The following is a 56,638-nucleotide window of genomic DNA, read 5'->3' as shown; positions in this document are numbered from 1 at the left end:
GGCGCCCTCGATGTGGGCGATGCGCTGGTGGCCCAGCTCCACGAGGTGGTCCACGGCGAAGCGGGCGCCGAGCTGGTCGTCGTCGACGACGATGTCCACGCCCTCGAGTTCGACGTCGCGCTCGCCGACCACCACGGTGGGCGTGTAGGCCGACGCCTCGGCCAGCGTGTCGCTGGACGGCGCGACCCCGAGCAGGACCAGGCCGTCCACCCGCAGTTCGAGGAACGCCTCGACGGCCTCGTCCTCGAACGCCGGGTCCCAGCGGCCGCTGCCGATCAGCAGCCGCAGCCCGTCGCCGTGCAGGCTCTCCTGCAGGCCGTCGAGGAACTCCGCATAGAAGGGGTTGTGCAGGTCGGCCACGAGCGCGCCCACCAGATGAGTGCGCCCCTCGACCAGGCTGCGGGCGACCGCGTTCGGGCGGTAGCCGAGCTCCCGGGCGGCCTGGAGGACCGCCTCCCTGCGGTGCTCGCTCACGTGCGGGGATCCCCGCAGCACGAGAGACACCAGCGACTTGGAGACTCCTGCCCGCTCGGCCACGTTGCGGATCGTCGGGCGGGGCCGAGGGCTGAACCCATCGGACAGTCCGCCGGTGGGGATCGTGACCCCGACGTCTTTCCGGGCAGTGGTCTGCATGGACGGTCCTGACATGGTTCTCCCCACGATGCGTGGACGTGCACCTGACACACCAAACGATCGAGTTGCCCTGAGGGTACGGGTTGATCGCGGTTAGACAGGAACCTTCCTCTAATCGGGCGTTGGGAAGGTTAGCGTTACCACGCGTGGCAGCGCCGAGCCGGGAGGGGTTCGAGGGCGCCCCGGGATTCGGCCGCGCCCCTCTCAGGTGGGGATTCGCTAGGGTGCGGGGTGTGAGTGCCACACGCCAAGCGGAAGACGGGGCACGGCCGGCGCGACGCAGGCTGAGTGTGGACCGGCGGCGTGAGGAGCTCATCGCCGCCGCGCTGGAGCTGTTCAGCAGACACGATGCCGAGGACGTCTCGATCGACGACGTGGCGGCCTCCGCGGGCGCGTCGAGGGCGCTCGTCTACCACTACTTCGGCGGCAAGCAGGAGCTCTACGTGGCGGCCCTGCGGAGCGCGGCGGCGGAACTGCAGGCGCGGTTGCAGGCACAGGGTGAGGGCGGGCCGCTGGAACAGCTCGGTGCGGGCCTGACGCGTTACTTCGACTTCGTCGAGGAGCACGCGGCCGGCTTCGCCGCGTTGCTCAGGGGAGGCCCGGCCAATCGCACCGGGGAGATCGGCGAGATCGTCGACGGGGTGCGGCAGCGCATGCTGCGCATGATCGTCCACCAGATGGGGGTCGACGCGCCCGGTCCGGCGTTGCGCGTCACGCTGAGGTCGTGGGTCGCCTCGGTGGAGACGGCCGGCCTCGACTGGCTGGAGCACCGCGACATGGCGCGGGGCGAGCTGGAACGCCTCCTGGTGGACCAGATGGTCGCGCTCCTGGGGGCGGCGAGCGGGCAGGATCCGGGGGTACGGGTGCTGCTGGAGACCCTGCTGCCCACGCACACGGCTTCCGAGAACGCGCCACTTGAGAACGCGCCACTTGAGAACGCGGCATTCGATGACCGCGCATCCGAGCCCCCGGCATCTGAGAGCTCGGCATCTGCGACTGAGAGCCGGGCACCTGGGAGCCCGGCTTCCGTGAACCGTGAGGCCGTTCCCTGAACCCTCGCGCGTTACTCAGCGCGTTACTCACCGCGTTACTCACCGCATTCGCGAGACGTCCCGAGGCACGAAGGCCGGGGCGTACGCATGGGGAGAACGGGGGAACCTCCAGGGGTGAACGGATCGTGCGCGCGGGGAGGCGCCGGGCGGGCGGCGCCGACCCCAGATCCCCTCCCATGACCGGCAGCGGTCACGGGAGTGTGGTGGACGCGCTCACATCCCCGACGCGAGCGCGCCGTCGTTCCCCCCGTGGCGTGACGGCCACGTCCTACTCGGACCGCTGCTGCGGAATCCCCGCGAGCAGTGCCCGGACCTCGGTCTCCCGGTAACGCCGGTGACCGCCGAGGGTGCGGATGGACGTCAACTTGCCCGCCTTCGCCCACCGGGTGACGGTCTTGGGGTCGACGCGGAACATCGTGGCGACCTCCGCCGGGGTGAGCAGTGGCTCGGCCTCGGGTGTACGAGCTGACATTTGTGCGGCCTCTCCTCCGTGTGGACCGCCGGCAGCGATCCTGCGACTTGTCTGGCGCAAGTGCCCCTTCCGTCAAGCCCTGCCCCCGTCGCGTCGGCCGGAGCGGCGTTGTCCGCCTCGACGCCGCTGCGTTCGGGGAAATCCTGTCGGTCGCGGCACTGTCACGGATGTCCGTCAATGATCCAAAAACGTGCGGTTTCTAGGACCATTTACGGCATCACCCGATGTGACCATACAGCCACGTAGTGCGATTGGCGAGCCCTCTGGGCACAACGTCTCGACCACGGGTTGATGTCACGCTCGGTGATTCTAGCGACACGTTTCGTGGTATCGCAGTGAAAACGGCAAACTACTCAGTTCGTAGATGTGAGATCGACGCTGCCATGACCTGAATTGGCAGGTCAGGGCATGTTCATGACCGTCAGTTTGCCGACTCTAGAGCGCGAATCGACCTCCAGCGGAGAATCACGCGCTGATACATCGCGAAGGCAAGTTCTTCCTGACCGTTGTCCAAGCCCGCGAGGGCGGTCGCCACCTCGGCGACGGACTGGTCGCCCTGGAGGGTGCGGTCGTCCATCAGGTGGACGAGGCCGCCGTAGTCGAGCTCCACCAGCGAGTGGGGGTGGAACTCCTCCAGCCAGCGGCCCACCTCCTCGACCTCGGTGAGGGCCGCCACCTGCCCGACGTGCCTGCGGATCACCACCAGAGCCCGGGCCACCCGGCGCCGGGCCTGCGCCATCGAGGTGACGTACAGCATGTTCCTGGGCGGCGCGGCGGTGGTCTGCGCGCCCGCCTCGGCCGGCTGCTCCGAGCCCAGCACGAGCCAGCGCTCGGCCGAGTCGAACGGCACGAACCACGCGATCGGCACATGCCAGGTGCTCGTACGGATGTGGGTGCGCAGGGACTGCTCTCCCCGCTTGAACCGGTCGAAGTCGTCGGCGGTCTGCTCCGCGATGGCCTGCGGCACGAACCGGGAGGCCAGCTTGACCGGGACGCTCCCGCGGAACGACGCGAACGCCAGCCACGACCGCAGCCTGCTCTGCCAGGGGCAGACGTACAGCGTCTCCTCCACCCGGCGCAGGTAGGCGTTGGGGCTCTCCCGCTCGGGCGCCGGCAGCGGCGGGACCGGCAACAGGCGGCGGACCGCCTCGCCGTGTTCGACCTCGAGCGCGCCCGCCCGGCGCGGCCGGTCGCGCGAGTCCGCGTACCGGGCCCACCGAGCCTGATCGTGCGGGGCGAAAGCGGTCAGCGGCTCGTACACACGGAGATAGGCGGCGTAGGGGAGCACACCAGAATCGTGCCACGTCGCGGGACGCCTGTGCAGCACCGTCCCGGGTTTCCATGATCGTTTTGTGGGGTCGTCCGATAAGCTGGAGGCCGATCGCCGCAACGAGGCGGCGTACACGATCAGGAGTCACCACCGTGACCGACGTTTTCGGGCTGTCCCACAAGGATTCCAGCTCCGGGGGCGACACGAACCCCGCCCAGCCGGTGCGACACGAACAGGTCGTCTTCTGCTCCGACGAGCGTAGCGGCCTGTATGCCATCATCGCGATCTACAGCACCGCCCTCGGACCGGGGCTCGGCGGCACCCGGTTCTATCCCTACCCGAGCGAGCAGGCCGCGCTCGCCGACGTGCTCAACCTCTCCCGGGCCATGGCGTACAAGAACGCGCTGGCCGGTCTCGACCTCGGCGGCGCCAAGGCCGTCATCATCGGCGATCCCTCGGCCGACAAGAGCGAGGCTCTCCTGCGGGCCTACGGCAGGTTCGTCCAGTCGCTCGGCGGGCGCTACTACACCGCCTGCGACGTGGGCACCTACAGCGAGGACATGGACGTGGTGGCGCGCGAGTGCTCCTACGTCACCGGCCGCACGCAGGAACACGGCGGCGCCGGAGACTCCTCCATCCTCACCGCCTTCGGCGTGTTCCAGGGGATGCGGGCCGCCGCCGACCACGTGTACGGCGCCTCCTCCCTGCGCGGCAGGCGAGTCGGGATCGAGGGGGTCGGCAAGGTCGGCCACCGCCTGGTCGAGCACCTGCTCCAGGACGGCGCCGAGGTCGTGATCTGCGACGTGAACGAGCGGGCCGTCGAACAGGTGCGGCAGCGCCACCCCGAGGTCGAGGTCGTGCCCGACGCCGCCACCCTCGTGGCGTCCGACATCGACGTGTACGCGCCCTGCGCCCTCGGCGGCGCGCTGGACGACGAGACCGTCCCCCGGCTCAAGGCGAAGATCGTCTGTGGTGGGGCCAACAACCAGCTCGCCCATCCCGGCGTCGAGAAGCAGCTCGCCGAGCGGGGCATCCTGTACGCCCCGGACTACGTCGTGAACTCCGGCGGGGTCATCCAGGTGGCCGACGAGATCGAGGGCTTCGACATGGACCGCGCCCGCGCCCGGGCGGCGAAGATCTTCGACACGACCTTGAAGATCTTCAGCTCGGCCGAGGAGGAAGGCGTCCCTCCCGCCGTCGCAGCGGATAGGCTGGCAGAGCGGAGAATGTCAGAAATCGGTCGGCTAAGGGGTATTTGGCTCCGGCGCTGACCGCCGCCGCTCGTACGACGTACCGAGCGGCGCACAAACCAGGTACGGTAATAGGCGAACGAGAGACTGACGCCTGAAGTCAGGTGGCGTCGGTGCGCGGTGCGTTAGTGACGAGGGGTCGGGCACGGCCCCGCATGAGGGGGTCGAGCCAATGGGGCGCGGCCGAGCCAAGGCCAAGCAGGTCAAGGTCGCCCGTCAGCTGAAGTACAACAGCGGCGGGACGGATCTTGAGCGCCTGCGCGCGGAGCTCGGAGTCGTGGACGCCGACGATTCCGGCCACAGTGACGAGCATGACCCTTACGACGAGTTGGCTGATCGCTACGCCGATTACGCGGCCGTCGACGACGACGACGGCGACGACGACCGCCGTGGTCGGCGTTGACCCGGTTCTGATCGCCAGGTGAGTGACCCGGCGGGGGACGTTCCCGCCGGGTTCTCTCAATGTCCGCGAGTCGCTCTCCCGTCCGCCCCTCGCCTCGGGGGTGCGGGGACGGGCGCGGGGAGGGTGCCGGTCGGCCGCACCATTGTGGACGGCCGCAAATGGGGACCATTGTGGACGGCCATATATGTGGCCGGACCCGGTCACCGCCGGTCGGTGCGTCATGGGCGTGTTCCCTCATCGCCGATCCGGCCGGATCGCGGGCTGCGGGCTCCTGGAAACCGGTTGATCCTTGTGATGGCGAGCCGTTGTGGCCGTCGCCCTGTCGTGATGCCCGGATCCTGTGGAGTCGGCCCTGTGAGGTTGGCCGTGGGTGCATTTTCCCGCGAGTGACGGATCTCACGCCGATGACGGATGCCCGCCGGCCGTAAGGAGGCTCCGGGGGACCGCCGCGACGCGGCCCGCCCGGTCAACGTTCGTCCGGCCCAGGTCTCACTGACGGAAACGGGCCCGTCCCTCGCCCTCGACGATCTCACCCAGCACCCAGGCGGGCAGGCCCCGACCGGTCAGCAGCGCGAGTGCCTTGTCGGCCTCCGCCGCCGGGATGATCGCGCACATGCCCACGCCGAGGTTGAACGTCTTGTCCATCTCCTCCTGGGGCACGCCGCCGTGTCCGCCCAGCACCTCGAAGATCGCGGGCGGGGTCCAGGAGCCCCGGTCGAGCAGGGCGTCCACCGTGCCGGGCAGTGACCTGGCCAGGTTGGCCGCCAGCCCGCCGCCGGTGATGTGCGCCAGGGCGTGGACCTCGGTCTCCCGGATGAGCGCCAGGCAGTCGAGCGAATAGATGCGCGTGGGCTCCAGCAGCTCCTCGCCGAGCGTACGGCCCAGCTCGGGCAGCTCCTGCTCCAGGCGCAGCCCGGCGGTCTTGATCACGTGCCTGACCAGCGAATAGCCGTTGGAGTGGACGCCGCTGGAGGCCAGCCCGAGCACCACGTCGCCCGGCACGACCCGGTCGGGGCCGAGCATCTCGTCGGCCTCGACGACTCCGGTGCCGGCGCCCGCGAGGTCGTACTCGTCGGGGCCCATCGCGCCGGGGTGCTCGGCGGTCTCCCCGCCGACCAGCGCGCAGCCCGCGAGCCGGCACCCCTCGGCCACGCCGCCCACGATGTCGGCGATCCGCTCGGGCACGACCTTGCCGCACGCGATGTAGTCGGTCATGAACAGCGGCTCGGCCCCGCAGACCACGAGGTCGTCCACGACCATGCCGACGAGGTCGATCCCGATCGTGTCGTGCTTGCCGAGCTGCTGGGCCAGCATGACCTTGGTGCCCACGCCGTCGGTGGACGTGGCCAGCAGCGGCCTGCGGTAGCGCAGGAACGCCGAGGCGTCGAAGAGCCCGGCGAAGCCGCTGGCGTCGTCCACGACCTCCGGGCGCCGGGAGCGCGCCACCCGCGACTTCATCAGCTCGACCGCGCGGTCACCGGCCTCGATGTCGACGCCGGCGTCGGCGTAGCTGGTCATCGCTGAGCCTCCAGCACGAACTTGCCCACCCTGTCGTCCTCGATAGGAATGGGGTACTCGCCGGTGAAGCACGCGCGGCACAGGCGGTCGGCCGGCAGCGTCGTCGCCCGGGTGAGCCCCTCCAGGGAGATGTACCCGAGGGAGTCGGCGCCGAGCGAGGATCGGATCTCCTCGACCGACAGCGACCCGGCGATCAGCTCCGCACGGGTGGCGAAGTCGATGCCGTAGAAGCACGGCCAGGCGACCGGGGGCGAGGAGATCCGCACGTGGACCTCGGTGGCCCCGGCCTCGCGCAGCATCTTCACGATGGCCCGCTGCGTGTTGCCGCGGACGATGGAGTCGTCCACGACCACCAGGCGCTTGCCCTCGATGACCTCGCGCAGCGGGTTGAGCTTGAGGCGGATGCCGAGCTGGCGTATGGTCTGCGACGGCTGGATGAACGTCCGGCCGACGTAGGAGTTCTTCACCAGGCCCTGGCCGTACGGGATGCCGCTCTGCTCGGCGTAGCCGATGGCGGCGGGCGTCCCGGACTCGGGCGTCGGGATCACGAGGTCGGCGTCCACCGGGTGTTCGCGGGCCAGCACACGGCCGACCTCGACCCGGGTGGACTGCACGCCACGCCCGGCGATCGTGGTGTCGGGACGGGCGAGGTAGACGTACTCGAACAGGCAGCCCTTGGGCTCGGCCGGTGCGAAGCGCCGCGAGCGGACCCCGCGCTCGTCGATGGTCAGCAGCTCGCCGGGCTCGATCTCGCGGATGAACGACGCGCCGACGATGTCGAGCGCGGCGGTCTCGGACGCGACCACCCAGCCGCGCTCCAGCCGGCCCAGCACGAGCGGGCGGATGCCCTGCGGGTCACGGGCGGCGAACAGCGTCGTCTCGTTCATCCAGACGAGCGAGTAGGCGCCCTTGACCTCCGGAAGCAGCTCGGCCGCCACGTCCTCGACCGGGCGCGAGGAGTCCTGGGCCAGGAGGGCGGTGAGCACCTCGGTGTCGGTCGTCGCCCGGATGGAGCCGGGCGCGAGCCCTTCCGCGAGGTGAGCGGTGTTGATCAGATTGCCGTTGTGGGCGAGCGCCAGCCCCTTGCCGTCGCTGGAGTTCAGCGTCGGCTGCGCGTTCTCCCAGACACTCGATCCGGTGGTGGAATAACGGCAGTGGCCGATCGCCAGGTGCCCCCGCAGGGTGCCGAGGATCGACTCGTCGAAGACCTGGGCCACCAGGCCCATGTCCTTGTAGACGAGAATGCGGTTGCCCTCGCTTACCGCAATGCCCGCAGACTCCTGCCCGCGGTGCTGCAATGCGTAGAGGCCGTAGTAGGTGAGTTTGGAGACGTCCTCCCCGGGCGCCCATACGCCGAAGACGCCACAGGCGTCCTTCGGAGCGCGGTCCTGGGGGTCGAGGTCATGGCCCAGCCGGCCGTCGCCCTTCAACACGTACTTGAGTCTATTTGGGCGTTGGCGCTGCTCAAACCCGGGCATGCCCTTCAGGCGCCGGAACCATCACCCGCCCTTTGCCGTGTCACCCCTGCTCACACGCGGATTTCGGGGCAGCCTGGGCTTCCGGGCAGGCCCTGAGAATCGGATTTGGGGCCCGGAACCGGCAGGGGAGGGATGATCGTGGCGACACCCGACGACGCCGGGGGTCCGCGGGAGCCGTACGGCCCGGGGGCTCCGGAGGAGCGGGAGCCGTCGGCCGGGGTGCCCGAAGGGCCCGGGGGCCCGCCGTACGGGGGACCGCCCTACGGCTGGCCTCCTTACGAAGGACCGTATGGCCAGCCGCCGTACGGTCAGCCCCCGTACGGTCAGCCGCCGTACGGGGGGCCGCTGCCGCCGCCTCCGGGGCCGGGCGGACGTCCCGGCGGGCCCTGGGGGCCGCAACCGGGTGGCGGGCTCGGGACGGCCGCGCTGGTGCTGGGGATCTGCTCGATCGTCCTGCTGCTGGTCTGCGGAATCGGCACGCTCGTGGCGATCGCCGGGCTCGTCATCGGCATCGTGGCGATCGCCAAGAACTCCAACCGGGGCAGGGCGATCGGAGGGGTGGTGCTGAGCACCATGACCCTGCTGCTCGCCCTGATCATGAGCGTGGCGCTCTACAACTGGTTCACGACCAAGCGCGTCGGCGAGTGCTTCGACCGCCGGCTCTATCCCACCCAGGAGGACGCGCAGCGCTGCGTGCAGGACAGGCTCTCCGGGCTCCAGTGACCCGTGGTCACCAGAGAGGGAGCAGCGCGGACAGGTCGGCCCGGGCGCCGCTGGCCGCGATCTTCCCCGCGGCGGTGGCGTCGGCCCATGACAGCCGCCCCGTGGCCAGTTCGAGCCAGGTGCGAGGGTCGGTCTCGATGACGTTGGGCGGGGTGCCCCGCGTGTGCCGGGGCCCCTCCACACACTGCACGGCCGCGTGCGGGGGCACCCGCACCTCCACCGACCGTCCCGGCGCCCGCGCGGCCAGCTCTTCGAGCAGGTGCCGTACGGCGGCGCGGGCGGCGGCCCTCAGCGGCGTGAGCCCGGCCTCGTAGGCGTCGAGCACGGCCAGCACGCACGCGTTGCCCGCCATGCCCTCGGGACCGTCGAACGGCGGTCTGCCGAGATCGGCGAGCTGGGCGTCGAGCGCTTCCCTGATCTTCCCTGGGTCGATTCTGCGTGCCGGCACCAGCTCATTGTCCCGGATTCCGCCCCCCCCTTTCGATGTCGCGGGAAATGCCGGGCCTGCCCGGTGGCGCCCACGACGACCTGATCAAGGAGTAGTGCGACCTTCCCGTACGGCTCGGCGCGGAGCCGTACGGGACTCAGCCGACCGGCTCGGCCACGGCGGGTTCGCTGGGCTCGGCGGAGGCGGCGGCGGCCCGGGTGCGGCGCAGGGAGTAGACGCTGACGGGAACGCCGACCAGCACGATCGCGGCCGCGATCACCAGCGTGAACCGGTAGGCCTCAAGGAAGGCGTGCAGCGGAGCGTCGCCTACCGCGCTCTGCCTGGCGCTCAGGATCGCGCCCAGGATCGTGATGCCGAGCAGGCCGAAGACCTCGCGGGAGACGTTGAGCACCCCCGAGGCCACGCCCGCCCTCGCGGGGGGCATCGCGTTCAGCACGACGTTGGTCAGCGGGACGAGCAGGCCGGCGCCCGCGCCGTACAGGAGGAACCAGGGGAGCAGGTCGCCATAGTGGGAGCCCTCGCCCGCGCTCGACAGCCCGCCGATCGCCACCGCCATCAGGCCGAGGCCGGCGGCGACGGTGCCCGCGCTGCCGAAGCGCTCGGCGATCCGCGGTGAGACGCTCGCGATCACCGCCATGAGCAGGGCCATGGGCCCGAAGCCCGCGCCCGCCTCCGTCGGGGAGAACCCGAGGGCGCTCTGGAGATAGAGCGCGGTGAAGAAGTAGATGCCGAAGACGCCGAACGACCACAGGCCCATCGACAACAGGCCGCCGCTGAAGACCCGCTCGCGGAACAACGTGAGGTCGATCATCGGCTGCGCCGTACGGGACTCGACGACGAGGAACGCGACGGCGGCCACCGCGAAGGCCGCGAACGCGCCGAGGATCGGCGCCGAGGTCCACCCACGCGACTCGCCCTCGATGAGCGCGTAGGTGAGGGCGAACAGCGCCACGGCGGAGGTGGCCAGGCCCGGCAGGTCGAGAGCCGAGCGCCCGGCCGCGGCCCGCTCGACCCTGATCGAACGCAGGCCGATCACGGCCGCGATCACGCCGATTGGCAGGTTGATCAGGAAGATCCAGCCCCAGTCGGCGTTCTCGCTGAGGAACCCGCCCGTGAGCGGGCCGATCGCGAGGGCCAGGGCGCCGACCGCGCTCCAGATGCCGACGGCCGTCGCCCGCTCGCGCTGATCGGGGAAGATCCGGGGCAGCAGGGCCAGCGTCGACGGGGTCACCAGTGCCGCACCGAGCCCCTGCACCGCGCGCGCCGCGATCAGCGTCTCCTGGCTCCCGGCGAGGCCCGCCGCCACCGACGCGAGCGTGAAGACCGCCAGGCCGCCGAAGAACGCCGTCCGGGGGCCGAAGACGTCCGCCAGGCGTCCGCCGGCGAGCAGCAGGCCCGCGAACACCAGGATGTACGCGCTCACGATCCACTCCAGGCCGGAGATCGTCAGCGCCAGGTCCCGCTGGATCGTCGGCAGAGCCACGTTGACCACGTTGTTGTCCAGGTAGGTCATGAACGTCGCGAGCGACACCGCGACCAGCGCCCACCATCGTCCGGACATGTGTCCTCCTCTTGTACGAGGTACATGTACGGCGTACATGTACGGTGCATAGGAGACCTTGTACGGCGTATAGTTGTCAAGTGCCGATGAGGTAGGGAGGCTGCGGGCCATGGCGCACGCGGAGCGGCTGAGCCGCCTGAGTCTGATCGAGAAGGCCCTTGAGCTGGCCGACGCCGAGAGCCTGGAGTCGGTCACGGTGCGGCGGCTCGCCCAGGAGCTCGGGGTGACGCCGATGGCGCTCTACTGGCACGTCAAGAACAAGGACCAGTTGTTCGTCTGCCTCGCCGACCATCTGCTCGCCCAGGTCACTCCCGAGTTCGACGCCGACGCGCCGTGGAACGCGCGGCTGCGGGTGATGGTCGAGGCGCTGATCGGGGTGATGCGACAGCACCGCTACATGCCGGGGCTGTTCGCGATGGTCGAGAAGCAGGATCTGTCGAACTTCAACCGCGCGACCGACACCGCGCTCGACCTGCTCTCCCAGGCCGGTTTCACGCTGAGCGAGGGCTACGCCGTCTCCACCTACCTGCTGCACGGCGCGATGGCCCTGGTCGACAACGAGCCCGGCTGCCCCGGCGCGGCCAGTGCGATGGAGGCGGCCGAGCTGCGCCGGCAGAAGCGGCTGACCCTGGAACGGCTCCCCGCCGACGAGTTCCCCCGGATCGTCGAATACGCCAGGGCGATGGAGGACGAGCCCGACCTCGACGCCTACTACGCCTTCGGCGTGGACCTCCTGATGTCCGGGGTCGAGGCGATGGCCGCGAAGAGGACGCCGAGCAGCGCGACGCAGAACAACACGAGATAGGTGGTGCGGAACCCCGTCATGAGCTGCCGCAGCGCGACCGGGGACACCTCCGAGAGCGTCCCCGCGTAGACCTGGTCGCGCAGCGCCGGCGCGACGGACGCGGTCAGCACGCTCAGCGTCGTCGCCACGCTGAGCACGACGCCGACGTTCATGATCATCAGGCGGAAGCCGTTCACCACCCCGCGGCTCTCCTCCGGCAGCGCGCTCATGACCTGTGTCGTGTTGCCGGTCAGGAAGGCGCCGCTGCCGCATCCGCCCACGAAGAGCCCGATCCCGATCACCCAGTAGGGCGTGGCCGGGCCGGCCGAGACCGTGAGGACGAGCAGCCCCGAGGCCGTGAGCGCGCACCCGCCCACCGACAGCGCGTACGGGCTCACCCGGCGGCCCAGCGCGCCCGCGAGGGGAGAGGCGAGGGTCATGCCCACGGGCACCGGCAGCACGCCCAATCCGGCGGACAGCGCGTCGGAGCCGCGCGCGGCCTGGAAGTAGAGCCCCGCGAGCAGGATCAGCGACGAACGTGCGAGCGCGTTGGCGAACGACGCCAGATTGGCGAACAGCAGCATGCGCCCGCCGAAGAGCGTGAGGTTCAGCACCGGGTTGCGGGCCCGGCGCTCCACGGCGAACAGCGCGGGGACGAGCGCGGCGGCGGCCACGCCGGGCAGCGGCTCGTGCTGACCGATGGCGATCAGCACGGCCGACAGCGCGGCGAACACGACAAGGTTGCCCAGCGCGTCCACGGACTGCCGGGGGCCGGCCGGGACCTTCCGCAGCACCATCGCGCCCCAGACGAGCGCGACCACCCCCGCCGGGACGTTGATCCAGAAGATCCACCGCCAGCCGAGCGTGTCCGCGATCAGGCCGCCGAGGGTCGGCCCGGCGAGCTGGGCCACCGAGAGCGTGGCCATGTAGACGCCCATCCCCTGACTGAGCCGATCGGGCGGGAAGGCGGCGGTGACGATCACCGTGCCGTTGGCGAGGATCATGGCCGCGCCGAGCCCTTGGAGCGCCCGCAGGGCGATGAGCACCCCGACGTCCGGCGCGATCCCGGCCAGCAGCGACGTCGCCGTGAACAGGGCGAACCCGACGAGGTAGACCTCCCGCCTGCCGAGCAGGTCGGCGACGCGGCCGAAGAACACCAGCGTCGCGGTGCTGATCAGCAGGTGCGCGAGCAGGATCCAGCTCGACGCCAGCGGCCCGGCGTCGAAGTGCCGTACGACCGCGGGGAGCGCGACGTTCAGCGTGCTGGAGCTGAGCCCGATGAGGACGAGGCCGAGCCCGGTGACGGAGCAGACCCTCCAGGCGTACCGGAGGGCCTTCGCATGCTCGGGAGAGCCGGGTTCCAGGGGGGTGTCGGCCATGGCGTCGATTCTGGCGTGCGGCGTACGTCTGGATTGTCCTGGGTGTGATCACCACGGCGCCGAGCCGGTTTGGAACGTTCTTGACCGCCCGGGCTTACGGATAGCGGAGATGCGCATACGTGATGTTTGGCCTGACAACCTCCATATCTCCCGGCGCGTGAATAACGTGCGCAACTTCTGTATTGCGCGCACCCTCCTGAGCCTCGGAAAGGGAAGTCTCGTGGCTATCAAGTTGCCGGGCGGACGCACCATTGGCCTGATGACGGCTGGTGCTCTGGCTGGATCGGTCCTGGTTCTGGGTGGCGCGGCCACCGCTTCGTCGGCGAGTGACGCGCCGTTGTACGCGTGTGTGAACAAGAACACGCGGTATATGCGGCTGGTGAATGCCACGACGACGTGCAAGCCGACGGAGACGAAGGTGTCGTGGAACAGGACCGGCCCGCAGGGTCCGGTGGGGATCGGCGGCACGGGTCCGAAGGGCGACGCCGGCGCTCAGGGGCCTCGTGGTTTCCGTGGTCCGCAGGGCCTGCGCGGTCCCGCCGGTCCGCAGGGCCCGCAGGGTCCCAAGGGCGCGGCCGGTGCTCCCGGCAAGGACGGCGCCCCCGGCAAGGGCGGCGCCCCCGGCAAGGACGGCAAGGATGGCGAGCGTGGTCCCGCCGGTCCGCAGGGCCCCAAGGGCGACCCCGGAAAGGACGGCGTCGCCGGCATCACCGTCAAGCAGAAGGAGTTCAGCTTCGGCTTGAGCAGCAAGAGTGTGACGCTGAGCTGTGGCGGCGGCTACGCCACGGGCGGTGGCTACCGGGGCACGAGCATCATCGGCGAGGTCCTCACCAACGGCCCGGTCCTCGACGGGAACGGCATGCCGACCGGCTGGGAGATCAAGGGCTCGATCGGCACCAAGGGCACCGCGTACGTGATCTGCGCGAGCGTCGGTGGGGGTGGCGGCGGTGGCAGCTCGTTCGCCGGCGTGAGCGAGGCCGGCGGCAGCAGGGGTGGCGACAAGTAGCTCGACGGGCGGACGGCGCGCCGACCCCGGCGGGAACGTCCGTCCGAGGCTCCGCACGGTGGAGGCGAGGCGGTGGAGTCTGGGGGGCTCCACCACTCTTGACCACTCGGCCTCACCGCCAGCGGAGATACGCATACGTGATATTCGGGATGACAACCGGCATATCACCTGACGCGTGATTCACATGTATAACTTCTGCGTTCCAGGCACTTCGCGTGCCTCAGAGAGGGAAGTCTCGTGGCTATCAAGTTGCCGGGCGGACGCACCATTGGCCTGATGACGGCTGGTGCTCTGGCTGGATCGGTCCTGGTTCTGGGTGGCGCGGCCACCGCTTCGTCGGCGAGTGACGCGCCGTTGTACGCGTGTGTGAACAAGAGCACGCGGTATATGCGGCTGGTGAATGCCACGACGACGTGCAAGCCGACGGAGACGAAGGTGTCGTGGAACAGGACCGGCCCGCAGGGTCCGGTGGGGATCGGCGGCACGGGTCCGAAGGGCGACACCGGTGCGCAGGGTCCGCGTGGATTCCGCGGCCCGCAGGGCCTGCGTGGTCCGCAGGGCGAGCGTGGTCCTGCCGGTCCGCAGGGCCTCAAGGGCGACCCCGGCGCCCCGGGCAAGGACGGCGCCCCCGGCAAGGACGGCAAGGACGGCAAGGACGGCGAGCGCGGCCCCGCCGGCCCGCAGGGAGAGCGTGGTCCTGCCGGCGTGCAGGGGCCGAAGGGGGACAAGGGTGACCGCGGTCTGACCGGTCCTCAGGGGGAGCGCGGTCCCGCGGGCCCGGCGGGCGCCAAGGGTGACACCGGTCCGCGCGGCCTGCCCGGCGAGAAGGGCGACCGGGGCCTCAAGGGCGACGCCGGTGAGGACGGCAAGAGCGCCTGCGACATCTGGAAGGGCCGCTCCTGCACCTCCAAGGACGAGGCCGACTTCCTCAAGTGGCTCAAGGGCCAGGGCGGCAGCGGCGGCGACGCGCCCACCCTGAGCACCCGGATGTCGAGCCAGAACATCTCCGGAAACAGCGGGACCGCCTCCTGCGCGAACGACGAGAGGGTCACCGGAGGCGGCTTCAAGGTCGGCTCCAGCAGGACCGTCACGGGCAGCTACATGAGCGGCAACGGCTGGACCGTCGAGCTGACCGGCAACGGCGGTGGGAACGGCAGCAACGGCCTCGTCTACGCCATCTGCACGAAGATCTCGTAAGTGCGCCGAAGCGCGCCGGTGGAGTCCGTGGGGGCTGCACCGGGCGCGCCACCCCTGCTTGCCGTACGCGACGAGGCGTTGGCGTACGGCACTGCGAAGGCCCTTCCGGAGGGGTTACCGGAAGGGCCTTCGTCGGTCTTCGGCGCCGGGGCGCGTATCGAGTCATGATCAATTGCGGAACACGTCCTCCGCGGAGGCATGGTCCGGTAGATCGTCTGAAGCGAGAAAACGTATCGCGGGCGTCTGTGCGCCGACAGTCACCTGCGATCCTGGCCCGAACGGGACACGAGCGGGAGCAGAATCCTGTCGACGACCGAGACGATGTGGTCCTCGGTGAGTGCCTCGCCGTCACGGACGATCTGCCAGTGGATGAGCAGCGCGACTGCGGCCGATACCTCGATCGCGCACTTCCCGTCTGACTCCTCGGACGGCGAAGGAGGGGGAAGATCGCCGCGCTCGACTGCGTGGGCGAGTACCTCTCCCACCAACCGATGCATCGAGTCGACGTAACGCTCACGGACAAGCGTGAAGATCTCCGGCTGGTGCCGGGCCGTGGCGAGCAGTGTGGCGACCAGTTCGTTGTGCGGCGCGCTGGTGCACTGCTCGACCTGCATCAGGGTTTCGATGAGTTCCTGACGGAGCTGGCCCGGGCCGATCCTGACCGCTCTGTGCCCGGCGGCCAGCGCGGCGTGATCCAACGCGTCCGCAGCGAGCTCGACGCGTGATCTCCAGCGGCGGTACACGGTCGCCTTTCCCACGCCGGCCCGTGCTGCCGCCTTGTCCATGCTCAGCGCGGGGAACCCGCCTTCGGCGAGAAGTTCGATCGCGGATCGCATGATCCGGGCGTCGAGCTCAGGGTCCCGGGCTGGGCCCGATGCGCCGGGCGGTCGCCGCCACGAGGAGTCGGTCTTCACCATCGCGGCATCCTTCCCGAGGCCTCCTGCCAGGAGGACTGCGCTGTGACGAGAGTTTAGCGGCTGCTAGGGTGAGCCAACCCGGAACAAGTTTGTCTCGGGTTAATGCGTGGGTCGATCACGGAGGTACAGCTGTGCGCGCAGTCGGATTCACGGAGTTCGGAGGTCCGGAGGTGATGCGGATCCTGGAGTTGCCAGAGCCGCACGCCGGTCGCGGCCAAGTACGGATCAAGGTGGCCGCGGCGGACGTCAATCCGTCCGACGGCGTCTACCGGTCCGGCTACGTGAAGGAGCTCAACCCCGGCGCGTTCCCGGAGTCCGACGCGTACGTCGTCGGGTGGGACGCCGCGGGCGTGATCGACGAGGTCGGCGACGACGTGCGCCCCGAGCTGACCGTGGGGACCGACGCGCTCGCTCTCGTGCTTCCGCAGCTGACGCGCGGGGCACAGGCGGAGTACGTGGTCGCCCCGGCGGAGTCGGTGGTGCGGGCGCCGCGAGGCGTGGCGCCGACAGCGGCGTCGACGCTGCTGATGAACGGGGTGACCGCGCGGCAGGCTCTGGAGTTGTTGGAGGTTCCCCCGGGCGCGACCGTCGCGGTGATCGGCGCGGCCGGTGCGGTCGGAGGGTTCGCGGTACAGCTGGCCAAGGCCGCAGGACTGACCGTGATCGCGGACGCGAGCGAACGGGATCGTGACCTCGTAGCCGCTCTGGGAGCCGACCACCTGGTGCCACGAGGGGACGGATTCACCGACGCCGTCCTGCGGCTGCGTCCGGACGGCGTGGACGGGCTGATCGACACGGCGCAGTTCACGGCGGCCGCGGGCGCCGCGGTCCGGGAGGGTGGGGTGGTCGCCACGCTGCGCCCTGCCACCGACGCGGCGGTCGACCGTGGGGTGCGCTGGCGCACCGTGGACGTCAGCAAGGACTTGGGTGACACCGGCGCCCTTGACCAACTGCGCGACCAGGCCGAGTCGGGCGTCCTGACGCTCCGTGTCGCGGCCACCTTCGCCCCTGAAGAGGCTGCCCAGGCGCACACACTCATGGAGGCCGGCGGCGTACGGGGGCGCCCCGTCCTCGTCTTCTGACCGCTCCCCAGGGGGACCGGGGACGCAGGGACGGACGTGAGGCTGCCGGGCCGGGTGAGGTAGACGCCATCGGGTCGATGCGGTAGCGCTCCCTCGCGGCCGAGCAGAAGGTAGCCCAGCGGTTCCCAAGCTCAAGCAGCCCCTCGGCCATGGCGCGTAGACCTCACCCGGACCGCCGATTGATCACAACTCGATAGGCACCCTAGGGTGCTCGGTCATGACCGAGCCCTCCTATCTGCGGGCCGCCCGAGCGGCCTACGACACCGTCGCCGCCGACTACGCCGATCGCCTTCGCCACCGGCTGGACGACGAACCGTTCGAGCGCGCGATGCTCGCCGCGTACGCCGATATCGTGCGGGCGTCGGGCGTTCCCGGGCCGGTGGCCGACGTCGGCTGCGGGCCCGGCCGGATCACGGCGCACCTGCACGCGCTCGGCCTGGAGGACGTCTTCGGTATCGACCTGTCGCCAGAAATGATCGCGGTGGCCCGGCGCGACCATCCGGGCCTGCGTTTCCGGGAAGGGACGCTGGCGGCACTCGACATCGCCGACGAGGCTCTCGGCGGCGTCGTCGCGTGGTATTCGATCATCCACACCCCACCGGAGCGGCAGCCCGCGGCGCTGGCCGAGTTTCACCGGGTGCTGGCCCCGGGCGGGCATCTGCTGCTCGCCTTCCAGGTGGGCGACGAGCCCTTCCATGCGGCGGAGGTGTACGGTCACCAGGTCGCGCTCGACTTCCACCGCCTGTCGCCGGACCGCGCGGCGACCATGCTGGCCGAGGCGGGACTGCCGGTGGTCGCACAGTTGGAGAGCGCACGCCGCGAGTTCGAGCGAACCCCCCAGGCCTACCTCATCGCCCGCAAACCACCCCAGTGACGAGACCAGAGGGCCCGCCAACCGAGGCGGGAGTCTCAGGCGACCTTCACCGAGTGATCTCCGAAGTCGGCCACCACGTCGAGCCTTCCACCCAGAGCCACTACATAGGAACGAAGCGTGTCAAGTCCACCGATCTGACCGTGCTCGATCTGGGAGACTCGTGCCTGGCTCACGCCCCTCCGTTCTGCCACAAGCTTCTGTGACAGCCCCAGGCGCTTGCGCATATCCGCCAGCTGAGCCCCACGCAGCTCTGCCTGTAGTTGCTCGCGGCTGGTTTCCCGGGCGGCGACCCGTTCTGGCGAGTCCCACTCAGGATCGATCTCCCGGATCGAGAAACCAAGCATGCACTTCGGCGTGCAGGGTAATTTCCCAGGTCATGCAGGCAATATAAATACGTCCTTATATCACTGGCTGGTGATTTCGGTTTCGAGGGGGAGGGGGGACGGGCGGTAGCGGCCGGAGAGGCGGGCGAGCTTGAGGCTGAGATGCAGGCTCAGCCGCTCCTCGCCGTCCCGGAGGTCGGTCTCCGCGAGTTCCTCGACCCGTCGGAGGCGGTAGTAGAGCGACGTACGGTGCAGGCGGAGCCGGCGGGAGACCGCCTGGGCGTTGCCGGCGAGGTCGAGGTAGATCTCCAGGGTCTCCAGCAGCGGCCGGTGCTGGGCCTCGCCCAGCATCCGGGCCAGCCCCGGATGGAGATTGCCGCGCGGCACTCCGGACAGCATGCGGTAGACGCCGAGGCGGTCCCACTCCGCGGAGCGGCCGAACTCCGGCACGTTCGCGACGACCTCGACGGCGTGCAGCGCCTCCTCGTACGAGCCGGCCGCGAGGGAGAGCGAGGGGCGTGGCGAGCCGACCCCGACCAGGACCGGCGTGCCGAGGGCCGCGTGCATCTCCTCGGGAAAGGCGGTGGTGCCCGCGGTGAGCAGTACGGCGTGGTCGAAGCGCACCAGGTGCAGGGGATGGTGCCTGGCCAGGCGCCGCCGCAGGGCCAGCAGCCCGCGCTCCAGAGTCAGCCGCAGGGTCTCGTCGGTCCCGCCGCATGCGGGCCGGGCGACCGCCACGGTCACGGGCGCGTTGTGAGGGAACGCGCCCGCCTCGATCAGGGGCCTGTCGGCGTCGGGCTCGCGGAGCAGCAGGCCGGTGACGGCCTCCAGCTCGCGGCGCGAGGCGAGCTCGGTGACCAGGCTCTCGTGGAACAGGGTGAGGGCGAGGGTGGGCGCGGCCTCCGCCGCGATCGCGATCTCCGGCTCGGTCATGGCCGGGGCCGCGTCGATAACCCAGAGGAAGCCGAGCGGCAGGCCGTCGTGCCGTACGGGGACGCAGACCCGGGGCAGCAGCCCCAGCTCCGGGGCGCCGGGCGTGCGCAGCGGCCTGGTCGCCTCGTGAATGCCCGCGGCGCGGAGGAAGGCGCGCACGTCGGGGGTGGTGTGGCGGCGGAGGATCGAATGGCGGCGGACGTCGTCCATCGGCCCGTCCTGCTCGCTGTACGCGACGACGCGCTGGCGGCCGTCCTCAAGCAGCAGGGGTCTTTCCAGGCGAAGCGCGAGGTCGTCCACGATTCGCTGCAGATCCACCACTCGGCCTCCACCTGGGCGCTTCGACATTTGTAGGAGAAGGCCCTGATGGTCTTCCCTACAAGTGACCGATGATCTACGTCAATAGTCTCTATAGCGTCATAATTCGTGAAACTCTCAAAAACGCTGTTCCCGGGCATAGTGGCGGCCATCGCGCTCGTCCCGCTCGCGCTGACGGCGGCTCCCGCCTCCGCGGCCCCCGGCGGAGACCCCGATCACCCCTGGCGCCGTGACCACTGGCCCCAGATCCAGCCCTGGCAGCGCGACCAGCCGGACGAGGTGCAGGCCCTGCGTGGCCGCGCGTCGCGCGTGGTCGCGCCGATCGACCCGCAGAACTGGAAGAACCCCGACCACATGACGTGGGCGGACTACAAGAAGATCCCGGGCACCGACTGGGCGAACCCCGCCGTCAAGGGCTCGTCGCGCACCTTCAAGGGTGCGCTCGTGCTGCTGGACTACCCCAACCAGCCGTTCGTGGTGACCCAGCCGCAGAACTCGACCGTGTTCGGCAACCCCAGCTCCCAGGCCCACGACATCCCCCGTGACCAGGTCGCCAAGTTCTACCAGGACTTCCTCAACACCCCCAACGAGCTCAACAGGGGCCACACCCTGCACGAGTACTGGATGGAGGACTCGGGCGGCCGGTACGGCGTCGACCTCACCGCGTTCGGCCCCTACACCATGCCGGGCAAGTCGTACGAGTACGCGATGGAATACCAGCGCGACGCGTGCCCGGCTGGGGACAACTGCAACAGGAACCTGCGCACGGACGGCAAGGCCGCCTGGGTCGCCGACGTCGGCCAGGACGTCGCCTCCCAGTACGACTTCGTCTTCTATCTGAGCGCCGGCCAGGACGAGTCGTCGACCTGGCAGGAGTTCGGCATGATGAAGTTCCCCACCAAGGAGGACGTCACCGACGACTTCGGCCCGCCGGACCCGAACCTGCCCAACTGGTCCAGGACCCGCTACGTGGACTGGACGTCCTGGGCCGCCGGCTCGACGTTCTGGCCCAACGCGAACATCGGCGTCGACTCCGTCCAGGCCGAAAGCTCCGGCCAGGGCGTCTTCGCCCACGAGTTCAGCCACATCCTGGGCGTCCTGGACAACTACAACAACCCGTACGGCAACCCGCCGGTCCGGTCCTACACCGGCATCTGGGAGATGCTCAGCCGCGGCAGCTTCAACGGCCCCGGCGGCCCGCACAGCCGCTGGCTGATCCCGCCGACGGCGGGCGCGTCGATGGGCGCACAGCACATGCTGCGCAACAAGATCAAGCTGAACATGGTGGACGAGCAGAACGTCCTGCGCCTGTCGCGTGAGGCGCTGCGCGACTCCGGCATGGTCGTCGCCACGGTGACCGCGCGCGAGGTCCAGCCGGGCAAGAAGGGCCTGACGGGCGTCAACATCTCCTTCGACACCGGCGACAAGTCCAGTGGGTCGTGCACCCAGCAGGCCAACCCGCTCTGCGACGGCGGCGGTTACGACAACTACACCGTCGAGGTCGTCGACCGGATGGGCAGCGACTCCTTCACCCCCGACTCCGGCGTGCTCCTGGCCAAGACCAAGAACCAGGACCGGGCGCCGTTCGAGTGGGTGATCGACGCCAACCCGCAGGACATCGACATGACCGACTACGTGCTGCCCGACGGCACCGAGGTCCCGATCACGATCGGCGACTACCGCCAGCTCGCCGACGCCCTCTTCCACGCCGGCACCGACTCGGGCAGCCAGTACGAGTACGAGGACGAGGCCAACCGCCTGCACTTCTACATCACGGACATGCAGCGCGACGCCAAGGGAATCCTGTCGTACACGGTGGCGATCAGGTCCCTCGACGGCTCGGGCCCGCAGAAGCGGGGCGTGAAGCTGCTGCCGGGCGCCGGCGTCCCCGGCGCCGAGAAGGGCGTGTCGATGTGCAGCTTCCCGCTGTTCAACACCGGCAAGGCCGCCTCCGCTCAGGGGCAGCACCCCGAGGACGTCAGCGCGTACCTGAACAGCGACGTCTACCGGCTGAAGGCCGAGGTCGAAGGGAACGGCTGGACCACGATCACGCCCAACGCCCTCGCGGCCGTCGACTTCGGCGGCAAGCAGACCGTCACCGTCTTCGCCCAGCAGTCCGCGGGCGGCAGCCGTCACGGCACGGTGAAGCTCACGGCCACCTCCGAGAGCGACCCGTCCAAGACGATGACCGCCACCTGCCACGTCAACGGTCTCTAGGATGACCGCGCCCGCCCTCCCGGCCACCCCTCCCGCCGTGTCGGCGGCGCCCTGTGCCGGCGCCGTGACCACCGGGCCGGGGTGCGCCGGAGGGCTCGGCGCCGCCGCGCGTCAGGCTCGGATCAGCGCCGCGACGGCGGCGTCCACGTCGGCTTCCGTCGTGTAGAGGTGGAAGGCGAGGCGTGCCGCGCCGTTGCGGACGGATGCGCGGATGCCGGCCGCCGCGAGCCGCTGGGCCGCGCCCGGGCGGCTGACGCTGACGATCGCGCTGTCGCCTGGCGGCATGCCGAGGCCTTCCCGGAACCGGTTGGCCAGCCGTACGTCGTGGTCGTTGATCGGACCGATGCCGATCTCCAGGAGCAGCTCCAGCGTGGGGGCGGCCGCGACGTAGGAGAACCAGGGGGCGGCGATGTCGAATCGCCGGGCGTCCTTCGCCAGACGCAGGGGCGGGCCGTACGACGCGTCGCCTTCGCCGGCGTACCAGTTGGCGGCGATCGGCCGGATGCGGTCGCGCACGGCCGGGCTCACGTAGCAGAAGGCGGTGCCGCGCGGGCACATCAGCCACTTGTACGCCGAGACGGCGAGGACGTCGAAGGGTGCCGCCTCCACCGGGATCCAGCCGACCGCCTGGGTGGCGTCGGCGACGACGAGTGCGCCGTGCGCCCGCGCCGCCGCGACGACCTCGTCCGCGGCCGCGACCTCACCCGTCGCGGACTGGACCAGGCTGAAGGCGACCGCGTCCGTGCGTTCGTCGATCGCTCCGGGCAGGTCCGCGGGCGGCACCGTACGTACGTCGAGATCGTGCGCGAGCCAGGGGAACAGGTTCGACGTCTGCTCGATGTCGGGGACGACGACACGCGAACCCGGCGGCAGCGAGGCCGCGACCGGGGCCAGCACCTGCGACGCCGAGGCGCCCACGGCCACGTCGTCGGCCGCTACGCCGACCAGCCGAGCGAACGCGGCGCGCGCGCGATTGGTGGACCGGTCCCACTTGTCCCAGCCGTTGGCCCCGCGACGCCACTCGGCCAGCGCGCCCTGTAGCGCCTCGAACGCCGGCTCGGGCGGTATGCCGTAGCTCGCGGTGTTCAGCCATCCAGGCTCCGGATCCCACAGACGTACCGCCTCGTCAAGTTTCACCTGGTAAGGCTAGCTCTGATCTTGACTCGTGCAGAGCTCGCCGCCGGCGAAGGCCGACGGCGAACTGGAGATCCTGCCGTACTCCGTCCGTCCGTCCGTCCGTCCGCCCGCTCGTCCGCCCGCCCGCTCGCCCGCGCCGCTCGGCACGCGTCGGCGGCGACCGTGACAGGCGAAGGCCCTTCCGGACGACGGATGATCCGTCCGGAAGGGCCCTTTCCTTCGATCGGAGTCAGCCGAAGACGCGCGGGAGCGCGGACGCGTGCACCTCGCGAAGCTCCTCGACCGGGACGTCGAGGACGCCCTCGACCGTGAGCGCGGAACCGCCGGTGAGGCCGAGCCCGGAGCAGGGAACCTCGTAGCGGGCGCACAGGTCGGCGAAGGCGTCGAACGCCTCGGGCCGCACGCACACCAGCGCCCGCGCGGCCGACTCGCTGAACAGCTCGACGAAGGCGTCCTCGCCCGGCAGGGTCACCGTGCAGCCGACGCCCTGGGCCAGGCACGACTCCGCCAGGGCGACGGCGAGGCCGCCGTCGGACAGGTCGTGCGAGCCCTCCAGCAGCCCGCGGGCCGCCGCCTCGGTCAGCACCGCGGCCAGGCCGCGCTCGGCCTCCAGGTCCGCCTGCGGCGGCAGCCCGCCCAGGTGCCCGTGGACGACGTGCGCCCACTCAGAGCCGCCGAACTCCTCGCGGGTCTCGCCCAGCAGGAGCACCCGCAGACCCGGAGCGGTGAAGCCCTGCCTGACCCGCTGGGCCACGTCGTCGATCACACCGAGCACGCCGACCACCGGCGTGGGGTTGATCGCGGTGGAGCCCGTCTGGTTGTAGAACGACACGTTGCCGCCGGTCACCGGCACGCCCAGGGTCCGGCAGGCGTCCGCGAGCCCGCGTACGGCCTCGGAGAACTGCCACATGACCTCGGGGTCCTCCGGCGAGCCGAAGTTGAGGCAGTTGGTGACGGCGAGCGGCGTCGCACCGGTCACCGCCACGTTGCGGTACGCCTCCGCCAGCGCGAGCTGGGCCCCCGTGTACGGATCGAGCTTGGCGTAGCGGCCGTTGCCATCGGTCGCGAGCGCGATGCCTCGCGTGGTCTCCTGCGCGCCCGGCATGACCTCGGAGATGCGCAACATCCCGGCGTCGGCGGGCTGGGCGAGGACCGTGTTGCCCCGGACATAGCGGTCGTACTGGGAGGTCACCCACTCCTTGGACCCGACGTTGGGCGAGCCGAGCAGCGTGAGCAGAGCCTCCCGCAGGTCCTCGGGCCTCGGCAGGCGCTCGGGGCCGTCGGCGTTGAGCGCCGCCTGCCCGTCCGGCTCGTGGAACGGGCGCTCGTAGACCGGTCCCTCGTCGGCGGCCGTGCCCGGCGGGATGTCGACGATGACCTCGCCGTCCCACGTCATGACGAGCCTGCCGGTGTCGGTGACCTCGCCGATCACGGTCGCCGGCACGTCCCACTTGTCGCAGATCGCCATGAAGGCCGGGATGTCGTCGGGCGTGACGACCGCCATCATGCGCTCCTGCGACTCGCTCATGAGGATCTCCTCCGGCCGCAGCGTGGGATCGCGCAGCGGGACGAGGTTGAGGTTCACCTCCATGCCGCCGGTGCCCTTGGCGGCCAGCTCGGTCGTGGCGCAGGACACCCCGGCCGCGCCGAGGTCCTGGATGCCGACGACCACGTCCGCCTGGTAGAGCTCAAGGCAGCACTCGATCAGCAGCTTCTCCATGAACGGGTCGCCGACCTGTACGGCGGGCCGCTTGGCCTGCGACTCGTCCTCGAAGGTGGCCGACGCCAGCACCGACGCGCCGCCGATGCCGTCCGCGCCGGTCCTGGCGCCGAACAGCACGACCTTGTTGCCGGGTCCCGGCGCGGTGGCCAGCTTGATCTGGTCCTTGCGCAGCAGGCCGACGCACAGGGCGTTGACCAGCGGGTTGCCGATGTAGCAGGGGTCGAAGACGACCTCGCCGCCGATGTTGGGCAGGCCGAGGCAGTTGCCGTAGTGGCTGATGCCCTCCACCACGCCCGGCAGCACGCGGCGCGTGTCGGGCTGGTCGGCCCCGCCGAAGCGCAGCGAGTCCATGACCGCGATCGGCCGGGCGCCCATCGACATGATGTCGCGCACGATGCCGCCGACGCCGGTCGCGGCGCCCTGGTGCGGCTCGACGTACGAGGGGTGGTTGTGCGACTCGATCTTGAAGGTGGCGGCCCAGCCGTCGCCGATGTCGACCACGCCGGCGTTCTCGCCCATGCCGACGAGCAGGGCCTCCGACTCGGGCGCCTTGGTGCCGAACTGCCGCAGGTGCACCTTGGACGACTTGTAGGAGCAGTGCTCGCTCCACATGACCGAGTAGATCGCCAGCTCGGAGCTGGTCGGACGGCGGCCGAGGATGTCGCGTACGCGCTGGTACTCGTCGTCCTTCATGCCCAGCTCGGCGTACGGCTGGCGCTCGTCCGGCGTCTCCAGCGCACGGCTCACACTGTCGGTGTTCATCGGTCGCTCACCGCTCCTCGTTCGCTCCCCATCACGCGTTCACCAGTCTCTTCAGGATGGAGGTGAAGAAGCCGCGGCCGTCGACGCTCGGCGCGCCCGTCAGCTCCTCGACCGCGTGCTCGGGGTGGGGCATGAGGCCGACGATGTTCCCCGCCTCGTTGGTGATCCCGGCGATGTCGTTGAGCGAGCCGTTCGGGTTGCCGCCCGCGTAGCGGAAGACCACCCGGCCCTCGCCCTCCAGCGTCGCCAGCGTCTCCGCGTCGGCCACATAACGGCCCTCGCCGTGCTTGATCGGCAGGACGATCTCCTGGCCTTCCGCGAAGTCCGCCGTCCACGCCGTACGCGTGTTCTCCACGCGGATGCGCTGGTCGCGGCAGATGTAGTGGAGACCCTCGTTGCGGGTCAGCGCGCCCGGCAGCAGGTGCGCCTCGCAGAGGATCTGGAAGCCGTTGCAGGTGCCGAGCACGGGCAGCCCGGCCTGGGCGGCCGGGATCAGCTCGGTCATGAGAGGGGAGAACCGGGAGATCGCCCCGCAGCGAAGATAGTCGCCGTAGGAGAACCCTCCGGGCAGGAAGACGGCGTCGACTCCCTTGAGGTCGTGGTCGGCGTGCCACAGGGGCACCGCCTCCGCTCCGGCCAGCCGTACGGCTCGCGCGGCGTCCTGGTCGTCGAGTGTTCCGGGGAAGGTGACGACGCCCACCCGGGCAGCGCTCATGACAGTTTTCCCTCCAAGGGTTCCCGCCAGGGCGGACGCCACCGTCATCGGGCCGGACGGCGGTCTGTGGCGGTACATCTCAGGGTATCGGAGCCGCCAAATCGGCTCCGCTCGCGGAGGCCTACTTCCGATCACCCGTCACGCCGGGTCCCCCGGGGCCCGGTGTGGGCGGAGCCGGGGTCCTCAGACCCCGGCGAAGTGGCAGTCGAGAGTGAGGTGGTGGGCGATGGCGTCCTCGTCCCAGTCGAGTTCCTTGCACAGGCGCACGATCGTGCCGCGCCCGGGCGTGATGTCGAACGAGAGATCGTCCACGACGGCACGCATGATCAGGATGCCCCGGCCGTTCTCGGTCTCCGCCGGCGGATATTGGCGGGGGATCATGTGCAGCCCCTCGCCTTCGTCGGCGACGCGCAACTCGCAGCGGCCGTTCCCGATGGTGGCCATGACCTCGTAGCGGTTGGCGGGACCACCGTGCCGCACCGCGTTGGCGCACGCCTCGGACGTGGCCAGGAGTATGTCGGACACGCACTCCTCGGTCACTCCGAGAGACCGCAGCGCGTCTCCCACTACCCGGCGAACCATCGGGATGCCGATCGCGTCCCGTGGCATCGCCAGTGAGAACTCAATGTCCACCGGACCCCTCCCCGGTGTCGAAGGTCACCAAGGTAGGCTTCCCCGATGAATCAGGGCTAACCGCAAAATCACGTCCCCGTTATTCAGTGCGCACCGGATAGGTGGCTTCGAGACGGACCGATGCCTGATTAGGGGTGGACACGCCGCCGGAATAGTGATGTGAAATGTGTCACTTCACCCTTCGACGCGGATAGTGAAGTCCTCGATCACCGTGTTGGCGAGCAGGGTTTCGGCCATCTTCCGGACATCCGAAAGCGCGGCCTCGTCGGCCGGGCCGTCCAGCTCCAGCTCGAACCGCTTGCCCTGCCGCACCCCGGAGACGCCGGAGAAGCCGAGTCGCGGCAGCGCCCGCGCGATCGCCTGGCCCTGCGGGTCGAGGATCTCCGGCTTGAGCATGACGTCGACGATGACGCGCGCCACGATGTTCCTCCAATTCGAGTGAGGCCCGCCGATTCGGGGAAATCCGCCCGTTCGGGGGTCCGTTTGGGGTCAAGCCTAGTGCCGCCCCGCAGGCTCGCCCCCGACGGGCCGGGACGCCCCGCCTCGCCGCCGGTCGTGCTCCCGCGGCAGGCTCGGCGCTCCGGCGGGACGAAGGGGCCGGCTCAGCTCCTGCGGCCCGGCGGGACGAATTCGTCCAGAGACAGGGCGAGCCACAACTCCAGGCGGTCGCGCGCCTTGCCGAGGTCGCGCCCGCAGACGCGCTCGGCCGTCCGCAGGCGGGCCCGCATGGTGTTGCGGTGCACGCCGAGGCGTCGTGCCGCGACCTCGACGCTGGCGCCACAGTCGAGGAAGGTCCTGACGGAGGAGGCCAGAGCGCCGCCGTGCCGCCGGTCGTGCTCCCGCAGCGGCTTGAGCACCACGTCGGCGAAGCGGGCCGCTCCTTCGGGATCCAGGGCGTCGCGCAGCAGCGCCCACGGCTCGAGGTCGTCGACGTGCGTGTATCCCGGGCCGCCGGCGAGAGCCGTCGCGTGCCGTACGGCGGAGGCGATCTCGCCGATGTCCCGTGCGCCGCACGCGCCCGCGCAGATGTCCAGGCCGGTGAGCGCGCTCAGCCGTTCGACCAGGGCGGGGCCGAGCCGGGGCGCGGTCTGCGGCACCACCAGGAGCAGCCCCCCGGCGCGCGGGCAGACGAACACCGTCTCCTCGGCGGCCGGGTCTCCCATGACGTCGCTCAGCGCGTCCAGCGCGGGATCGGCCAGCGGCGGCGCCTCGCCCCTGGCCACGGCCACGATGACCTCGTACGGCGGGGGTGGCATGGGGCAGATCTCGGCGAGCCGGCCGGCCGTGAACGGCGGTGCCCCCCGGCCGCTCGCGGCACGATCCCCGGTGGCGCCGGCCATGCCGTCGAGGACGGCGCTCAGCACGGCGGCGCGCTGGGCGTGCGCCCGGGCACGAGCCCGGTGCAGCCCCACCAGCTCGATCGCCAGCAGGCTCGCCGCCTGGTTGGCCAGGATCCTGGTGTGCCACTCGGTTGACGCGCCGTGGAGGGCGAGCCAGCCGCGGGGCGGCCCGGTGAAGCCGAGGCTCTGCACCTGGAGGACCCGGTCGCCCCGGTCGATCACCATCGAGCCGCGGGGGCCGGTGAGCTGACCGACCGCCTCCGCCGCCTCCGCATGCCACGGCCGGGCTCCCTCGGGATGGGACACGCGGGGCCGCCCCCGGGGATCGAGCAGGAGCGTCTCGCAGCAGGTGTGCTCGGCGAGCGCGCGGAGGATGCCGAGCGAGCCGTGCCGCAGCGCGGCCCGGGCCATCGCCTCCTGCGCCGCCGCAGCCCGCCGCTCGCCGCGGACCCGCTCGTCCGCGTGCCAGCGGGCCACGGCCTCCGCCACCGCGATGAACGGCGTCTTGCCGGTGATCTCCAGCAGGGGCAGCCCGAGCCGGTCCGCCGCCTCGACGATCTCGGGGGGAATCTCGGCCAGGTGCTCGTCCAGCGCGAAGGCAAGGGCGGCGCAGCCCGCCCGGCTCAGCCGCTCGACGTACTCGCCGCGTGCCCGCGCGGACGCGGGCAGCCCGAGCCCGACCGTCATGACCAGCTCGCCGCCGCGCAGCCAGGGCACGGGATCGGCCAGCTCGGTCGCATGGGCCCACCTGACGTGGTTGCCCTGTCCGCTGTGGCCCGCGATCAGGCGGATCTCCAGCATTGGCATGGTCAGCACGTCGGCGACGGTGAGCGGCATGACGTCTCCTGTGCACTTCGCCCGAGAAAGCCCCGACGATAGTGCAGATCGCCCACATTGCTCCTGTTTGGCCTGATCGTACGGTCTGTCCAACCCCCAACCCACGGAGGACCTCATGGACCGACGAACCCCCCGCCGGGCCGCGTACGCGGCCTTCATCGGAACCACAATCGAGTGGTACGACTTCTACGTCTACGCGACGGCCGCGGCCCTCGTCTTCGGGAACGTCTTCTTCCCGGCGTCCACCGATCCGCTGGTCGGCGTCATGGCGGCATTCGCGACGTACGCCGTCGGGTTCTTCGCGCGTCCCTTGGGCGGCGTGGTGTTCGGTCACTTCGGCGACCGGCTGGGCCGCAAGTCGGCCCTGGTCGTCACGCTGCTGATGATGGGCGTGGCCACCTTCGCCGTCGGGCTGCTGCCCACCTACGCCTCTGCCGGAGCGGTGGCGCCCGCGCTGCTGGTGCTGCTGCGGTTCGTCCAGGGCCTCGCGGTCGGGGGTGAGTGGGGCGGGGCCGCGCTGATGGCGGTCGAGCACGCCCCGGAGGGGAAGAAGACCTTCTACGGCTCGTTCGCCCAGCTCGGCAACTCCGCTGGCGCCCTGCTCGCGACCGGGGCGTTCAGCGTGATGACCTCGTTCGGCGACGCGGCCCTGCGCGGCTGGGCCTGGCGGGTGCCGTTCCTCGTCTCGGCGATCCTGGTGCTCGTCGGCATGTTCATCCGGCTGCGGGTCGAGGAGTCGCCGGTCTTCGAACAGGTCAAGCAGCGGCGCGCGAGCGCCCCCGCGGACGCCGCGGAGCTGCCGATCAGGGCCGTGCTGAGGTCGTCGTGGCGGCCAGTGCTGCTCGGCATCGGGGCGCTCCCCGTGGCCATCGGCGGCTACTACATCGCGACGACCTTCCTGCTCGCCTACGCGACCGGCGCGGACGTCGGAGTCGAGGAGCAGGTGGTGCTCAACGGGCTCAGCTTCGCCGCGTTCGTCGAACTCGTCGCCACGCTCGCCATCTCGTGGCTCGGAGACCGGGTCGGCGGGCGGCGGGTCGTCATCGCCGGGCTGGTCGCCGTGGCCCTGCTCGCGGTCCCGCAGTTCACCGTCATGGGGACCCGCGACACTGTCCTCATCTTCCTGATGCTGGGCCTCATGCGGCTGGCCATGTCCGCGACATACGGGCCGATGGCCACGCTGCTCGCGGAGATGTTCTCCCCGGACGTGCGCTACACGGGCATGTCGCTGGCCTACCAGGTGGCCGGGGCGATCTTCGGCGGGCTCTCGCCACTGGCGGCGACCGCCCTGGTGAAGGCCGGCGGCGGCGGGCCCGCGCCCGCCATCGGGCTGCTGATCGGGATGTGCCTGCTCAGCGTGGTCTGCCTGGCCGCCGCACCGCGCCACCGCGACACCCCGGCCGTCTCCGGCACGCCCGCCGTCTCTCAGTGATCCATTGGTTGGAGGAGTTCTTGTCCGCGATCGTCATCACCAACGCCAAGGTCCGCACTATGGACCCCGGTATGCCCCGATGCGAGGCACTCGCCGTGCGCGACGGCCGCGTCCTCGCCGTCGGCCGGCACGCCGAGGTGACGAGGGCGGCGGGACCCGGTGCGGAGGTGATCGACGCCGGGGGCCGCACCGTGCTGCCGGGGTTCATCGATCCGCACAATCACTTGCTGTCCACGGCCGAGTCCCTGACGTCCGTCGACGCGCGTTACCCGGCCGTGGCGAGCGCCGCCGACCTGATGGCGGTGATCGCCGAGCAGGCGCGACGTACACCACAGGGCCAGTGGATCAGGGCGTTCGGCATGGACGACGCCAAGTTTCCCGGTGGCCGGCCGTCGCGGTGGGACCTGGACGAGGCGACGACCGAGCACCCGGTGATCGTCTACCACGTCTCCGGCCACCACGCCGTGGTCAACTCCGCCGCGCTGGCATGGCGAGGGATCACCGCGGATGTGCCCGACCCGGCCGGCGGCGCCTTCCTGCGCGACGAGGGCGGCCGGCTCACCGGGATGGTGCTGGACTCCGCGATGCAGCTGCTGCTGCCGACCGCGGTGGACATCGGCTGCCACGGCCCCAACTTCCACACCGATCTCCCGGCGGAGCAGCTGCTGTCCTGGCTCGCCGCCGCCGGCGAGGCGTACCTGTCGGCGGGGCTCACGACGGTGTGCGACCCCCAGGTGTCCCGCCGGGAGCTGACGATCTACCGAGCCGCGCACGCCGCCGGCACCCTGCCGGTGCGTACGGTCTGCATGCCGCTGTCGCACATGCTGGACGACCTGACCACCCTCGGCCTGGCCGGTCCCTTCGGCGACGACATGCTGCGCCTGGGCGCGATGAAGTTCTACTGCGACGGCACGCTGCTCGGCGGCACCGCCCTGTTCAGCGAGCCGTACGGCGAGAGCGGCCAGTTTACCGGCTTCACCTATCACCGGCCCGAGCGGCTCACCGACCTCGTCCGCCGGGCAGCCGCCGCGGGCTGGCAAGTCGGCGTGCACACCCAGGGCGATCTCGCGATGGCCTACACGCTCGACGCGATCAAGGCCGCGGTGGCCGTGTCGGGAGACGACGCACGGCCGCGCATCGAGCACTGCGGCCACCCGACGCCCGGCCAGGTGCGGGAATTCGCCGCGCTCGGCGTCATCCCGGTCAACCAGCCGAACTTCCTGTACGACAGCGGGAGGGACTTCGTACGGCGGCTGGGGGAGCGCCGCGCCCACCGGCTCCAGCCGATGCGCGAGGAGATCGACGGCGGGCTCCGCCCGGTGCTGTCGAGCGACTCGTTCGTCTCCTCGCTGCGGCCGATGGAGACCGTGGCCAACGCCGTACGGCGGCGCACCCGGGAGGGCGACCCCATCGGCGCCGACCAGGCCGTCACGCTGGACGAGGCGTTGCGCGCCCACACCGCCGACGCGGCGTACGCGCTGCGGATGGAAGACCGCATCGGTTCCCTGACGCCGGGGAAGCTGGCCGACGTCGTCGTCTTGGATCACGATCTCGACCGCGTGGGCGTGGACGACCTCGCGGGCGTGAACGCGTGGCTGACCATGCTGGGAGGACGCGTGGTTCACCGCTCCTAGGAAGAGATCCCGGGGTGTGGCGTCTCACCATCCGGGAATCGGAGGAGTGTGGACGGGCGGGCGGGGACTTGCGCTCAGGGGTGTGAGTTCTGCCACGATGTCCACATATGCGCCCGGTCGCCCACCCCAGCGGCCGTACGCCCGACGACCCGGCCGTCCTGCGGGGGTGACCCCACCCGCGGGGGCCCGACACGCACAGGAGTGGCACGTGACAGCCGACGCCCCTCGTGGTGCAGACGCACCTCCGGAGCTCGTCCAACTGCTCACCCCCGAAGGGGAGCGGGTCGAGCATCCCGACTACGACATCGAGCTGACCGCGGAGGAGGTCCGCTCCCTCTATCGTGATCTGGTCCTCGTCCGCCGCATCGACCTGGAGGCCGTCGCGCTCCAGCGGCAGGGCGAGCTCGGCATCTGGGCCTCCCTGCTCGGTCAGGAGGCGGCCCAGATCGGCTCGGGCCGGGCGCTCACCGACGCCGACATGGCCTTCCCCACCTACCGGGAGCACGGTGTGGCCTGGTGCCGCGACGTCGACCCGGTCAAGCTGCTCGGCCTCTTCCGCGGCGTGAGCAACGGCGGGTGGGACCCGGTGGAGCACAACTTCCACCTCTACACGATCGTCATCGGCTCCCAGGCCCTGCACGCGGTCGGCTATGCCATGGGCATCCAGCGCGACGGCGCCGAGGCGGCCACGATCGTCTACTTCGGCGACGGCGCGACCTCCCAGGGCGACGTGAACGAGTCGTTCATCTGGGCCTCGGTGTTCAACGCCCCCATCGTGTTCTTCTGCCAGAACAACCAGTGGGCCATCTCCGAGCCGCTGGAGAAGCAGACGAAGATCCCGCTCTACAAGAGGGCGTCCGGCTTCGGCTTCCCCGGCATCCGGGTCGACGGCAACGACGTGTTCGCCTGCCTCGCCGTGACCCGCCGGGCGCTCCAGAACGCTCGCGAGGGGCAGGGCCCGACGATGATCGAGGCGTTCACCTACCGGATGGGCGCGCACACCACCTCCGACGACCCCACCCGCTATCGCCTCGCAGACGAGCTGGAGGCGTGGAAGCTGAAGGACCCCATCGAGCGGGTCAAGGCGTACCTCTTCAAGAACCAGCTCGCCGACCAGGAGTTCTTCGAGAAGATCGACGCCGAGGCCGACGCGCTCGGCAAAGACGTGCGAAGCCGGTGCCTCGCGCTGCCCGATCCACCCCCCAGGGCTATCTTTGATCACGTGTACGCCGGTGCCCACTCACTCCTCGACGAGGAACGCGAGCAGTATCTGACCTACCTGGCGGGGTTCGAACGATGACCACTCTGACTCTCGCCAAGGCGTTGAACGAGGGCCTCCGCCGCTCGATGGAGGACGACCCCAAGGTGCTCGTGATGGGAGAGGACGTCGGCAAGCTCGGCGGCGTCTTCCGCGTCACCGACGGCCTGCAGAAGGACTTCGGCGAGGACCGCGTGATCGACACGCCGCTCGCCGAGTCGGGCATCATCGGGACGGCGATCGGCCTGGCCCTGCGCGGCTACCGGCCGGTCTGCGAGATCCAGTTCGACGGGTTCGTGTTCCCGGCCGCCGACCAGATCATCACGCAGCTCGCCAAGATGCCGCTGCGGTCGCTCGGCACGCTCAAGCTGCCGGTCGTCGTACGCATCCCCTGCGGCGGCGGCATCGGTGCCGTCGAGCACCACTCGGAGTCGCCCGAGGCGTACTTCACCCACACCGCGGGCCTGCGGGTGGTCGCGTGCTCCAACCCGGTGGACGCGTACACGATGATCCAGGACGCCGTCCGCTGCGACGACCCGATCATCTTCTTCGAGCCCAAGCGCCGTTATTGGGACAAGGCCGACGTCGACCTCGCCGCCCCCGGCCTGCCGCTCGACCGCGCCCGCACCGTACGGCAGGGCAGCGACGTCACGCTGATCGCGTACGGGCCGATGGTGAAGACCTGCCTGGAGGCCGCCGCCGCGGCGGAGGAGGACGGGCGGGACATCGAGGTCATCGACCTGCGCTCGCTCAACCCCCTCGACGTGGACGTCCTGACCGAGTCCGTCACGCGCACCGGACGATGCGTCGTCGCCCACGAGGCCCCCGTCTTCACCGGCTACGGGGCCGAGCTGGCGGCGCGCATCACCGAGCGCTGCTTCTACAGCCTGGAGGCGCCGGTGCTGCGGGTCGGCGGGTTCTCCACGCCCTATCCGCCGTCACGGCTGGAGGACCACTACCTGCCCGACCTGGACCGCGTGCTCGACGCCGTCGACCGCACGTTCGCCTACTGAGGGGGGAGGGACTTCTCATGCTCCGTGAGTTCAGGCTCCCCGACGTGGGCGAGGGGCTGACCGAGGCCGAAATCGTCAAGTGGCACGTCGCCCCGGGCGACTCGGTGAAGATCAACCAGACGATCGTCGAGATCGAGACGGCGAAGGCCGTCGTCGAGCTGCCGTGTCCGTACGAGGGCACCGTTTCCGCCCTGCTGGCCGGCGAGGGCCAGACCGTGGACGTCGGCAGCCCGATCATCTCGGTCGAGGACGGCGTGGGTGGTGACGGCGCCGCCGCGGGCCGTCAGGCACTGGCGGACGACATGGTGCCGGACGTGCGGAACGCCGCACCGGCGAAGGAGGAGCGCCAGCCGGTGCTGGTCGGGTATGGCGTCAAGACGAGCGCCACCCGCCGCCGCCCCCGGAAGCCGGCCGCGCCCGCTCCGTCCGCCGTGTCCGTGCCGCCGTCCGCCGTATCCGTTCCGCGGGCGGCCGTGTCCGCTCCGCCGGTCGCCCCCGTCGTCGCCGCTCCGGCCGTTCCTGCCGCTCCGGCGATTCCGGTGGCAGGGGGCGTTGGTGCACCGCAGGGCAACGGCTCCGCGACGCCCGCGCGGGCGCGCGTCCTGGCCAAGCCGCCGGTCCGCAAGCTCGCCAAGGACCTGGGCGTCGACCTGACGACCCTCACGGGCACCGGCCCCCAGGGGTCGATCACCCGGGCGGACGTGGAGGCCGCCGCGGCGGCCCCCGCCCCCGTCGCGTCCGCCGTACGGCGGGAGGCTGGGGCGCGGGAGGAGCGCATCCCGGTCCGGGGGGTCAGGAAGGCGACCGCGCAGGCGATGGTGGCCAGCGCGTTCTCGGCCCCGCATGTGACCGAGTGGCTGCAGGTCGACGTGACCGAGACGATGGAGGCGGTCCGGCGGCTGCGTACGCTGCCCGAGTTCGCCGAGGTCAAGGTCTCGCCGCTGCTCCTCGTGGCGAAGGCCCTGATCACCGCGGTGAAGCGGCACCCGATGGTCAACGCCACGTGGACGGGCGAGGAGATCGTGGTCAAGCACTACGTGAACCTCGGCATCGCCGCCGCCACCGATCGCGGGCTGATCGTGCCGAACGTCAAGGACGCCGACGCGATGTCGCTGCCCGAACTCGCCTGGGCGCTGGGCGAGCTCACCGAGCGGGCGCGGGCCGGCAAGTGCCAGCCGGCCGAGCTGAGCGGCGGCACGATCACGATCACGAATGTCGGCGTCTTCGGCGTCGACGCCGGCACGCCGATCCTCAACCCGGGAGAGGTGGCGATCCTCGCCATCGGTCAGATCAGGGACATGCCCTGGGTGGTCGACGGGCAGCTCGCGGTCCGCAAGGTCACCACGCTGGCGCTGTCGTTCGACCACCGCGTTGTCGACGGCGAGCTCGGTTCGTACGTCCTGCGCGACGTCGGCGCCATGCTGGAGGACCCCCTCCGCATGCTCGCGTGGAGCTGAGCGGAGACCACTCAAGTCGGATGCAAGATCCGAACCAGTGAGGCGCAAGCTCGGATTCCTACCGTTCGCGTGTGATCCTCATACTGAGTGACCGGCAGGACAGCGCCGTGCGCCGTGTCCTCCCGGAGATCGTCCCCGTGGCCTGGTGGGACGGTGGTGAGTCCGCCGCCGGGTCACGGGCGACCGCGGTCGCGGAGGGCGAGCGCGTCGTCGCGGATCCGGACGGCGCGCGGGCGCCGGTGGAGGAGAGCGCCGGGCCGCCGGCCGGTGACGCGATCGCCGCGTGGCCGGCGGCATGACCGCCGTGCCGGCGACGGCGTTCGCCGCGGTCCTCGCCGAAGCCGTCGCACTGCTGCGCGGCCTGGGCCGCCGCCGTGCGGCCGTTCCCGAGGCCAGGACCCTGGTCACGGCGTGGGCGGCCATCCACCCGGAGGTGCGGGCCCGGCTTGTCGTCGGCCTGCGTCCGGGCAGCCCGCTGGTCGGCTACGACCTGCTCGTCGACCATCCGGAGGGCGGCACCGTCGCCCTCTCCACCTCGGCTCTTTTCACCTCGCTGGAAGGCGGCGTGCCCTGGCCGGCCGGGCACTCGGCCCACTGCGCCGCCGGATGTTGTGTTGCCGGATATCTGGTCACGGTCGACCGCGTGCGCCTGCCCGTCGCCGAGGCGCTCATGCTGCTGCCCGGCCGGCCGTACGGCGATCGCGACGTCCATGACGAGATCGTCGAGCAGTGCCTGCTGATGAACGAGACGCTGGAGGACGGCGAGCCCCTCGGCGACGCCGACATCCGGGCCGCCACCGAGGAGTTCCGTGCGGGCCACGGCCTGCGTGACCGCGCCTCCACGCTGGCCTGGCTGGCGGAGATGTCGCTGTCCGGCGAGCAGTTCGAGGCGTTCATCGCCGGGATCGCACGGCGGCGGCGCTTCCGGCGGCGCAAGGAGGCCGAGCTCGCGCCGGGCCACCTCGCCGCCCACCGCGGTGACTTCGACCGGGTGCGCGCGCTGTGGGTGACCGGCTCGCAGCCGATGAACGGGGATCTGCTGCGCGGCACGGGCGGTCTGCCCAGCGGCCTGTCGAACTACCGGGAGGCCGTGGTGACCGTCGGCGAGCGGTGGGCCAGGGACCTGCCCGCGCCCCTGCGGCACGTCCCGACCGGCACGCCGGTCGGCCCGGTGGCGTACGGCGACGGCTATCTGACCGGGATCGTGCTGGAGCGCCGGGTGGGGCGGGACGACCCGGAGACGCTGACCGCGGCGGGGGAGACCGCCTTCGGCGAGTGGCTCGCCGGCCGGCGCAGGCGCGCCTCCATCGAGTGGCACTGGCTGTGCGGCCCCGGCTGAACGACGCGAGGACCTGACAGCACGCGGCCGACGACCGGGCGCCGGCCTTCGCGGTCCGGCCGGGCTGGTCGTCGCCGCGTCCCGGGGTCCGGACGGGACCCGGGGCCTGCCGTCAGGCGGCGTCGAGCGCTTCGGTGATCTTGCGGGTCATGTCGGCCATGATGGGGCCGGGCTCGCCCTTCTGCGCCCGGGCGGCCGCTTCGACCGCGACGAGGACGGTGCTGCGGAAGTTGTCGGCCTCGGCCGGTGCCTGCCGCCTGAGCAGGTTCACCGATGCCGCCAGGGCCGGCAGCACGCGGTCGGCGAGCTCGGCCACAGACCTGCCGCTCAAGTCCATGCCCGTCGACTTCTCGGCGAGCACGTGCCCGACGAGGCCGGTAGCGGAGGCCAGGGCGATGGAGCCCTCGGTGGCGACCTTGTGGGGCGAGCCGGTGACGCCGGCGGCGGCCAGCAGCGAGACGGCGCCGTACGCGGCGGTCCGCAGGGTGATCTTGTCCTGGTCGGTGAGGGTGACGGACATGTCGTGGGGTCCTTTACATCTCGGTGCACGAATGGGGAGAGGGGTTCCGCCGGGCCCAAGGGGGCCGACGGAGGGAAGGCCGGGACGCGGGCTCGGGTCAGTCGATCGCCTGGTAGAGCGTGGTCCAGAAGTCGTGGATGAGCTGCATCGAGTCCGGGGTGGACGCGCCGACCTGGGTGAGCAGGAGTCCGACGAGCTGCTCGGACGGGTCGGCGTACGCCGCGGTGCCGCTTCCGCCGTCCCAGCCGAACTGGCCGACGGAGGCGTAGTCGCCGCGGTAGGTGCGCACCGCCATCCCGAAGCCCCAGCCGCCGTGCTGTCCCTGGCCGTGCGAGATGTGCACGTTGTCGACGGCCATCGCGTTGCGGGCGGCGTTCTGCTCGGGCGTGAGGCGGTTGGTGGTCATCAGTTCGACGGCCGGCCGGGACAGGATGCGCCTGCCCTTGTGGGTCCCGCCATTGAGCAGCATCCGGAAGTAGGCGTGGTAGTCGTCGACGGTGGAGACCAGCCCGCCACCGCCGCCCTGGAACGCCGGAGGCTCGCTCCACCGTCCTCCCTTGGCCTCGTCCCACACGAGGAACTCGCCGGTCTGGGGGTCGGGGGCGTAGAGGGCCGGCAGCCGGTCGATCTTGCCGGCGGGCACGTGGAAACCGGTGTCGGTCATCCCCAGCGGTTCGAAGACGCGCTCGCGCAGGAACTCCTCGAACGGCTGCCCCGTGACCCGGGACACCAGCACGCCGAGCAGGTCGCTGCCGATGTGGTACTGCCAGCGCTCCCCCGGCTGATACATCAGCGGGAGCGCGCCGAGGCGGCGCATCCACTCGTCCTGCTCGGGCATCGGCACCGGCAGGTTGGGCGTGAGCCCCTGCTCGAAGACCGCGTTCATGATCGGGGTGCCCAGCGACGTCATATCCATGCCGAGCCCGAACGTGGAGGCCAGCACGTCGCGCACGGTGATCGGCCGCCGCGCCGGCACCGTGTCGTCCAGCGGGCCGTCCACTCGTCTCAGCACCTGACGGTCGGCCAGCTCCGGCAGCCACGGGTCGACTCGGTCGTCCAGCCGCAGCCTGCACTCGTCCAGCAGGACCATCGCCGCCGCGACCGAGACCGGCTTGGACGTCGAGGCCATCCGGAAGATCGTGTCCCGGCCCATCGGAGCGCCGCCGTCATGACGCATCGTCCCGATCGCCTCCACGTGCGTCTGCCCGCCCCGGCTGACCAGGGCGACAAGCCCGGGAATCCGCCCCGAGTCGACATAACGCGTCAGCACCTCGCGCATCCTGCGCAGCCCGGTCGCGGAGAAGCCGCTGCCGCTGGTTTCCATCATGAATCTCCTCACACACATGGTCGATCTGCTTTATCGGACTCCCGCCGCGGCGCCACCGGCGCCCGCAATGTGTTCGGGAATCTCTGAACGACTGCGACACTACATTGCATTCATAAAACGGTCAACAAGCAAAGCGAGCACAAGTGCCATGTAAGCAACGGAGACAGGGAGGGTTGTTGCAATGAGATTGACACTGAACGCAATGGGCGGTCGGGCGTGCATTGCAATGGGGTCCGAGTGAATGCATACTGTGCAGCGTGCGAGCGCCGAGCTCCACGCGTGTCGGGAGACAGGGGACGAGCACCGATGCCCGGAGGCAGACTCACGAACGAAGACCGCCGGCAGATCGCCGCAGGGCTGGCCGAGGGCCTCGGATACGCGGAGATCGGCCGGCGTCTGGGGCGGCCCGCCTCGACGATCATGCGGGAGGTCACCCGCAACGGCGGACCCGGCGATTACCGGGCCGACCGGGCAGAGGATGCCACCCGGCAGCGTGCGCGCCGGCACAAGCAGGCCCGGCCTCCGGCGCCGCCGATCCCCGACGGCGGCCATGGGCGTGACCCCCGGGCGGTGCAGGACTTCACCGAGTCCTTCGTCGCCCTCCTCGTCCAGCAGGGATTGCCCCGGATGGAGGCCAGGGTGCTGGCCTGCCTGTACGTCACGGATTCCGGCGCTCTCACCGCCGCCGACCTGGTCCAGCGGCTCCACGTCAGCCCCGCCTCGATCTCGCACGCCGTCGCCTTCCTCGAACAGCAGGGAATGCTCAAGCGGGAGCGGGTCCCCGGCGCGCGGCGCGAACGCTACGTCATCGACGACGAGATCTGGCTCCGGTCCATGCTCGCGTCCCTGCAGATGAACGACGCCCTGGTGGCGGCGTCGCAGCGCGGAGCCGAGGTCCTCGGGGCCGCGACCCCGGCGGGTGCCCGCTTCGAGTCCTCCGCCGAGCTCCTGTCCCTCGTGAGCGAGGCGTTCCGGCAGGTCATCGAGCAGTGGCAGAGCGGGAGCACTCCTCATCCGGCCCACCCGCCCGTCGAGTGACACCGACTCCCGCCGAGTAGCCGGCCGGGCGCGAGCGCGCCCGGCCGGCCCCCGGCACCCACCGCGCCTGCTACCCGCGCCGCCGGTGATGAGAGGATGAGCGCCGTGAAAAGCGTGGCCGCCCGGCCGCGTGCGTCTCATCCCAGGGGGAGTGCATGTTCCGCCACGTCGTGCTGCTGAAGTGGACCGAGGACGCCACCGAGGAGCAGTGGGCCGAGGTGGCCAGGCGGCTGAGCACGCTGCCGGATGCCATCCCCGAGTTGCGCTCCTACCAGATCGGCCACGACGCGGGCGTCAACCAGGGCAACTTCTCGTTCGGCGTGGTCGCCGACTTCGACTCCGCCGAGGACTACATCGTCTATCGCGACCACCCGGCCCACCTGGCGGTGATCGACGAGTGCATCGCGCCGATCCTCGCCGACCGTGCGGCCGTGCAGTACGTGCTCTAGAGGTCTCCAGTGTCGTGCGGGCGCGTCTCCGGTCCGCCCTCGGCGGGCGGCCGGGGTCACGCCCGCGCGTGCAGTGATTCGACCGCTTCGACCAGAGGGGCGAGCTGGGGGTCCCGGGCCGCCTGGTCGAGGGCTTCCCGCAGGGCGGCGTCGTTCGTGGGCCGGGCCTCGGCGAGCAGCGCCAGGCCCGCGGGGCTGACGTCGGTGTAGATCCCACGGCGGTCGGTGGGGCACAGATAGCGGGTGAGCAGTCCCCGCTCTTCGAGCCGGGTCACCAGGCGCGTCGTCGCGCTCTGGCTGAGCACCACGGCGTCGGCGACCTGCTTCATCTGCAGGTGGCCGCCGGGGCCGTCGTGCTGCCGGCTGAGCGTCTCAAGCAGGGAGTACTCCCGCACGCTCAGGCCGTGCTTGCTCTGCAGGGCGCGCTCGATGTGCGCCTCGATCTTCTCGTGCAACAGGGAGAGGGCGCGCCAGCCCTGCGCGAGAGCGGTGAGGGCGGGATCCGTGGCCGTCATCGGCTCTCCTCCGTTCGCATGTGACTCAGTCGAGGATACTCCACTCCCGCAATAGCCCGCGCTTGCAATTATCCAGCGCTTGCAACTATTGTCTGCGCCTGTTACTTGCTCACGCAATCGTTGGGGGACTTCATGCCTCTCGCACTCCTGGCCCTCGCCATCGGGGCCTTCGGGATCGGGACCACCGAGTTCGTGATCACGGGATTGCTTCCGCAGGTGGCGTCCGAGCTCGCGGTCTCGATCCCGACCGCCGGCCTGCTCGTCACGGGGTACGCCCTGGGTGTCGTCGCCGGCGCTCCGCTGATGACCGTGCTGGGCACCACGATGTCCCGCAAACGCATGCTGATGCTGCTCATGGCGTTGTTCATCGCCGGAAACCTGCTCTCGGCCCTCGCGCCGGGCTTCGGGGTGATGCTGGCCGGCCGCGTGATCGCCTCGCTCGCGCACGGCGCGTTCTTCGGCATCGGCTCCGTCGTCGCGGCGGAGCTGGTCGCCCCGCACCGGAAGGCCGGCGCGATCGCTTTGATGTTCACCGGCCTGACCGTGGCCAACGTTGTCGGCGTACCCCTGGGCACCCTGGTCGGCCAGGTCGCCGGCTGGCGGACGACCTTCGCCATCGTCGCCGGGCTCGGCGTCGTCGGCCTGCTCGGTGTCGCCGCGCTCGTGCCCGAGATGCCGCGGCCCGAGGGCGTGCGCCTGCGTCACGAGGTGGCCGCGCTCCGCGACGTCCAGGTGCTGCTCGCGATGGGCATGACCGTGCTCGGGTTCGGCGGCGTCTTCGCGGCCATCACCTACATCGCGCCGATGATGATCCGGGTCACGGGTTACCCCGAAGGGGCGGTGACCTGGCTGCTGGTGCTGTTCGGTCTCGGCATGGTCGCGGGCAATCTCGTCGGGGGACGGTTCGCCGACCGGGCCCTGATGCCCATGCTGTACGTCTCGCTGGGGGGCCTCGCGATCGTCCTCGCCGCCTTCACGCTGACCGCGCACAGCAAGATCCTCGCCGCGGTGACCGTCGCCCTCGTCGGAGCGCTCGGCTTCGCCACCGTGCCGCCGCTGCAGAAGCGCGTGCTCGATCTGGCCCACGGCGCGCCCACGCTGGCCTCGGCGGTCAACATCGGCGCCTTCAACCTCGGCAACGCCCTGAGCGCCTGGCTCGGCGGCCTCGTCATCGCGGCGGGCCTGGGCTACACCGCGCCCAACTGGGTTGGCGCCCTCCTCACCGCCTCCGCGCTCGTGCTCGCCGTCCTCTCGGCCGCCCTCGAACGCCGCTCCGCCGTGGTCGTGGCCGCCTGACCTGCTCTTTCGCGCGCCCGGGCCTGCTCATGCGCCCGGGCACGCTCATGCACGTGCCCTGCCGGACGATCACCGGTGCCAGGCGGTGACGGGTCCGTTCTGTGCCGCTTGCTGGAATCTCATTTCGCCGCACACTTTCACCCGCCAGCCTGTGCGAGATCAAGGCCGTTCCAGATAACGATTCAGATACGCGAAGCTGGTTCAGAATTGTGAACATCCTGTGACCTGCGTCACGATGGCGATCCGTTCTCCCGTACGCCCGTGACCTGCGAACCCGCCATTGACGGCGGGCGGGAGGCGGGCGCATCGTAACGAGGCCAGGCGGTTGTCGGTCCGGGTGCCGCCGTTCACCCGGAGGTACGACGCGCGTGAACCCTTTGGACTGGTACGTTCTGGGCGCCTATTTCATCGTCATGGTCGCGATCGGCGTCTACTCCCACCGGCGTATCGGCAACATCAGTGACTTCTTCACCGCCGGGGGCAAGATGCCCTGGTGGCTGGCCGGCATCTCGCACCACATGTCCGGCTACAGCGCGGTCATGTTCACCGGGTATGCCGGAATCGCTTACCTCTACGGCGCCACCTCGTATGTCACCTGGGCCTTCCCCATCGCGATCGGCATCGCGATCGGCTCGGTGCTGTTCGCCCCGCGGCTGAACCGGATCCGGTCGAAGCTCAGGGTCAGCTCGCCGCTGGAGTTCCTCGCCAAGCGCTACAACGTGCCGACCCAGCAGGCGCTCGCCTGGTCGGGCGGCCTGCTGAAGATCGTGGACGTCGGTGCGAAGTGGGCCGCGATCGCCACGCTGCTGTCGACGTTCACCGGCCTGTCGCTCAACCAGGGCATCCTGATCACCGGCGTCGTCACCGCGATCTACTGCACGGTCGGCGGCCTGTGGGCCGACGCGCTCACCGACTTCGGGCAGTTCGTCATCCAGCTCCTCGCCGGCGTCGTCATGCTGATTGCCGTCCTCGCCAAGCTCGGCGGCATCGGCGCCATCGGCGGGATGTGGGATCGCCTGCCGGAGGGGCACGCCCAGCCGCTCAACGGGCCCTTCACCGTGACGTTCCTGCTCGCGTTCCTGTTCATCAAGACGTTCGAATACAACGGCGGCATGTGGAACCAGGCCCAGCGCTACATGGCCGCGCCGAGCGCGGCGGAGGCGGCGCGCGGCGCCCGGCTGTCGGCCGTGTTGTGGGCGATCTGGCCGCTGCTGCTGTTCTTCCCGATGTGGGCCGCGCCGCTGCTGGTCCAGGCGGCCAAGCCCGACGCGAGCGACTCGTACGCGCTGCTGACCACCCAGCTCATCCCGCACGGCCTGCTCGGCCTGGTGATCGCGGGCTTCTTCTCGCACACGATGGCGATGGCCTCCTCCGACGCCAACGCGATCGCGTCGGTCTTCACCCGCGACGTGATCCCGGTGCTGTCCCGTGCGGCGCGGGCCTGGAACACCAGGGCCGCACTGGTGGCGGCCCGGGTCACCACGGTGGCCTTCATCGCGCTGTCGATGGCGGTGGCCACCCAGGTGAACAGCCCGGTGCTGAAGGACATCATCACGGTCGTCATCAAGTGGGTGGCCGGGCTCATGGGCCCGATCTCGATCCCGCTGCTGCTCGGCATGCTGCCGTTGTTCCGCAGGTCGGGCCCGACGGCCGCGCTCGTCTCGTGGGCGGCGGGCCTGTTCGTCTTCTGGCTCACGAACTATGGCATGAGCGGCGTCTCGACCGCCGTGGCGACGGCGGCGCCGGTGGCCACCTCGCTGGTGCTCTTCACGATCATCGGCTTCATCCGCCCGGAGAACACCCCCGAGCGCGAGGAACTGCTCCAGACCGTCAACACCGACGAGGACAGTGCCGCCCGGCCGCTCCCCGCTTCTGCCTGACACAGGCGTCCACGTGAGTCGCGGCCCCGAACGCGGTGCGGCCGCCGGCCCCGGCACACAGGCGGCGGCCGCACCGGCGGATCAGAAGGACTCTTCCGGCAGTTCCATGAGGTCCTGGCCGGTGGCGGCGAGCACGCGACGCTCGGCGGCCAGGCGCGGGAGCACGGTCTGCGCGAAGAACGAGGCCGCCGCGACCTTGCCCGTGTAGAACGCCTTGTCCTCCTCCGAGGCGGACAGGGCGTTCAGCGCGACCTCGGCCTGGCGCAGCAGCAGCCAGCCCAGCACCAGGTCGCCCAGCGACATGAGGAACCGGGTGGTGTTGAGTCCGACCTTGTAGACCTCCTGCGGCGTCTCCAGGGAGGCGATCGCCCAGCCGGCCATCGTGTCGGCCATCGCCTTCACCTCGTCGGCCGCCTCGTCGAGCAGGCCGCGCTCGACCTTCAGCCGTCCGTTGCCCGCCTGCGAGGCGGCGAACGCCTTGATCTCGCCGAGCAGCGACCCCAGCGCCGCGCCCTGGTTCTTCAGGACCTTGCGGAAGAACAGGTCCTGGCCCTGGATCGCGGTCGTGCCCTCGTACAGCGAGTCGATCTTCGAGTCGCGGATGTACTGCTCGATCGGGTAGTCCTGCAGGAAGCCCGAGCCGCCGAGCGTCTGCAGCGAGCGGGCCAGCAGCTCGTACGACCGCTCGGAGCCGACGCCCTTGACCAGCGGGAGCAGCAGGTCGTTGAGCGCCTCGGCGGCCTCGTCGCGGCGGCCCTCGAACTCCGCGATCTGGATCTGGTCCTGGATCGTCGCCGTGTAGAGGACCAGCGCCCGCATGGCCTCGGCGTACGACTTCTGCAGCATGAGCTCACGGCGTACGTCGGGGTGGTGGGTGATCGTGACACGCGGGGCGGTCTTGTCGCCCGAGCGGGTGAGGTCGGCGCCCTGCACGCGGTTCCTGGCGAAGTCGAGCGCGTTGAGATAGCCGGTGGACAGCGTGGCGATGGCCTTGGCGCCCACCATCATCCGGGCGTTCTCGATCACCATGAACATCTGCCGGATGCCGTCGTGCACGTCGCCGACCAGATAGCCGATGGCCGGGTGCTTCTCGCCGAGCGTGAGCTCGCAGGTCGTGGAGACCTTCAGGCCCATCTTCTTCTCGACGTTGGTGACGTAGACGCCGTTGCGCTCGCCCAGCTCGCCGGTCTCCAGGTCCACCAGATATTTCGGCACGAGGAACATCGACAGCCCCTTGGTGCCGGGCTTGGCGCCCTCGGGCCGGGCCAGCACGAGGTGGAAGATGTTCTCGGTCATGTCGTGCTCGGCGCTGGTGATGAAGCGCTTGACGCCCTCGATGTGCCAGGTGCCGTCGGGCTGCTGGATCGCCTTCGTACGGCCCGCGCCCACGTCGGAGCCGGCGTCGGGCTCGGTGAGCACCATGGTGGCGCCCCAGTGCCGGTCGACGGCCATCTGGGCGAACCGCTTCTGCTCGGGGGTGCCGAGTTCGAAGAGCAGGCGGGCGAAGGCCGGGCCGCAGGCGAACATCCACACGGCGGGGTTGGCGCCGAGCACCATCTCGGCCATGGCCCACACCAGGCTGCGCGGGGCGGGCGTGCCGCCGAGCTCCGGCTGCAGCTCCAGGCGCCACCACTCGGCGTCCACCCAGGCCTGGTAGGAGCGCTTGAAGCTCTCCGGCATGGTCACGCTGTGGGTGGCGGGGTCGAAGACGGGCGGGTGGCGGTCGGAGTCCTCGAACGAGGCGGCCAGGGGGCCGGTGGCCAGCCGGTTGACCTCGTCCAGCACGCTTCGCGCGGTGTCCTCGTCGACCTCGGCGAACGGGCCGGTGCCGAGGATCTCCCTGCGGCCGAACACCTCGAAGAGGTTGAACTCCAGGTCGCGGACGTTGCTCTTGTAGTGACCCATCTGTGTGCGCTCCTCGAACCGAACCCGGGGGTAACGTACTGGTCGGTAACTCTAAACGAATGCTACCCGCGAGTAACCGGCGATATCCATGGTCTGTGCCATACATCGCACGGTTTGGTGACGCACAACAGGTATGGTCCCGTTGTGAGAAGACCGCGATCCGCGGTCGTCCCGGACGAGGTGCCCGCCGTACCCGGCCCAGCGAAGACGGTGGGCGGAAGGACATGGACCAAGTTCTGCAGATCGCCGGCGCCGTTCTCATCCTCGGCGCGTTCCTGCTCTCCCAGATGAACGTTCTCGACAACCGTTCGAAGATCTACCTGGTGCTCAATCTCGTCGGCTCCGCGGTGCTCGCGTGGCTCGCGTACGCGGGCGACGACTGGGGGTTCCTGCTGCTTGAGGGCGTCTGGGCCCTGGTGTCGGCGGTGAGCCTCGTCCGCGAGCTGCGGCCACGGCGGACGGTTCAGCGGACGGCCGGGCGCGCGGCCACGTAACCTGCTTGACACTGTTGATGGTGTCGCGCTTGGCTGGGCGCATGATTGAGATCCAGACGATGACGATCGACTGCGCCCGGCCGTACGAGCTGGCCCAGTGGTGGAGCGAGGCCCTGGGCCGGCCGCTCGTCGACTCCGAGCCGGAGGACGACGAGGTCGTGCTCGACCGTCCGGGCGGCCCTCCGCACCTGCTTTTCATCCGGGTGCCCGACGGCAAGACCGTCAAGAACCGCCTGCACCTCGACCTGAGGCCCACCGGAGACGGCACCCGGGATCAGGAGGTGGAGCGGCTGCTCGCGCTCGGGGCCAAGCCGTACGAGGACCATCGGACGCCGGACGGCGCCGGATGGGTCACGCTGCTCGACCCCGAGGGCAACGAGTTCTGCGTCTGCCGCAGCGCGGCGGAGCGGCAGGCCTGAGGCTCAGGCGCCCTTGGCCCGGCCGCGCATCGAGAACGTGAGGACGGCGGTGATCAGCAGCACGAGCGCGCCGCCCCACAGCGCGTCGAAGGCCGCGCCGAAGATGCCCTCGCGGTCGACGATCAGCTGCACCGGGTACATGAGGGCCGCCGCGCCGAGGCCCGGGTAGAGCGAGAAGCGCCAGGGGTGGCGCAGCGCCCACAGGCGGGCCTGCCGGGTCACCCGGTCGCCGACGTCCGGCTTGGAGATCGCGCCGATCGCCGCGACGAGGGCGAACACGGTGATCCCCGCGCACAGGGCCCATGTCAGGTCGGCCGGGCCGGGCAGGATGACGCCCAGGATGAAGCTCGTGGCCGCGACCGCCCCACCGGACGTCGCCGCGGCTCGCCAGGGCGCGCCGCGCAGGGCCGCGCCGGCCAAGGACATCTCGTCCATGCGGGTCAGTTCGTTCATGACTACAGCGTGCCTTTTCGGGCGTTTCCGCGGCATCGGGGAAGTCCCTGAGCCGCCCCTGACACCCCCCGGTTAGGCTCCCCGGCATGGATCTGCAGTTTCGTACGGCCCGGCGTGAGGACGTCCCCGTCATCGTGGCCATGATCAACGACGACCCCATCACCGCCGCCCGCCCGTCTTCCGGGGAGCTCGACTACTACGCCGCCTTCGAGGCGGTGGACACCGACCCGCGCAACGAGCTGATCGTCGTGGAGTCGGACGGCGAGGTGGTCGGGACCATGCAGCTCACCTACATCCCCGGGCTGTCGCGGCGGGGCGGCGAGCGCGCGCTGGTCGAGGCGGTCAGGGTCGCCGTGCCCCACCGCAACCGGGGAATCGGTCGCGCGATGATGCGGTGGGCGATCGAGCGGGCCCGGGAGCGCGGCTGCGCGCTGGTGCAGCTCACCTCCGACAAGGCCCGCACCGAGGCCCACCGCTTCTACGGCTCGCTCGGCTTCGCCGCCTCACACGAGGGGTTCAAACTCCTCCTCGGATGAGAGCGCGGCGACGTCGACGAAGTTGTCGTGGTAGACCGGGCCCCGGCCCATGTCGGCGTCCCGCTCCTCCACCAGCGCGTTGGGGTTGGCGCCGCCCGCCAGCTTCGGCCAGTGGCCCTTCGGCGCCGCCACCACCCCCTGCGCCACCCGGTCGCTGACCTCCACGTACGCCCGGAACTCGCCGTTGCCGTTGAAGACCCGGGCGGCCTGCCCGTCCACGAGGCCCCGCGCCGCGGCGTCGGCCGGGTTGACCATCACCCGCGGGCCCTTCGAGCGCTTGCGCAGCTCCGGGTTGTTGGCGAACTGCGTGTTGAGGAACGTGTGCGCGGCCGGGGTGATCATGACGAGCGGGTGCGGCCGCTCGGCGGGAGCCGTACGGGCGGTGAACGAGGGGACGTATCCCGCCACCCGTGGCAGCCCGGCGGCCTCGGCCTTCGCGGAGGCGAACTCCAGTCGTCCGCTCGGCGTCGGGAAACCCTCCGTGAACGGCACGAACGGCTCGGCCACCCGCAGCCGCGCCCACCCCTGCTTGCGGCACTCCTCCACCGAGATCCCCACCTGGGCGAGCGTCTGCTCGGCCAGTTCGAGGTCGCTGTCATAGAGGGACGGCTCGGTCAGGCCCATCAGCCGGGCGAGCCGCCGGAAGGTCTCGGTCGTGGAGAGGCACTCGCCCGGCGGCTCGACGGCGGGCTCGTTCCACACCATGTACATGTGCCCGTAGCCGTGGTGCACATCGAGGTGCTCGATCTGCATGGTCGCGGGCAGCACGTAGTCGGCGTAGTCGACGGTGTCGGTCGGGAACTGCTCCATCACCACCGTGAACAGGTCCTCCCGCTCCAGCGCCGCCCTGATCCGGTTCTGGTCGGAGGTCGACCCCATCGGGTTGGCCGCGTAGACCCACAGGCACTTGACCGACTCGTCCAGCCCGTCGGCCAGCCGGGTCATCGTGAGCGTACGCACGGGGTGGGGGAGCAGGTCGTCGCGCGGGTCGGGGCCCTTGGGGGCGTATCCCGAGGTGGAGTAGGCCACGCCGCCGCCCGGGTAACGCCAGTCGCCGGTGACGCCGGGAATGCAGGCGATCACCCGCATCGCGGCCCCGCCGCCCTCGTGCCGCTGGATGCCCATCGTGGCCCGGATGCCGGTCGGCCGGGTGTGCGCGAGCCTCACGCCGAGGGCGCGGATCCGCTCCTCGGGCAGGCCGGTGATCTCCGCCACCAGCGCCGGGGGATGCCTGCGGATCTCGGCCTCGAACTCGTCCCAGCCGGTCGTGTGCTCCTCGATGTACGCGCGGTCCTCGGCGCCCTCCTCCAGCACGACGTGCAGCAGGCCGAGCGCGAGCGCGGCGTCCGTGCCCGGCCGGATCGGCAGGTGCTCGTCCGCCTGGTCGGCCGTACGCGTGCGGATGGGGTCGATCGCCACGACGTACGCCCCGGCGGCGCGGGCGTCCTGGACGAACTTCCACATGTGGTGTCCGCTCGTCAGCGTGTTGGTGCCCCACAGCAGGATGAGCCGCGACAAGGCGAACGTCTCCGGGTCCATGCCACCGGGAGTCCCGTTGACGTAGCGCAGCCCGTCGTTGCCGGCCCGCGCGCAGATGTTGAGGTCATGCCGCGACGCGCCGAGGGCGTTCCAGAACCGCCGCCCGGCCTGGCCCGACTCGCCCTGGACATAGCCGAGCGTCCCGGTGCCCAGGTAGGGCCAGATCGCCTCGCCGCCGTGCTCCTCGACGATCGACGCCAGCTTGGCGGCGATCTCCGACAGCGCCTGGTCGAGGCTGATCCGCTCGAACTGCCCGGATCCCTTCGGCCCCACCCTCTTCAACGGGTGCAGGATGCGGTCGGCCGACCGCACCTGCTCCAGATAGCGGTTGACCTTCACGCACAACGCCCCCCGCGTGTAGGGGTGGTCGCGGTTGCCGCGCAACCCGACGGCCTCGCCGTCGCGCACGGTGACGACCCAGGAACAGGTGTCGGGGCAGTCGAGCGGACAGGCGCCGAGGACGGGTAGCGACGTGCTCATGGCATCGACGTTAGCGTGCGGCCCACAATCGGTCTCTACCGGATTTCCCCCACATGGGCGATGTTCGCGGCGTCCTCGGGATCGGTGCTCGGCGACCCGGAGAACCAGGCGTCCAGGATCTCCGTCAGAACCTGCCGGGAGGTGAGCCGGAGACTGAGCGCGAGCACGTTGGCGTCGTTCCAGGTGCGGGCGCCCGCGGCAGTGACGGCGTCGGTGCACAGCGCCGCACGCACGCCCGCTACCTTGTTTGCCGCTATGGACGCGCCGGTGCCGGTCCAGCAACAGACCACGGCCTGGTCCGCGCGGCCCTCCGCGACGTCCCGCGCCGCGGCGGAACAGCACCATGCCCAATCGGCCCGGTCGCCGGGGGCCAGTGCTCCATAGAGTGTGACTGAATGGCCGCGCCGTTCCACCTCGGCCGCAAGCTCCGACGCGATTCCGTCGAGGCTGTCCGAGGCCAGGGATATACGCATGCCGTCAATTGTGGACACCGAGTGCGAAGATCGCACAGAATCGCTGGTGGTGAGAGGCATCAAGGAGCAGGACATAACGCTGGACACTCCTGGCCAAGGAGCTGTCCTCGTCGTCGAGCCTCTGCTGCCGCAGCGGATCCGCCGGCCTTCCGACGCACTCCGGTTTCTGCTCACGCTGCTGGCCCTCGCCGCCGTCATCCTCATGGCGCTGGCCCTGCAACGCACGCTCAACGGCCTGGAGACCGACGTACAGGCGGGCACCGGCCGGGCTCCCGAGGTGCTGTCGGCCGCCGCCGGGCTGCTCGGCGGCGTCGCCGTGCTGATCGTGCCGGTCGCGTTCGCCGTCGAGCGGGTCTTCCACCGCGACGGCATGCGCGTCACCCAGGGGCTGATCGCCGCGATCCTCGCCCTGCTGGTCTCCTACCTGCTCGGCGAGTCGCTGATCCACTCCGGCCCGGCCGATCTCAAGCAGCTCCTCACCGGCGGCAGGGACGTCGAGCCGCTCAACACCGTGCTCACCCCCGCCATCGCGTACGCCACCGCGGTGCGGATGGGGCGGCGCCCGAACTGGCGGGCGCTGATGTGGATCGCGCTGGCCCTCGACGTGTTCGCGCTCTTCACCGCCACCAAGGTCACCGCCCTCGGCGTGATCATGACGTACGTCGTCGGCCTCGCCGTCGGGTTCGGCACGCTCTACGGCATCGGCAGCGCGAACACCAGGCCGCCCGGCAGCGCCGTGCTGGCCGCGCTGCGCAAGCTCGGCTTCGCGCCGATCAGCGCCAGGCGGGTGGAGGACGACAGCTCGGGCAGCCGCCGCTATCTGGTCGGCCTCGTCGACGACCGGCGGATCGACGTGACCGTGCTCGACCGGGACCGGCAGGTGGCGGGCGTCATCTATCGGCTGTGGCGGCGTTTCCTGCTCAACAACGAGACCCGGCGCAGGGCCATCCGCTCGCTGCGCGCCGAGCTGGAACGCGAAGCGCTCATGGCATACGCCGCGCAGGCCGCCGGGGTGCGGCTGCCGCGGCTGCTCGGCACGAGCGAGGTCGGCACCGAGGCCGCGCTGCTCGCCTACGAGCACGTGGACACCCGGCCGGTGAGCGACCTGCGCGACGAGGACTTCGACGACGAGCTGCTGGAGCGGATGTGGGAGCAGGTCCGGCTGCTGCACGCCCACCGCCTGGCCCACCGCCACCTCACCGGCGAGAGCATCCACGTCGACGCCCAGCGCAACGTCTATCTCGTGGACGCGCGCAACGGCGAGATCGCGGCCGGCGACCTGCTGCTGCGGCTCGACATCGCCCAGCTCCTCGCCTACCTCGGCACCCGCGTGGGAGCCGAGCGCTCCGTCGGGTCGGCGGCGAAGGTGCTGGGGGAGAACACCCTGGCCGGGGCGATGCCGCTGCTCCAGCGGGTCGCGCTGAGCCGGGACACCCGCACGGCCGCCCGCCGCGACCGGAAGCTCCTGCCCGCCATCCGGGAGCAGATCACGGCGCTGAAGCCGCAGGTCGAGGTCGAGGAGGTGCGGCTCGAGCGGTTCCGCCCCCAGACCCTTGTGACGATCATCCTCAGCGTGATCGCGGCATACCTGCTGCTTCCCCAGCTCAGCAAGGTCAACCTGGTCTCCGTCGTGACCACCGCCAACTGGGCGTGGAGCGGGGTGGCGCTGGCCGCGGCCGCGCTGAGCTACGTCGCGGCGGCGATCCTGCTGCGCGGGTTCGTCCCCGAGCCGCTGCCGCTCGGCCGCACCATCCTGGCCCAGCTCGCCGGGTCGTTCGTGAAGCTGGTCGCGCCCGCCGCGGTCGGCGGCGTGGCGATCAACACCCGCTACCTGCAGAAGCGCGGCCTGCCGCCCGGCGCCGCCGTCGCGAGCGTCGGCGCGTCGCAGCTCATCGGCCTGGCCATGCACATCATGATGCTGCTGCTGTTCGGCTACCTCACGGGCACGCAGGCCGCGCCGTCCCTCACCCCGTCGCGCGGGCTGCTGATGGTGCTGCTGGGCGTGGCCGTGCTGTTCCTGATCATCCTCGCCGTACGGCCGCTGCGGCGGCTGGTCACCTCGCGGGCGCGCGCGATGTTCTCGGGGGTGATCCCCCGGCTGCTCGACGTGGTGCAGTCACCCAAGAAGGTCCTCGAGGCGGTGGGCGGGACCGTGCTGCTCACCCTCAGCTTCGTGGTCTGCCTGGAGGCGTGCGTACGGGCCTTCGGCGGCTCGGCCAGCTTCACGGCCGTCGCCGTGGTGTTCCTGGCGGGCAACGCCATCGGCTCGGCCGCCCCCACCCCCGGTGGCCTCGGGGCGGTGGAGGCGTCGCTGTCGCTCGGCCTCACGGTCGCGGGACTGCCCTACACGGTCGCCACCTCGGCCGTGCTGCTGTTCCGGCTGATGACGTTCTGGCTCCCCGTCCTCCCCGGCTGGGCCTCCTTCGCCTACCTCCAGCGTCACAACGCACTCTGACCCGTCCGTCTTCGGCAGGAAAGCCACAAGCCGCGGCGTGATCGCGCCGCGGCTTGTGGACGGAGCCTCATTCCGCGCTGGAGGCGGCCCAGAGATTGATCCCGCAATCGACCGCGTCCTTGTCGATCGCGTCCAGCTCGTCCTGCGTGAAGTCGAGCCGGTTGATCGCGTCGAGGCTGTCGTCGAGTTGCTCGACACTGGACGCGCCGATCAGCACCGACGTCACCCGCGGGTCGCGAAGCGCCCACGCCAGGGCCATCTGCGCCAGCGACTGCCCGCGCTGCCCGGCGATCTCGTTGAGCCGCCGGACGTGGCGCAGGCTCTCCTCCGTCAGCAGGGACGGATCGAGCGACTTGCCCTGGGCCGCCCGCGAGTCCTTCGGGATGCCGTTCAGATAGCGGCCGGTCAGCATGCCCTGCGCCAGCGGGGAGAACGCGATACAACCGGCGCCCTCCTCCTCCAGCACGTCGAGCAGCCCGTGCTCGATCCACCGGTTGAGCATGGAGTAGGACGGCTGGTGGATGAGCAGCGGCGTGCCCATCTCGCGCAGGATCGCCGCGGCCTGGCGGGTGCGCTCCGGAGAGTAGGACGAGATGCCAGCGTAGAGCGCCTTGCCCGAGCGGACCGCGTGGGCCAGCGCCCCCATGGTCTCCTCCAGCGGCGTCTCCGGATCGAAGCGGTGGCTGTAGAAGATGTCGACGTAGTCGAGGCCCATCCGCTTCAGCGACTGGTCGAGGCTCGCGAGCAGATACTTGCGCGACCCCCAGTTGCCGTACGGGCCGGGCCACATGTCGTAGCCCGCCTTGGTGGAGATCACGAGCTCGTCGCGGTATCGGGCGAAGTCCTGCTGGTAGAGGTGGCCGAAGTTGATCTCCGCGGAGCCGTACGGCGGGCCGTAGTTGTTGGCGAGGTCGAAGTGGGTGACCCCGCGGTCGAAGGCCCGGCGGAGGATGGCCCGCTGGGTCTCGATCGGCTTGTCGTCGCCGAAGTTGTGCCACAACCCGAGCGACACCGCGGGCAACCTCAGCCCGCTCCGTCCGGTCCGGTTGTACGGCATGGGCCCATAACGGCCCTCGGCAGCCACATAGCTCACTCGGTCACTCCAACTCGGTCGAGGATCCAGGAGAGCGCGAACGCCTCCTCACGCCAGGCGTCATAACGGCCGCTGCGGCCTCCGTGGCCGGCGCCCATCTCGGTCTTCAACAGGAACGGGCCGCCCTGCGCGGTGGCGCGGAGCCGGGCGACCCACTTGGCCGGCTCGTGATAGAGCACCCGTGTGTCGTTCAGGCTGGTGGTCGCCAGGATCGGCGGGTAGGTCCTGCCGTCGACGTTCTCGTAGGGCGAGTAGGTCTTCATGTAGGCGTAGACCTCGGGGTCGTGCAGCGGGTCGCCCCACTCGTCCCACTCGGTCACCGTGAGCGGCAGCGACGGGTCGAGGATCGTGTTCAGCGCGTCCACGAACGGGACCTCGGCGACGATCCCCGCGAACTCCTCGGGCGCCAGGTTGGCGACCGCGCCCACGAGCAGACCACCGGCCGAACCGCCCCTGGCGATGATCCTGTCGGACCATCCCTCGGCCTTCAGATGCCGTGCGCACGCCACGAAGTCGGTGAAGGTGTTCTTCTTCCTGGTGAGCTTGCCGTCCTCGTACCACCGGCGGCCCATCTCGCCGCCCCCGCGCACGTGGGCGATCGCGAACACGAACCCGCGGTCGAGCAGCGAGAGCCGGGCCACCGAGAAGTAGGGATCGATGGACGACTCGTAGCTGCCGTAGCCGTAGAGCAGGGTGGGGGCGGGCCGGCTCGTGTCCTTGCGGACCACGATCGAGATCGGCACCCTGGTGCCGTCGGGAGCGGTGGCCCATTCGCGGAACTGCTCGTAGTCGGCCGGGTCGTAGCCGCCGAGCACCGCCCTCTGCTTCAGCAGGATCAGCTCGCGGGAGCGCAGGTCGTAGTCGTACACCGACGGCGGGGTGACCATGGACGTGTAGCTGAGGCGCAGCCGGCTGGTCTCGAACTCCGCGTTGCCGGTCGGCGCGACGTCGTACAGCGGCTCAGGGAAGGAGATCTCGTACGGCTCGCCGCCGTCGCCCGGCAGGATCCGGACGCCCGTGAGGCCGTCACGGCGGAAGTGGACGCTGACGAAGTCCTTGAACGCGTCGACATCGAGCAGCCGCGTGTCGTCCCTGTGCTCGATCAGCGGAGTCCAGCTCCCCGGATCGTCGAGGGGAGCGGTGGCGAGCTCGAAGTTCACGGCGCCGCCGGCGTTGTGCAGCACGAGGAAGCGGTCGCCCGCATGCTCCAGCGCGTACTCCACGCCGGTCTGCCGGGGCCGGACCACCGCGAACTCGCCTTCCGGCGTGGCCGCGTCGAGCACCCGGACCTCACTGGTGATCTTGCTGCCCGAGGCCAGCACCAGATAGCGCTGGCTGCGGGTCAGGCCGATGCTCACCCAGAAGCGCTCGTCGTCCTCCTGGTAGACGACGACGTCATCGGTCGAGCCGAGCGTGTGCCGGTGGATCCGGTACGGACGCCACGCCTCGTCAACAGTCGTATAGAAGAACGTGGAGCCGTCGGCCGACCAGGCGCCGCCGTAGAAGACACCCGGGATCTCGTCCGGGAGCAGTTCGCCCGTCTCCAGGTCCTTGAACCGGAGGGTGAAGCGCTCGTCTCCGGAGAAGTCGGTCGAGTAGGCGAGCTTCGTGCCGTCGGGGCTGACCGCGCTCGTGCCCATGGAGAAGAAGGGGCTGTCGCCCGCGAGTTCGTTGCCATCCAGGATCACTTGTTCGCCGGGGAGCGACGTGCCCGGCTCCAGCTTGGGCGGGCTGTCCCCGTCGGCGGCCACGCGGCACTGGATGCCGTACTGCTTGCCCTCTTCGGTGCGGGAGTAGTACCACCAGGCGCCCTTGCGCGTGGGGACCGACAGGTCGGTCTCCAGCGTCCTGCCCTTGATCTCCTTGAAGATGCTCTCCTGGAGGTCCTGCAGGTGGCCCGTCATCTCCTGGGTGTAGGCGTTCTCCGCCTCCAGGTATGCGATGGTGTCGGGGTCGTCCTTCTTGAGCAGCCACGCATACTCGTCGACCACGGTGTCAGCGTGATGCGTGCGCTCAAGGGGAACCTTCTTCGCTACAGGCGGCTTGTCGCTCACCCGCCAAAGTCTATGTTCGGCGTGGTCCCGGCCATGCCTCCTCGCTGCGGCCTGTGGATAACCCGTCGCAGGGGAACACGGGGGCCGGGGCCGGCACGTCGCGGTCCCCGCACCGGGCGTCGGACGGCCGGAATAGGTCCGGGGACCCAGGCGTTCGTATCAACGCGTCCCGGGTCCCCGCACCGGTCCCCGCACCGGCCGTCGGACGGCCGGAATAGGTCCCGGGTCCCAGGCGTTAGATTCAAGTTGGGTCATGGCGGTGCCGGACCCTGGTAATCTTGTGGTGTCGGCGCGGTTCGGCGCACTCCTCTTCGATCACTTCGGTGGTTGTGTTGTGCGTGCGGGTTGTTGCCGGTGCTCTCCTCTGCTTAATTGATCTTTCGGGTCTGGTGGTTTTGCGCCGGGCTGGGAGTTCGGGTAAGTTAGAGGGGTTGCCCCGGAAACGGGGGGTCGGAATTCCTGTCGGTCGGCGGGTTTCGGGTCAAATAAGTCCCGGTGGGGCGGATTTGACACGAAGGAGCCGGTCGGGAAGAATTAAGACCAGCAAGACAAAAGAAAAACGAACGGTGAAACGCCCCGGAGCGTGGGACCTGC

At 70.5% G+C, this 56,638-nt stretch carries 51 protein-coding genes and 1 riboswitch (1 of these 52 cut by a window edge); of the genes, 25 read left to right on the top strand and 26 right to left on the bottom strand.

Translation table 11 applies throughout. The annotated features are described in order from the left end of the window. On the bottom strand, positions 1–648 hold the 5' portion of the coding sequence (locus FLX08_RS25280; protein ID WP_142622033.1) for a LacI family DNA-binding transcriptional regulator. Its footprint begins 456 nt before the window's first position; only the first 648 of its 1,104 coding nucleotides appear in the window; it begins with the start codon at positions 646–648; its stop codon lies off the left edge, out of view. 218 nt (positions 649–866) lie between these two features. Here FLX08_RS25280 and FLX08_RS25275 point away from each other — a divergent pair, with 218 nt between their 5' ends. Further along, positions 867–1,685, top strand: a complete 819-nt coding sequence (locus tag FLX08_RS25275; protein ID WP_244312877.1) for a TetR/AcrR family transcriptional regulator — start codon at positions 867–869, stop codon at positions 1,683–1,685. A gap of 268 nt (positions 1,686–1,953) precedes the next feature. Here the strand turns inward: FLX08_RS25275 and bldC are convergent, their stop codons facing one another. Both bldC and FLX08_RS25265 read right to left on the bottom strand, forming a co-directional pair. After that, a complete protein-coding gene (bldC, locus tag FLX08_RS25270) occupies positions 1,954–2,157 on the bottom strand; it encodes a developmental transcriptional regulator BldC (protein WP_013133571.1) in 204 nt (67 codons plus the stop codon). Between the two features lie 421 nt (positions 2,158–2,578). After that, the gene (locus tag FLX08_RS25265) at positions 2,579–3,445 is read right to left on the bottom strand and encodes a DUF8083 family protein (protein WP_142622031.1); all 867 of its coding nucleotides are present in this window, start codon (positions 3,443–3,445) and stop codon (positions 2,579–2,581) included. A gap of 134 nt (positions 3,446–3,579) precedes the next feature. On the opposite strand from FLX08_RS25265, the gene FLX08_RS25260 reads away from it, so the two are divergent. Next, positions 3,580–4,698, top strand: a complete 1,119-nt coding sequence (locus FLX08_RS25260) for a Leu/Phe/Val dehydrogenase (protein WP_280117131.1) — start codon at positions 3,580–3,582, stop codon at positions 4,696–4,698. A 151-nt stretch (positions 4,699–4,849) separates the two neighbouring features. Then, positions 4,850–5,080 carry a DUF3073 domain-containing protein gene (locus FLX08_RS25255; RefSeq protein WP_079315184.1) on the top strand — a complete coding sequence of 77 codons (231 nt, stop codon included), beginning with the start codon at positions 4,850–4,852 and terminating at the stop codon, positions 5,078–5,080. A 489-nt stretch (positions 5,081–5,569) separates the two neighbouring features. Here the strand turns inward: FLX08_RS25255 and purM are convergent, their stop codons facing one another. Next, on the bottom strand, positions 5,570–6,598 hold the full coding sequence (gene purM, locus FLX08_RS25250; RefSeq protein WP_142622027.1) for a phosphoribosylformylglycinamidine cyclo-ligase: 1,029 nt from the start codon (positions 6,596–6,598) through the stop codon (positions 5,570–5,572). Then, positions 6,595–8,031 carry an amidophosphoribosyltransferase gene (gene purF / locus FLX08_RS25245; protein ID WP_208761648.1) on the bottom strand — a complete coding sequence of 479 codons (1,437 nt, stop codon included), beginning with the start codon at positions 8,029–8,031 and terminating at the stop codon, positions 6,595–6,597. The genes purM and purF overlap by 4 nt, the downstream gene beginning before the upstream one ends. A gap of 183 nt (positions 8,032–8,214) precedes the next feature. Between purF and FLX08_RS25240 the strand changes: the two genes are divergently transcribed. Further along, on the top strand, positions 8,215–8,799 hold the full coding sequence (locus tag FLX08_RS25240) for a DUF4190 domain-containing protein (RefSeq protein ID WP_142622023.1): 585 nt from the start codon (positions 8,215–8,217) through the stop codon (positions 8,797–8,799). 7 nt (positions 8,800–8,806) lie between these two features. On the opposite strand, the gene FLX08_RS25235 is transcribed toward FLX08_RS25240, so the two are convergent. Both FLX08_RS25235 and FLX08_RS25230 read right to left on the bottom strand, forming a co-directional pair. Then, positions 8,807–9,250 (bottom strand): sterol carrier family protein, encoded by a 444-nt coding sequence (locus FLX08_RS25235; protein WP_142622021.1) that lies wholly within the window; start codon positions 9,248–9,250, stop codon positions 8,807–8,809. Between the two features lie 133 nt (positions 9,251–9,383). Then, positions 9,384–10,808, bottom strand: a complete 1,425-nt coding sequence (locus FLX08_RS25230; protein ID WP_142622019.1) for an MFS transporter — start codon at positions 10,806–10,808, stop codon at positions 9,384–9,386. Between the two features lie 109 nt (positions 10,809–10,917). On the opposite strand from FLX08_RS25230, the gene FLX08_RS25225 reads away from it, so the two are divergent. Continuing rightward, the gene (locus FLX08_RS25225; RefSeq protein WP_142622017.1) at positions 10,918–11,613 is read left to right on the top strand and encodes a TetR family transcriptional regulator; all 696 of its coding nucleotides are present in this window, start codon (positions 10,918–10,920) and stop codon (positions 11,611–11,613) included. Here the strand turns inward: FLX08_RS25225 and FLX08_RS25220 are convergent. Then, the gene (locus FLX08_RS25220; RefSeq protein ID WP_142622015.1) at positions 11,520–12,971 is read right to left on the bottom strand and encodes an MFS transporter; all 1,452 of its coding nucleotides are present in this window, start codon (positions 12,969–12,971) and stop codon (positions 11,520–11,522) included. The two genes, FLX08_RS25225 and FLX08_RS25220, sit on opposite strands and share 94 nt — an antisense overlap. Before the next feature lie 370 nt (positions 12,972–13,341). On the opposite strand from FLX08_RS25220, the gene FLX08_RS43010 reads away from it, so the two are divergent. Both FLX08_RS43010 and FLX08_RS25210 read left to right on the top strand, forming a co-directional pair. Next, positions 13,342–13,977 carry a collagen-like domain-containing protein gene (locus FLX08_RS43010; protein WP_280117130.1) on the top strand — a complete coding sequence of 212 codons (636 nt, stop codon included), beginning with the start codon at positions 13,342–13,344 and terminating at the stop codon, positions 13,975–13,977. A gap of 387 nt (positions 13,978–14,364) precedes the next feature. Then, complete coding sequence (locus tag FLX08_RS25210) at positions 14,365–15,174, top strand: collagen-like domain-containing protein (protein WP_167530562.1); 810 nt, start codon at positions 14,365–14,367, stop codon at positions 15,172–15,174. Positions 15,175–15,431: 257 nt separating this feature from the next. On the opposite strand, the gene FLX08_RS25205 is transcribed toward FLX08_RS25210, so the two are convergent. Then, a complete protein-coding gene (locus FLX08_RS25205; RefSeq protein WP_142622009.1) occupies positions 15,432–16,091 on the bottom strand; it encodes a TetR/AcrR family transcriptional regulator in 660 nt (219 codons plus the stop codon). Positions 16,092–16,222: 131 nt separating this feature from the next. On the opposite strand from FLX08_RS25205, the gene FLX08_RS25200 reads away from it, so the two are divergent. Both FLX08_RS25200 and FLX08_RS25195 read left to right on the top strand, forming a co-directional pair. After that, complete coding sequence (locus tag FLX08_RS25200) at positions 16,223–17,173, top strand: NADP-dependent oxidoreductase (protein WP_142622007.1); 951 nt, start codon at positions 16,223–16,225, stop codon at positions 17,171–17,173. A gap of 217 nt (positions 17,174–17,390) precedes the next feature. After that, a complete protein-coding gene (locus tag FLX08_RS25195; protein ID WP_142622005.1) occupies positions 17,391–18,047 on the top strand; it encodes a class I SAM-dependent methyltransferase in 657 nt (218 codons plus the stop codon). 35 nt (positions 18,048–18,082) lie between these two features. Here the strand turns inward: FLX08_RS25195 and FLX08_RS25190 are convergent, their stop codons facing one another. Further along, a complete protein-coding gene (locus FLX08_RS25190) occupies positions 18,083–18,391 on the bottom strand; it encodes a helix-turn-helix domain-containing protein (RefSeq protein ID WP_142622003.1) in 309 nt (102 codons plus the stop codon). 60 nt (positions 18,392–18,451) lie between these two features. Continuing rightward, positions 18,452–19,621 (bottom strand): PucR family transcriptional regulator, encoded by a 1,170-nt coding sequence (locus FLX08_RS25185; protein WP_142622001.1) that lies wholly within the window; start codon positions 19,619–19,621, stop codon positions 18,452–18,454. Between the two features lie 108 nt (positions 19,622–19,729). On the opposite strand from FLX08_RS25185, the gene FLX08_RS25180 reads away from it, so the two are divergent. Next, entirely contained in the window at positions 19,730–21,838 is a 2,109-nt protein-coding gene (locus FLX08_RS25180; protein WP_244312876.1) for a M6 family metalloprotease domain-containing protein, read from the top strand. A 111-nt stretch (positions 21,839–21,949) separates the two neighbouring features. Here FLX08_RS25180 and FLX08_RS25175 read toward each other — a convergent pair whose 3' ends face one another. The 6 genes from FLX08_RS25175 to FLX08_RS25150 form a co-directional block, all read right to left on the bottom strand. Next, on the bottom strand, positions 21,950–22,975 hold the full coding sequence (locus tag FLX08_RS25175; RefSeq protein WP_142621999.1) for an aminotransferase class V-fold PLP-dependent enzyme: 1,026 nt from the start codon (positions 22,973–22,975) through the stop codon (positions 21,950–21,952). 229 nt (positions 22,976–23,204) lie between these two features. After that, the gene (gene purL / locus FLX08_RS25170; RefSeq protein ID WP_142621997.1) at positions 23,205–25,460 is read right to left on the bottom strand and encodes a phosphoribosylformylglycinamidine synthase subunit PurL; all 2,256 of its coding nucleotides are present in this window, start codon (positions 25,458–25,460) and stop codon (positions 23,205–23,207) included. A 31-nt stretch (positions 25,461–25,491) separates the two neighbouring features. Then, complete coding sequence (gene purQ, locus FLX08_RS25165; RefSeq protein WP_142621995.1) at positions 25,492–26,175, bottom strand: phosphoribosylformylglycinamidine synthase subunit PurQ; 684 nt, start codon at positions 26,173–26,175, stop codon at positions 25,492–25,494. A gap of 183 nt (positions 26,176–26,358) precedes the next feature. After that, entirely contained in the window at positions 26,359–26,808 is a 450-nt protein-coding gene (locus FLX08_RS25160; protein WP_142621993.1) for an ATP-binding protein, read from the bottom strand. Between the two features lie 174 nt (positions 26,809–26,982). Next, complete coding sequence (purS, locus tag FLX08_RS25155; RefSeq protein ID WP_142561095.1) at positions 26,983–27,228, bottom strand: phosphoribosylformylglycinamidine synthase subunit PurS; 246 nt, start codon at positions 27,226–27,228, stop codon at positions 26,983–26,985. A gap of 182 nt (positions 27,229–27,410) precedes the next feature. Continuing rightward, positions 27,411–28,985, bottom strand: a complete 1,575-nt coding sequence (locus tag FLX08_RS25150; protein WP_142621991.1) for a PucR family transcriptional regulator — start codon at positions 28,983–28,985, stop codon at positions 27,411–27,413. A gap of 115 nt (positions 28,986–29,100) precedes the next feature. Between FLX08_RS25150 and FLX08_RS25145 the strand changes: the two genes are divergently transcribed. The 7 genes from FLX08_RS25145 to FLX08_RS25115 all read left to right on the top strand — a co-directional run bounded on the left by FLX08_RS25145 (position 29,101) and on the right by FLX08_RS25115 (position 37,118). Then, a complete protein-coding gene (locus FLX08_RS25145; RefSeq protein ID WP_142621989.1) occupies positions 29,101–30,417 on the top strand; it encodes an MFS transporter in 1,317 nt (438 codons plus the stop codon). Between the two features lie 20 nt (positions 30,418–30,437). Then, entirely contained in the window at positions 30,438–32,051 is a 1,614-nt protein-coding gene (locus tag FLX08_RS25140; protein WP_142621987.1) for an amidohydrolase, read from the top strand. A 208-nt stretch (positions 32,052–32,259) separates the two neighbouring features. Further along, positions 32,260–33,351, top strand: a complete 1,092-nt coding sequence (gene pdhA / locus FLX08_RS25135) for a pyruvate dehydrogenase (acetyl-transferring) E1 component subunit alpha (protein WP_244312875.1) — start codon at positions 32,260–32,262, stop codon at positions 33,349–33,351. Next, positions 33,348–34,322: an alpha-ketoacid dehydrogenase subunit beta gene (locus FLX08_RS25130; protein ID WP_142621983.1), complete on the top strand. Its 975-nt coding sequence runs from the start codon at positions 33,348–33,350 to the stop codon at positions 34,320–34,322. The genes pdhA and FLX08_RS25130 overlap by 4 nt, the downstream gene beginning before the upstream one ends. Positions 34,323–34,339: 17 nt before the next feature. Further along, the gene (locus FLX08_RS25125; protein ID WP_142621981.1) at positions 34,340–35,779 is read left to right on the top strand and encodes a dihydrolipoamide acetyltransferase family protein; all 1,440 of its coding nucleotides are present in this window, start codon (positions 34,340–34,342) and stop codon (positions 35,777–35,779) included. Between the two features lie 71 nt (positions 35,780–35,850). Next, the gene (locus tag FLX08_RS25120; protein WP_142621979.1) at positions 35,851–36,078 is read left to right on the top strand and encodes a hypothetical protein; all 228 of its coding nucleotides are present in this window, start codon (positions 35,851–35,853) and stop codon (positions 36,076–36,078) included. Next, positions 36,075–37,118 carry a TIGR04500 family putative peptide maturation system protein gene (locus tag FLX08_RS25115; protein ID WP_142621977.1) on the top strand — a complete coding sequence of 348 codons (1,044 nt, stop codon included), beginning with the start codon at positions 36,075–36,077 and terminating at the stop codon, positions 37,116–37,118. The genes FLX08_RS25120 and FLX08_RS25115 overlap by 4 nt, the downstream gene beginning before the upstream one ends. A gap of 112 nt (positions 37,119–37,230) precedes the next feature. Here FLX08_RS25115 and FLX08_RS25110 read toward each other — a convergent pair whose 3' ends face one another. Together FLX08_RS25110 and FLX08_RS25105 are read right to left on the bottom strand one after the other, a co-directional pair. Next, positions 37,231–37,638: a hypothetical protein gene (locus FLX08_RS25110; protein WP_142621975.1), complete on the bottom strand. Its 408-nt coding sequence runs from the start codon at positions 37,636–37,638 to the stop codon at positions 37,231–37,233. Positions 37,639–37,735: 97 nt separating this feature from the next. After that, the gene (locus tag FLX08_RS25105; RefSeq protein ID WP_142622099.1) at positions 37,736–38,962 is read right to left on the bottom strand and encodes a serine hydrolase domain-containing protein; all 1,227 of its coding nucleotides are present in this window, start codon (positions 38,960–38,962) and stop codon (positions 37,736–37,738) included. 309 nt (positions 38,963–39,271) lie between these two features. Between FLX08_RS25105 and FLX08_RS25100 the strand changes: the two genes are divergently transcribed. Beyond that, the gene (locus tag FLX08_RS25100; protein ID WP_142621973.1) at positions 39,272–40,003 is read left to right on the top strand and encodes a GbsR/MarR family transcriptional regulator; all 732 of its coding nucleotides are present in this window, start codon (positions 39,272–39,274) and stop codon (positions 40,001–40,003) included. 155 nt (positions 40,004–40,158) lie between these two features. Beyond that, positions 40,159–40,452, top strand: coding sequence for a Dabb family protein (locus FLX08_RS25095; RefSeq protein WP_142621971.1), 294 nt, complete (start codon positions 40,159–40,161; stop codon positions 40,450–40,452). 56 nt (positions 40,453–40,508) lie between these two features. Here the strand turns inward: FLX08_RS25095 and FLX08_RS25090 are convergent, their stop codons facing one another. Further along, positions 40,509–40,967, bottom strand: a complete 459-nt coding sequence (locus tag FLX08_RS25090) for a MarR family winged helix-turn-helix transcriptional regulator (protein WP_142621969.1) — start codon at positions 40,965–40,967, stop codon at positions 40,509–40,511. 132 nt (positions 40,968–41,099) lie between these two features. On the opposite strand from FLX08_RS25090, the gene FLX08_RS25085 reads away from it, so the two are divergent. Beyond that, positions 41,100–42,263 (top strand): MFS transporter, encoded by a 1,164-nt coding sequence (locus FLX08_RS25085; protein WP_142621967.1) that lies wholly within the window; start codon positions 41,100–41,102, stop codon positions 42,261–42,263. 368 nt (positions 42,264–42,631) lie between these two features. Continuing rightward, complete coding sequence (locus FLX08_RS25080; protein ID WP_142621965.1) at positions 42,632–44,143, top strand: sodium:solute symporter family protein; 1,512 nt, start codon at positions 42,632–42,634, stop codon at positions 44,141–44,143. Between the two features lie 81 nt (positions 44,144–44,224). On the opposite strand, the gene FLX08_RS25075 is transcribed toward FLX08_RS25080, so the two are convergent. After that, a complete protein-coding gene (locus tag FLX08_RS25075) occupies positions 44,225–46,048 on the bottom strand; it encodes an acyl-CoA dehydrogenase (protein WP_142621963.1) in 1,824 nt (607 codons plus the stop codon). A 147-nt stretch (positions 46,049–46,195) separates the two neighbouring features. After that, positions 46,196–46,267, top strand: a riboswitch (guanidine-III (ykkC-III) riboswitch). A gap of 5 nt (positions 46,268–46,272) precedes the next feature. Here FLX08_RS25075 and FLX08_RS25070 point away from each other — a divergent pair. Continuing rightward, entirely contained in the window at positions 46,273–46,542 is a 270-nt protein-coding gene (locus FLX08_RS25070; RefSeq protein WP_142621961.1) for a CBU_0592 family membrane protein, read from the top strand. 41 nt (positions 46,543–46,583) lie between these two features. Continuing rightward, positions 46,584–46,961: a VOC family protein gene (locus FLX08_RS25065; RefSeq protein WP_142621959.1), complete on the top strand. Its 378-nt coding sequence runs from the start codon at positions 46,584–46,586 to the stop codon at positions 46,959–46,961. A 3-nt stretch (positions 46,962–46,964) separates the two neighbouring features. Here the strand turns inward: FLX08_RS25065 and FLX08_RS25060 are convergent, their stop codons facing one another. Then, positions 46,965–47,414, bottom strand: coding sequence for a hypothetical protein (locus FLX08_RS25060; RefSeq protein WP_142621957.1), 450 nt, complete (start codon positions 47,412–47,414; stop codon positions 46,965–46,967). Positions 47,415–47,500: 86 nt separating this feature from the next. Here FLX08_RS25060 and FLX08_RS25055 point away from each other — a divergent pair, with 86 nt between their 5' ends. After that, on the top strand, positions 47,501–47,950 hold the full coding sequence (locus FLX08_RS25055; protein ID WP_142621955.1) for a GNAT family N-acetyltransferase: 450 nt from the start codon (positions 47,501–47,503) through the stop codon (positions 47,948–47,950). Here FLX08_RS25055 and FLX08_RS25050 read toward each other — a convergent pair. Both FLX08_RS25050 and FLX08_RS25045 read right to left on the bottom strand, forming a co-directional pair. After that, positions 47,918–49,969: a molybdopterin-containing oxidoreductase family protein gene (locus tag FLX08_RS25050; protein ID WP_142621953.1), complete on the bottom strand. Its 2,052-nt coding sequence runs from the start codon at positions 49,967–49,969 to the stop codon at positions 47,918–47,920. The genes FLX08_RS25055 and FLX08_RS25050 overlap by 33 nt on opposite strands. A gap of 35 nt (positions 49,970–50,004) precedes the next feature. Further along, a complete protein-coding gene (locus tag FLX08_RS25045) occupies positions 50,005–50,442 on the bottom strand; it encodes an RpiB/LacA/LacB family sugar-phosphate isomerase (protein WP_142621951.1) in 438 nt (145 codons plus the stop codon). A gap of 49 nt (positions 50,443–50,491) precedes the next feature. Between FLX08_RS25045 and FLX08_RS25040 the strand changes: the two genes are divergently transcribed. Continuing rightward, complete coding sequence (locus FLX08_RS25040; RefSeq protein ID WP_244312873.1) at positions 50,492–52,897, top strand: lysylphosphatidylglycerol synthase transmembrane domain-containing protein; 2,406 nt, start codon at positions 50,492–50,494, stop codon at positions 52,895–52,897. Between the two features lie 67 nt (positions 52,898–52,964). On the opposite strand, the gene mgrA is transcribed toward FLX08_RS25040, so the two are convergent. Both mgrA and FLX08_RS25030 read right to left on the bottom strand, forming a co-directional pair. Beyond that, complete coding sequence (mgrA, locus tag FLX08_RS25035; RefSeq protein WP_142621947.1) at positions 52,965–53,990, bottom strand: L-glyceraldehyde 3-phosphate reductase; 1,026 nt, start codon at positions 53,988–53,990, stop codon at positions 52,965–52,967. After that, positions 53,987–56,044 carry a S9 family peptidase gene (locus FLX08_RS25030; RefSeq protein WP_142621944.1) on the bottom strand — a complete coding sequence of 686 codons (2,058 nt, stop codon included), beginning with the start codon at positions 56,042–56,044 and terminating at the stop codon, positions 53,987–53,989. The genes mgrA and FLX08_RS25030 overlap by 4 nt, the downstream gene beginning before the upstream one ends. Between the last annotated feature and the right edge of the window lie 594 nt (positions 56,045–56,638).

It is taken from the genome of Microbispora hainanensis (assembly GCF_006874475.1).
Lineage (GTDB): Bacteria > Actinomycetota > Actinomycetes > Streptosporangiales > Streptosporangiaceae > Microbispora > Microbispora hainanensis.
Note: the sequence above shows the minus strand (reverse complement) of the source record. Positions and strands in the feature narration are given on the sequence as shown.

Excerpts from the sequence above, each read along its gene's own strand:
- bldC (WP_013133571.1), bottom strand. The coding sequence starts at position 2,157 with ATGTCAGCTCGTACACCCGAGGCCGAGCCACTGCTCACCCCGGCGGAG.
- FLX08_RS25255 (WP_079315184.1), top strand. The coding sequence starts at position 4,850 with ATGGGGCGCGGCCGAGCCAAGGCCAAGCAGGTCAAGGTCGCCCGTCAG.
- purM (WP_142622027.1), bottom strand. The coding sequence starts at position 6,598 with ATGACCAGCTACGCCGACGCCGGCGTCGACATCGAGGCCGGTGACCGC.
- FLX08_RS25230 (WP_142622019.1), bottom strand. The coding sequence starts at position 10,808 with ATGTCCGGACGATGGTGGGCGCTGGTCGCGGTGTCGCTCGCGACGTTC.
- FLX08_RS25225 (WP_142622017.1), top strand. The coding sequence starts at position 10,918 with ATGGCGCACGCGGAGCGGCTGAGCCGCCTGAGTCTGATCGAGAAGGCC.
- FLX08_RS25220 (WP_142622015.1), bottom strand. The coding sequence starts at position 12,971 with ATGGCCGACACCCCCCTGGAACCCGGCTCTCCCGAGCATGCGAAGGCC.
- FLX08_RS43010 (WP_280117130.1), top strand. The coding sequence starts at position 13,342 with ATGCGGCTGGTGAATGCCACGACGACGTGCAAGCCGACGGAGACGAAG.
- FLX08_RS25210 (WP_167530562.1), top strand. The coding sequence starts at position 14,365 with ATGCGGCTGGTGAATGCCACGACGACGTGCAAGCCGACGGAGACGAAG.
- FLX08_RS25205 (WP_142622009.1), bottom strand. The coding sequence starts at position 16,091 with ATGGTGAAGACCGACTCCTCGTGGCGGCGACCGCCCGGCGCATCGGGC.
- FLX08_RS25195 (WP_142622005.1), top strand. The coding sequence starts at position 17,391 with ATGACCGAGCCCTCCTATCTGCGGGCCGCCCGAGCGGCCTACGACACC.
- FLX08_RS25190 (WP_142622003.1), bottom strand. The coding sequence starts at position 18,391 with ATGCTTGGTTTCTCGATCCGGGAGATCGATCCTGAGTGGGACTCGCCA.
- purL (WP_142621997.1), bottom strand. The coding sequence starts at position 25,460 with ATGAACACCGACAGTGTGAGCCGTGCGCTGGAGACGCCGGACGAGCGC.
- purQ (WP_142621995.1), bottom strand. The coding sequence starts at position 26,175 with ATGAGCGCTGCCCGGGTGGGCGTCGTCACCTTCCCCGGAACACTCGAC.
- FLX08_RS25150 (WP_142621991.1), bottom strand. The coding sequence starts at position 28,985 with ATGCCGCTCACCGTCGCCGACGTGCTGACCATGCCAATGCTGGAGATC.
- FLX08_RS25145 (WP_142621989.1), top strand. The coding sequence starts at position 29,101 with ATGGACCGACGAACCCCCCGCCGGGCCGCGTACGCGGCCTTCATCGGA.
- FLX08_RS25130 (WP_142621983.1), top strand. The coding sequence starts at position 33,348 with ATGACCACTCTGACTCTCGCCAAGGCGTTGAACGAGGGCCTCCGCCGC.
- FLX08_RS25125 (WP_142621981.1), top strand. The coding sequence starts at position 34,340 with ATGCTCCGTGAGTTCAGGCTCCCCGACGTGGGCGAGGGGCTGACCGAG.
- FLX08_RS25115 (WP_142621977.1), top strand. The coding sequence starts at position 36,075 with ATGACCGCCGTGCCGGCGACGGCGTTCGCCGCGGTCCTCGCCGAAGCC.
- FLX08_RS25110 (WP_142621975.1), bottom strand. The coding sequence starts at position 37,638 with ATGTCCGTCACCCTCACCGACCAGGACAAGATCACCCTGCGGACCGCC.
- FLX08_RS25105 (WP_142622099.1), bottom strand. The coding sequence starts at position 38,962 with ATGGAAACCAGCGGCAGCGGCTTCTCCGCGACCGGGCTGCGCAGGATG.
- FLX08_RS25100 (WP_142621973.1), top strand. The coding sequence starts at position 39,272 with ATGCCCGGAGGCAGACTCACGAACGAAGACCGCCGGCAGATCGCCGCA.
- FLX08_RS25095 (WP_142621971.1), top strand. The coding sequence starts at position 40,159 with ATGTTCCGCCACGTCGTGCTGCTGAAGTGGACCGAGGACGCCACCGAG.
- FLX08_RS25090 (WP_142621969.1), bottom strand. The coding sequence starts at position 40,967 with ATGACGGCCACGGATCCCGCCCTCACCGCTCTCGCGCAGGGCTGGCGC.
- FLX08_RS25085 (WP_142621967.1), top strand. The coding sequence starts at position 41,100 with ATGCCTCTCGCACTCCTGGCCCTCGCCATCGGGGCCTTCGGGATCGGG.
- FLX08_RS25075 (WP_142621963.1), bottom strand. The coding sequence starts at position 46,048 with ATGGGTCACTACAAGAGCAACGTCCGCGACCTGGAGTTCAACCTCTTC.
- FLX08_RS25070 (WP_142621961.1), top strand. The coding sequence starts at position 46,273 with ATGGACCAAGTTCTGCAGATCGCCGGCGCCGTTCTCATCCTCGGCGCG.
- FLX08_RS25065 (WP_142621959.1), top strand. The coding sequence starts at position 46,584 with ATGATTGAGATCCAGACGATGACGATCGACTGCGCCCGGCCGTACGAG.
- FLX08_RS25060 (WP_142621957.1), bottom strand. The coding sequence starts at position 47,414 with ATGAACGAACTGACCCGCATGGACGAGATGTCCTTGGCCGGCGCGGCC.
- FLX08_RS25055 (WP_142621955.1), top strand. The coding sequence starts at position 47,501 with ATGGATCTGCAGTTTCGTACGGCCCGGCGTGAGGACGTCCCCGTCATC.
- FLX08_RS25050 (WP_142621953.1), bottom strand. The coding sequence starts at position 49,969 with ATGAGCACGTCGCTACCCGTCCTCGGCGCCTGTCCGCTCGACTGCCCC.
- FLX08_RS25045 (WP_142621951.1), bottom strand. The coding sequence starts at position 50,442 with ATGCGTATATCCCTGGCCTCGGACAGCCTCGACGGAATCGCGTCGGAG.